At 74.5% G+C, this 55,747-nt stretch carries 52 protein-coding genes (1 of these 52 cut by a window edge); 34 read left to right on the top strand and 18 right to left on the bottom strand.

Annotation, left to right across the window (positions count from 1 at the left end; all coding sequences use genetic code 11):
• Both ACWEMJ_RS14295 and ACWEMJ_RS14290 read left to right on the top strand, forming a co-directional pair.
• Positions 1-197 carry the final stretch of a WXG100-like domain-containing protein gene (locus ACWEMJ_RS14295; protein WP_452137320.1) on the top strand. Its footprint begins 529 nt before the window's first position, so only the last 197 of its 726 coding nucleotides appear in the window; its start codon lies off the left edge, out of view; its stop codon occupies positions 195-197.
• A gap of 150 nt (positions 198-347) precedes the next feature.
• Positions 348-1,373 (top strand): alcohol dehydrogenase catalytic domain-containing protein, encoded by a 1,026-nt coding sequence (locus ACWEMJ_RS14290; protein WP_452137319.1) that lies wholly within the window; start codon positions 348-350, stop codon positions 1,371-1,373.
• 33 nt (positions 1,374-1,406) lie between these two features.
• Here the strand turns inward: ACWEMJ_RS14290 and ACWEMJ_RS14285 are convergent, their stop codons facing one another.
• Together ACWEMJ_RS14285 and ACWEMJ_RS14280 are read right to left on the bottom strand one after the other, a co-directional pair.
• Complete coding sequence (locus ACWEMJ_RS14285; protein ID WP_452137318.1) at positions 1,407-3,464, bottom strand: trehalose-6-phosphate synthase; 2,058 nt, start codon at positions 3,462-3,464, stop codon at positions 1,407-1,409.
• Between the two features lie 308 nt (positions 3,465-3,772).
• Positions 3,773-4,708 (bottom strand): carbohydrate kinase family protein, encoded by a 936-nt coding sequence (locus ACWEMJ_RS14280; protein WP_452137317.1) that lies wholly within the window; start codon positions 4,706-4,708, stop codon positions 3,773-3,775.
• Between the two features lie 129 nt (positions 4,709-4,837).
• Here ACWEMJ_RS14280 and ACWEMJ_RS14275 point away from each other — a divergent pair, with 129 nt between their 5' ends.
• From ACWEMJ_RS14275 to ACWEMJ_RS14260, 4 genes are all read left to right on the top strand, one after another.
• Positions 4,838-5,572: an SDR family NAD(P)-dependent oxidoreductase gene (locus ACWEMJ_RS14275; RefSeq protein WP_452137316.1), complete on the top strand. Its 735-nt coding sequence runs from the start codon at positions 4,838-4,840 to the stop codon at positions 5,570-5,572.
• Between the two features lie 204 nt (positions 5,573-5,776).
• Positions 5,777-6,943 carry a UDP-N-acetylglucosamine 2-epimerase gene (locus tag ACWEMJ_RS14270; protein WP_452137315.1) on the top strand — a complete coding sequence of 389 codons (1,167 nt, stop codon included), beginning with the start codon at positions 5,777-5,779 and terminating at the stop codon, positions 6,941-6,943.
• Positions 6,940-8,058 carry a DegT/DnrJ/EryC1/StrS family aminotransferase gene (locus tag ACWEMJ_RS14265; protein ID WP_452137314.1) on the top strand — a complete coding sequence of 373 codons (1,119 nt, stop codon included), beginning with the start codon at positions 6,940-6,942 and terminating at the stop codon, positions 8,056-8,058. The genes ACWEMJ_RS14270 and ACWEMJ_RS14265 overlap by 4 nt, the downstream gene beginning before the upstream one ends.
• Before the next feature lie 19 nt (positions 8,059-8,077).
• Positions 8,078-9,178, top strand: a complete 1,101-nt coding sequence (locus ACWEMJ_RS14260) for a Gfo/Idh/MocA family oxidoreductase (RefSeq protein WP_452137313.1) — start codon at positions 8,078-8,080, stop codon at positions 9,176-9,178.
• A gap of 31 nt (positions 9,179-9,209) precedes the next feature.
• Here the strand turns inward: ACWEMJ_RS14260 and ACWEMJ_RS14255 are convergent, their stop codons facing one another.
• The gene (locus ACWEMJ_RS14255; protein WP_452137312.1) at positions 9,210-9,836 is read right to left on the bottom strand and encodes a TetR/AcrR family transcriptional regulator; all 627 of its coding nucleotides are present in this window, start codon (positions 9,834-9,836) and stop codon (positions 9,210-9,212) included.
• 84 nt (positions 9,837-9,920) lie between these two features.
• Between ACWEMJ_RS14255 and ACWEMJ_RS14250 the strand changes: the two genes are divergently transcribed.
• The 6 genes from ACWEMJ_RS14250 to ACWEMJ_RS14225 all read left to right on the top strand — a co-directional run bounded on the left by ACWEMJ_RS14250 (position 9,921) and on the right by ACWEMJ_RS14225 (position 15,940).
• Positions 9,921-10,874: an MBL fold metallo-hydrolase gene (locus ACWEMJ_RS14250; protein ID WP_452137311.1), complete on the top strand. Its 954-nt coding sequence runs from the start codon at positions 9,921-9,923 to the stop codon at positions 10,872-10,874.
• A complete protein-coding gene (locus ACWEMJ_RS14245; protein WP_452137310.1) occupies positions 10,871-11,455 on the top strand; it encodes a carboxymuconolactone decarboxylase family protein in 585 nt (194 codons plus the stop codon). Before ACWEMJ_RS14250 ends, ACWEMJ_RS14245 begins: the two co-directional genes overlap by 4 nt.
• A gap of 68 nt (positions 11,456-11,523) precedes the next feature.
• Positions 11,524-12,753 (top strand): FAD-dependent oxidoreductase, encoded by a 1,230-nt coding sequence (locus tag ACWEMJ_RS14240; RefSeq protein ID WP_452137309.1) that lies wholly within the window; start codon positions 11,524-11,526, stop codon positions 12,751-12,753.
• A 50-nt stretch (positions 12,754-12,803) separates the two neighbouring features.
• Complete coding sequence (locus tag ACWEMJ_RS14235; protein ID WP_452137308.1) at positions 12,804-14,222, top strand: MBL fold metallo-hydrolase; 1,419 nt, start codon at positions 12,804-12,806, stop codon at positions 14,220-14,222.
• A complete protein-coding gene (locus ACWEMJ_RS14230; protein WP_452137307.1) occupies positions 14,219-15,031 on the top strand; it encodes a sulfite exporter TauE/SafE family protein in 813 nt (270 codons plus the stop codon). The genes ACWEMJ_RS14235 and ACWEMJ_RS14230 overlap by 4 nt, the downstream gene beginning before the upstream one ends.
• A 129-nt stretch (positions 15,032-15,160) precedes the next feature.
• Entirely contained in the window at positions 15,161-15,940 is a 780-nt protein-coding gene (locus ACWEMJ_RS14225) for a GntR family transcriptional regulator (RefSeq protein WP_452137306.1), read from the top strand.
• Between the two features lie 30 nt (positions 15,941-15,970).
• Here the strand turns inward: ACWEMJ_RS14225 and ACWEMJ_RS14220 are convergent, their stop codons facing one another.
• Together ACWEMJ_RS14220 and ACWEMJ_RS14215 are read right to left on the bottom strand one after the other, a co-directional pair.
• Positions 15,971-16,846 (bottom strand): hypothetical protein, encoded by an 876-nt coding sequence (locus tag ACWEMJ_RS14220; RefSeq protein WP_452137305.1) that lies wholly within the window; start codon positions 16,844-16,846, stop codon positions 15,971-15,973.
• Between the two features lie 94 nt (positions 16,847-16,940).
• Positions 16,941-17,309 (bottom strand): hypothetical protein, encoded by a 369-nt coding sequence (locus ACWEMJ_RS14215; RefSeq protein ID WP_452137304.1) that lies wholly within the window; start codon positions 17,307-17,309, stop codon positions 16,941-16,943.
• A gap of 370 nt (positions 17,310-17,679) precedes the next feature.
• Between ACWEMJ_RS14215 and ACWEMJ_RS14210 the strand changes: the two genes are divergently transcribed.
• Positions 17,680-17,904, top strand: coding sequence for a response regulator transcription factor (locus tag ACWEMJ_RS14210; RefSeq protein ID WP_452137303.1), 225 nt, complete (start codon positions 17,680-17,682; stop codon positions 17,902-17,904).
• 56 nt (positions 17,905-17,960) lie between these two features.
• Here ACWEMJ_RS14210 and ACWEMJ_RS14205 read toward each other — a convergent pair whose 3' ends face one another.
• Positions 17,961-19,757 carry a zinc-ribbon domain-containing protein gene (locus tag ACWEMJ_RS14205; RefSeq protein WP_452137302.1) on the bottom strand — a complete coding sequence of 599 codons (1,797 nt, stop codon included), beginning with the start codon at positions 19,755-19,757 and terminating at the stop codon, positions 17,961-17,963.
• A gap of 107 nt (positions 19,758-19,864) precedes the next feature.
• Between ACWEMJ_RS14205 and ACWEMJ_RS14200 the strand changes: the two genes are divergently transcribed.
• Positions 19,865-21,580 (top strand): sialidase family protein, encoded by a 1,716-nt coding sequence (locus tag ACWEMJ_RS14200; RefSeq protein WP_452137301.1) that lies wholly within the window; start codon positions 19,865-19,867, stop codon positions 21,578-21,580.
• Between the two features lie 126 nt (positions 21,581-21,706).
• Complete coding sequence (locus ACWEMJ_RS14195) at positions 21,707-23,377, top strand: sialidase family protein (RefSeq protein ID WP_452137300.1); 1,671 nt, start codon at positions 21,707-21,709, stop codon at positions 23,375-23,377.
• A 112-nt stretch (positions 23,378-23,489) separates the two neighbouring features.
• Here ACWEMJ_RS14195 and ACWEMJ_RS14190 read toward each other — a convergent pair whose 3' ends face one another.
• Entirely contained in the window at positions 23,490-24,779 is a 1,290-nt protein-coding gene (locus tag ACWEMJ_RS14190; RefSeq protein ID WP_452137299.1) for a helix-turn-helix domain-containing protein, read from the bottom strand.
• 185 nt (positions 24,780-24,964) lie between these two features.
• Here ACWEMJ_RS14190 and ACWEMJ_RS14185 point away from each other — a divergent pair, with 185 nt between their 5' ends.
• The 3 genes from ACWEMJ_RS14185 (at position 24,965) to ACWEMJ_RS14175 (ending at position 26,684) form a co-directional block, all read left to right on the top strand.
• Positions 24,965-25,414 (top strand): hypothetical protein, encoded by a 450-nt coding sequence (locus tag ACWEMJ_RS14185; RefSeq protein ID WP_452137298.1) that lies wholly within the window; start codon positions 24,965-24,967, stop codon positions 25,412-25,414.
• A gap of 98 nt (positions 25,415-25,512) precedes the next feature.
• Positions 25,513-26,295: a class I SAM-dependent methyltransferase gene (locus ACWEMJ_RS14180; RefSeq protein ID WP_452137297.1), complete on the top strand. Its 783-nt coding sequence runs from the start codon at positions 25,513-25,515 to the stop codon at positions 26,293-26,295.
• Complete coding sequence (locus ACWEMJ_RS14175) at positions 26,292-26,684, top strand: SSI family serine proteinase inhibitor (protein WP_452137296.1); 393 nt, start codon at positions 26,292-26,294, stop codon at positions 26,682-26,684. The genes ACWEMJ_RS14180 and ACWEMJ_RS14175 overlap by 4 nt, the downstream gene beginning before the upstream one ends.
• 34 nt (positions 26,685-26,718) lie before the next feature.
• On the opposite strand, the gene ACWEMJ_RS14170 is transcribed toward ACWEMJ_RS14175, so the two are convergent.
• Positions 26,719-27,540 (bottom strand): lipase family protein, encoded by an 822-nt coding sequence (locus ACWEMJ_RS14170; protein ID WP_452137295.1) that lies wholly within the window; start codon positions 27,538-27,540, stop codon positions 26,719-26,721.
• A gap of 226 nt (positions 27,541-27,766) precedes the next feature.
• Between ACWEMJ_RS14170 and ACWEMJ_RS14165 the strand changes: the two genes are divergently transcribed.
• Positions 27,767-28,672: a RimK family alpha-L-glutamate ligase gene (locus ACWEMJ_RS14165; RefSeq protein ID WP_452137294.1), complete on the top strand. Its 906-nt coding sequence runs from the start codon at positions 27,767-27,769 to the stop codon at positions 28,670-28,672.
• A gap of 2 nt (positions 28,673-28,674) precedes the next feature.
• Here the strand turns inward: ACWEMJ_RS14165 and ACWEMJ_RS14160 are convergent, their stop codons facing one another.
• From ACWEMJ_RS14160 to ACWEMJ_RS14150, 3 genes are all read right to left on the bottom strand, one after another.
• A complete protein-coding gene (locus ACWEMJ_RS14160; protein WP_452137293.1) occupies positions 28,675-30,000 on the bottom strand; it encodes a glutamate-cysteine ligase family protein in 1,326 nt (441 codons plus the stop codon).
• The gene (locus ACWEMJ_RS14155; protein ID WP_452137292.1) at positions 30,000-31,535 is read right to left on the bottom strand and encodes a flavin monoamine oxidase family protein; all 1,536 of its coding nucleotides are present in this window, start codon (positions 31,533-31,535) and stop codon (positions 30,000-30,002) included. The genes ACWEMJ_RS14160 and ACWEMJ_RS14155 overlap by 1 nt, the downstream gene beginning before the upstream one ends.
• A 164-nt stretch (positions 31,536-31,699) precedes the next feature.
• A complete protein-coding gene (locus ACWEMJ_RS14150; protein WP_452137336.1) occupies positions 31,700-32,212 on the bottom strand; it encodes an amino acid permease in 513 nt (170 codons plus the stop codon).
• On the opposite strand from ACWEMJ_RS14150, the gene ACWEMJ_RS14145 reads away from it, so the two are divergent.
• From ACWEMJ_RS14145 to ACWEMJ_RS14130, 4 genes are all read left to right on the top strand, one after another.
• Complete coding sequence (locus ACWEMJ_RS14145; RefSeq protein ID WP_452137291.1) at positions 32,177-32,467, top strand: FCD domain-containing protein; 291 nt, start codon at positions 32,177-32,179, stop codon at positions 32,465-32,467. The two genes, ACWEMJ_RS14150 and ACWEMJ_RS14145, sit on opposite strands and share 36 nt — an antisense overlap.
• A 243-nt stretch (positions 32,468-32,710) precedes the next feature.
• Positions 32,711-33,373 (top strand): DUF4232 domain-containing protein, encoded by a 663-nt coding sequence (locus ACWEMJ_RS14140; protein ID WP_452137290.1) that lies wholly within the window; start codon positions 32,711-32,713, stop codon positions 33,371-33,373.
• Positions 33,374-33,598: 225 nt separating this feature from the next.
• Positions 33,599-34,738, top strand: coding sequence for a DUF3103 family protein (locus ACWEMJ_RS14135; RefSeq protein WP_452137289.1), 1,140 nt, complete (start codon positions 33,599-33,601; stop codon positions 34,736-34,738).
• Positions 34,739-34,892: 154 nt separating this feature from the next.
• Positions 34,893-35,855: an AraC-like ligand-binding domain-containing protein gene (locus tag ACWEMJ_RS14130; protein WP_452137288.1), complete on the top strand. Its 963-nt coding sequence runs from the start codon at positions 34,893-34,895 to the stop codon at positions 35,853-35,855.
• A gap of 4 nt (positions 35,856-35,859) precedes the next feature.
• Here the strand turns inward: ACWEMJ_RS14130 and ACWEMJ_RS14125 are convergent, their stop codons facing one another.
• A complete protein-coding gene (locus ACWEMJ_RS14125) occupies positions 35,860-36,309 on the bottom strand; it encodes an SsgA family sporulation/cell division regulator (RefSeq protein WP_452137287.1) in 450 nt (149 codons plus the stop codon).
• A 431-nt stretch (positions 36,310-36,740) separates the two neighbouring features.
• On the opposite strand from ACWEMJ_RS14125, the gene ACWEMJ_RS14120 reads away from it, so the two are divergent.
• From ACWEMJ_RS14120 to ACWEMJ_RS14110, 3 genes are all read left to right on the top strand, one after another.
• Complete coding sequence (locus ACWEMJ_RS14120; RefSeq protein ID WP_452137286.1) at positions 36,741-37,982, top strand: PucR family transcriptional regulator; 1,242 nt, start codon at positions 36,741-36,743, stop codon at positions 37,980-37,982.
• Positions 37,983-38,425: 443 nt separating this feature from the next.
• Positions 38,426-39,265, top strand: coding sequence for a helix-turn-helix domain-containing protein (locus tag ACWEMJ_RS14115; RefSeq protein ID WP_452137285.1), 840 nt, complete (start codon positions 38,426-38,428; stop codon positions 39,263-39,265).
• Positions 39,266-39,324: 59 nt separating this feature from the next.
• Entirely contained in the window at positions 39,325-40,026 is a 702-nt protein-coding gene (locus ACWEMJ_RS14110) for an alpha/beta fold hydrolase (protein ID WP_452137284.1), read from the top strand.
• Positions 40,027-40,099: 73 nt separating this feature from the next.
• On the opposite strand, the gene ACWEMJ_RS14105 is transcribed toward ACWEMJ_RS14110, so the two are convergent.
• Positions 40,100-40,936, bottom strand: a complete 837-nt coding sequence (locus tag ACWEMJ_RS14105) for an alpha/beta fold hydrolase (RefSeq protein ID WP_452137283.1) — start codon at positions 40,934-40,936, stop codon at positions 40,100-40,102.
• Between the two features lie 224 nt (positions 40,937-41,160).
• Here ACWEMJ_RS14105 and ACWEMJ_RS14100 point away from each other — a divergent pair, with 224 nt between their 5' ends.
• On the top strand, positions 41,161-41,709 hold the full coding sequence (locus ACWEMJ_RS14100) for a Dps family protein (RefSeq protein WP_452137282.1): 549 nt from the start codon (positions 41,161-41,163) through the stop codon (positions 41,707-41,709).
• A 58-nt stretch (positions 41,710-41,767) separates the two neighbouring features.
• Here ACWEMJ_RS14100 and ACWEMJ_RS14095 read toward each other — a convergent pair whose 3' ends face one another.
• The 3 genes from ACWEMJ_RS14095 to ACWEMJ_RS14085 all read right to left on the bottom strand — a co-directional run bounded on the left by ACWEMJ_RS14095 (position 41,768) and on the right by ACWEMJ_RS14085 (position 43,716).
• Positions 41,768-42,475 carry a GPR1/FUN34/YaaH family transporter gene (locus ACWEMJ_RS14095; RefSeq protein WP_452137281.1) on the bottom strand — a complete coding sequence of 236 codons (708 nt, stop codon included), beginning with the start codon at positions 42,473-42,475 and terminating at the stop codon, positions 41,768-41,770.
• Positions 42,476-42,565: 90 nt separating this feature from the next.
• Positions 42,566-43,048 (bottom strand): DoxX family protein, encoded by a 483-nt coding sequence (locus tag ACWEMJ_RS14090; RefSeq protein WP_452137280.1) that lies wholly within the window; start codon positions 43,046-43,048, stop codon positions 42,566-42,568.
• A 5-nt stretch (positions 43,049-43,053) separates the two neighbouring features.
• Positions 43,054-43,716: a hydrolase gene (locus tag ACWEMJ_RS14085; protein WP_452137279.1), complete on the bottom strand. Its 663-nt coding sequence runs from the start codon at positions 43,714-43,716 to the stop codon at positions 43,054-43,056.
• Between the two features lie 291 nt (positions 43,717-44,007).
• Between ACWEMJ_RS14085 and ACWEMJ_RS14080 the strand changes: the two genes are divergently transcribed.
• From ACWEMJ_RS14080 to ACWEMJ_RS14050, 7 genes are all read left to right on the top strand, one after another.
• Entirely contained in the window at positions 44,008-45,120 is a 1,113-nt protein-coding gene (locus ACWEMJ_RS14080) for an LLM class flavin-dependent oxidoreductase (RefSeq protein WP_452137278.1), read from the top strand.
• Positions 45,117-45,728 carry a CE1759 family FMN reductase gene (locus ACWEMJ_RS14075; protein WP_452137277.1) on the top strand — a complete coding sequence of 204 codons (612 nt, stop codon included), beginning with the start codon at positions 45,117-45,119 and terminating at the stop codon, positions 45,726-45,728. The genes ACWEMJ_RS14080 and ACWEMJ_RS14075 overlap by 4 nt, the downstream gene beginning before the upstream one ends.
• 22 nt (positions 45,729-45,750) lie before the next feature.
• Complete coding sequence (locus ACWEMJ_RS14070; protein WP_452137276.1) at positions 45,751-47,640, top strand: amidohydrolase; 1,890 nt, start codon at positions 45,751-45,753, stop codon at positions 47,638-47,640.
• 73 nt (positions 47,641-47,713) lie between these two features.
• The gene (locus tag ACWEMJ_RS14065) at positions 47,714-48,382 is read left to right on the top strand and encodes a YoaK family protein (RefSeq protein ID WP_452137275.1); all 669 of its coding nucleotides are present in this window, start codon (positions 47,714-47,716) and stop codon (positions 48,380-48,382) included.
• A 208-nt stretch (positions 48,383-48,590) separates the two neighbouring features.
• Positions 48,591-51,275, top strand: coding sequence for an AAA family ATPase (locus ACWEMJ_RS14060; protein ID WP_452137274.1), 2,685 nt, complete (start codon positions 48,591-48,593; stop codon positions 51,273-51,275).
• 125 nt (positions 51,276-51,400) lie between these two features.
• Complete coding sequence (locus ACWEMJ_RS14055; protein ID WP_452137273.1) at positions 51,401-52,336, top strand: helix-turn-helix domain-containing protein; 936 nt, start codon at positions 51,401-51,403, stop codon at positions 52,334-52,336.
• A gap of 190 nt (positions 52,337-52,526) precedes the next feature.
• A complete protein-coding gene (locus ACWEMJ_RS14050; protein WP_452137272.1) occupies positions 52,527-53,243 on the top strand; it encodes an alpha/beta fold hydrolase in 717 nt (238 codons plus the stop codon).
• A gap of 65 nt (positions 53,244-53,308) precedes the next feature.
• On the opposite strand, the gene ACWEMJ_RS14045 is transcribed toward ACWEMJ_RS14050, so the two are convergent.
• Together ACWEMJ_RS14045 and ACWEMJ_RS14040 are read right to left on the bottom strand one after the other, a co-directional pair.
• On the bottom strand, positions 53,309-54,880 hold the full coding sequence (locus ACWEMJ_RS14045) for an MFS transporter (protein WP_452137271.1): 1,572 nt from the start codon (positions 54,878-54,880) through the stop codon (positions 53,309-53,311).
• Between the two features lie 148 nt (positions 54,881-55,028).
• Positions 55,029-55,628, bottom strand: coding sequence for a hypothetical protein (locus tag ACWEMJ_RS14040; RefSeq protein ID WP_452137270.1), 600 nt, complete (start codon positions 55,626-55,628; stop codon positions 55,029-55,031).
• Positions 55,629-55,747: the final 119 nt, after the last annotated feature.

Below are 55,747 nucleotides of genomic sequence, written 5' to 3'. Positions count from 1 at the left end.
ACGCGGTGCAGGGGCTGGTGTTCCAGGCTGCGGAGGCGGCGCTCGGGGTGTCGGGCGGCGGCGGGGGCGGCTCCGGGTTCCGGATCGACCCGGACGCGCTGGAGGAGCACGCGCGGATGATGCACGAGCAGGCGGACGCCGTCGCCGGCCACGCGCAGGCGTTCCAGTCGAAGATCGCGGGGGTGAGCTTCGAATAGCGAAGCGGTGTCGGCGGGGCCCGGGCCGGGCGAATGGCGGAATCCGGGGGTGGACATGGCGGGAGGTCCGGTGCGAGCGGTGGCGGGGGGCCAATACTGGGGCCGGAGCGGCCGGTGATTGGCCGTCAACTTCCGTGAGGGGCAGGCGTGATGAGTACGTACCGGGTTGCGCAGGCGAGTGCGGCGGACGGACCGCTGGAGGTGGTGGAGCGGGAGGTGGTGCGGCCCGGGCCGGGGCAGGTGCGGGTGGCTGTGGAGGCGTGCGGGGTGTGCCACAGCGATGCGATGTTCCTGGGCGGCGGGCTGCCGGGAGTGTCGTTCCCGGTGGTGGCGGGGCACGAGATCGCCGGGCGGATCGAGGAGTTGGGCGAGGGCGCCGGCGAGAGCGGCCGGCAGGTCGGGGACCGGGTGGCGGTCGGCTGGTTCGGGGGCAGCTGCGGGTACTGCCGGTCGTGCCGGGAGGGTGACTTCATCGTCTGCACCCGGCTGAAGGTGCCGGGTTGGGCGTACGACGGCGGGTTCGCCGAGCAGGTGGTGGTGCCGGTGGACGCGCTGGCGCGGATCCCGGACGGGCTGTCGGCGGCGGAGGCCGGGCCGATGGCGTGCGCGGGTGTGACGGTGTTCAACGGGATGCGGCGCAGCCCCGCCCGGGCGGGCGACCTGGTGGCGGTGCTCGGCCTGGGCGGTCTCGGGCACCTCGGGGTGCAGTTCGCCGCCGCGATGGGCTTCGAGACGGTGGCGATCGCGCGCGGGCAGGAGAAGGCGGAGTTCGCCAAGCAGCTCGGCGCGCACCACTACATCGACAGCACCTCCGGGACGCCGGTCGCCGAGGCCCTGCAGGCCCTCGGCGGGGCCAAGGCGGTGCTGGCGACGGCCTCCAGCGCCGAGGCCATGACCGCCACCGTGGACGGCCTGGCCCCGCGCGGCGAACTGGTGGTGGTCGGCGCGGACTTCGCGCCGCTCGGCGTCAACCCGGCCCAACTGCTGATGGCTGGCCGGGTCCTGCGCGGACATCCCTCCGGCACCGCGCAGGACGTCCAGGACACCATGGAGTTCGCCGCCCTGCACGGCATCCGCCCGATGATCGAGACGGTGCCGCTCGACCGCGCCGACGAGGCCTACCGGAAGATGCTCGCGGGCCGGGCGCGCTTCCGGATGGTGCTCACCACGGGCTGAGCCGGTCGGCGGGGGCCGCGGCCCGGAGACCGGTCAGCGCCCCCGCCGGATGGCCCGCACGACGTCGGTCGCCCAGTCCACCGGGCGGGCGTCGCCGAGGAGGGCGGAGAGGCGCTCCATCCGGGTGCGGCGTTCGGCGGGGGTGACGGCCAGGGCGTCGGCGAGGCGCGCGGCGAGGTCCTCGGGGGAGTGCGGGTCGGTGAGGAGCGCGGCGGCGCCGAACTCGGCCGCCGCGCCCGCGTGCCGGGAGAGCAGCAGGACGCCGGGATCGCCGCCCGGGCGGGCGGACTGGGCGGCGATGAACTCCTTCGCCGTCAGGTTCATCCCGTCCTGCAGCGACGTCACCCAGAACACGTCCGCCGCGAGGTACTCGTCGACCACCTCGGCGAACGAGAGGCTGGTGGGCAGGTAGTCGATCGGCCGCCAAGAGCAGTGCTGCCAGCGGCGGTTGACCTCCGCGATGCGGCGTTCGAGGAGCGCGCGGGTGGAGTCGTAGGCGGTGATGCCCGGCTCGGGCGGCGGGCAGACCAGGCGGAAGGTCAACCGGCGGCGCAGCTCGGGGCGTTCGGTGAGCAGCCGGTCCAGGGCCTCGACCTTCTGGACGGGGGCCTTGGCGTAGTCGAGGCGCTCCACCGACAGCACCAGCCGGCCGGTGGTCGGACGCGGCGGGCCGGTCCGGGAGCGGACCAGCGCCTCGATGGCCGGGCGGTCGACCCCGAGCGGGTGGACCCCGGTGCGGGGCAAGTCGGGCACTCCGGCCAGGGTGCGGCGGAAGTGCTCGGCGAAGGCGGCGGTGTGGAAGCCCGCCCAGTCGAGCCGGGCCAGCGAGGCGCGCAGCTCGGCGGCGACCGGCAGGGTCGCGAAGACCTCCGGCGCGGGGAACGGCGTGTGGTGGAACAGTCCGACGCGCAGATCGGGGCGGGCGGCGCGGAGCAGCCCCGGGACCAGCCACAGGTTGTAGTCGTGCAGCCAGACGGTCGCGCCGGGCGCGGCGTGCGCGGCGAGGTGCCCGGCGAAGCGGGCGTTCGCGGCGCGGTACGCGGCCCAGGCGTCCGGGTCGAACACCGAGCGCTCCGGCTGCGACATCAGCACCGGCCAGAGGGTCTCCTTGCACGCCCGGTGGACGAAGCCGCTCCACTGCTCCGGGGTCAGCGGGACGAGGGAGAGCCGCTGTTCGGGCTGCGGGGGCGTCGGCGGGGCGTCGGTGACGGTGGTGGTGGCGGTGGTGGCGGTGGCGGCGGCGACCCAGTGGCCCGGCAGGCCGTCGGCGAAGGCGCTGCTCAGCGTGGGCAGGATGCCGTTTGGGCTGGCCGGGGGGCGCAGCAGCGGGGGCGGGCGGTGGTACCCGACGAGGAGGTGGTGCAGCGGGCCGTCCGGGGACACCCAGCCCAGCGACCGGAGCGCGCTCAGGATGCCTGCCGCGCCCGGCAGTCGGGGGCGGTGGACGAGCGGGTCCGGGCCGACGGCCGCGTCGAAGGCGGGTTCCGCGTCGCCCACGATCACGCCGTGCGCGCCGAGGCCGAACAGCGTCAGGTCGTTGAGCGAGTCGCCGGCCACCAGGATCGACCCGGGCGGCCAGTCCAGCTTCTCCGCCAGCGCCCGCAGCGCGCCGCCCTTGGACGCCTCCGGCGGCAGGACGTCGAAGTAGCGGGCGCCCGAGTAGACCCAGGTGAGGCCCAACTCGGCGACGGCGGAGGTGAGTTCCTTGGTGAGGCCGGCCGGGTCCAGGTAGTAGGAGCAGCGGCCGTCCTGGGGCACCGCGTCCTGGTACCGGAGCGCGGGGAAGCGCTCCAACGCGGCGCGGACCCGCCGCGGCCCCGGCCAGCCGGCCCGCAGCTGCGCCTGCAGGGGCTCGACGGGGGAGAAGTCGGCGCCGTCGAGGAGGGTCGCGCCGACGTCGGCGATGATCCACCGGGGGCGCGGGACGAGCGGGTCGCGCAGCACGTCGCGGACCGAGTCGGGGCCGCGGCCGGTGGCGAAGACCACCGTCACTTCGGGGTGGCGGGCGAGTGCCTCCCGCAGGCGGAGGCGGTCGTCGGCGTCGCCGCCGAGGAGTGTGCCATCCAGATCCGTGACCAGAATCCTCGACATTCGACGGACGGTAACACGATGACTGGATGTGGTGAAGAGGTCACTCAGTGGGGCGCGGTGGGGAGGGGGCGGCAGGGGATGGGGGAAGGGGGTGCGGGTTGGGCGGGGGTGCGGGTTGGGCGGGGGCGCGGGTTGGGTGGGGGTGGGGGCGCCGAGGTGGTGAAGAGGTCACTCAGTGGGGCGCGGTGGGGAGGGGGCGGCCGGGGAAGGGGGAAGGGGGTGCGGGTTGGGCGGGGGCGCGGGTTGGGCGGGGGGGCGTCGGGGTGGTGGAGAGGTCACTCGGTGGGCGGGTGCCGGGGGTGAAGTGGTCAGTTTCCGGCGGGAGTTGAGCCAGCGAGCCGAGCGGCGAGGTCCGGCGCGCGGAGGGCGGCCGCGGAGCCGGGGGCGGTGACGGCGGCGGAGCCGCAGGTGGTGGCGTGGGTCAGGCAGGCGGGGAGGTCGAGGTCGGACAGCAGGGCGTGGACGAGGCCCGCGTTGAAGCAGTCGCCCGCCGCGGTGGTGTCCACCGCCCGAACCGGTACGGCGGGCGCGTCGTGGCGCGTGCCGTCCCGCACCGCGGTCGCGCCGTGCGGGCCCCGGGTGACCACCAACGTCGGTACCGCGGCGGCCAGTTCGGCGATCGCCCGGTCGAGGTCGGCGGCGCCGGTCAGGCGGGTGGCCTCGGCGGCGTTCGGCGTGAAGACGTCGATCTCGGCGAGGATCCGGCGCACCGCCGGGTCGGCGAGCGCGGCCGGGGTGTCGTGGCAGTCCATGACGACCAGCGCGCCCAGCTGCCGGGCGGTTCGGCAGGCCGCCAAGGTGTCGTCGTCCCAGCGCAGTTGGGGCAGCATCAGGACGCGCGGCCGGTGCTGTCGCAGCAGCGGTCCGAGCGGGCGGGCGGGTGTCTCGTCCTGGTAGCTGACCATGGCGCGGTCGTCGGGGCCGGACAGGGCGACGGTGACGCTGCGGACGGGGAACGGGTGGTGCCGAAAGGCGCGTTCGTCGAGGCCTTCGCTGCGGGCGGCGGACAGGACCGCGGTGCTGAACAGGTCCGTCCCGAAGTCGGCGCTCCACGCGGCCGTGCGTCCGAGGCGGTGGAGGGCCATGGCGAGGGTGTAGGCGCCACCGGGGACGAGGTCGAAGCCGCCGGCGAAGACCTCGCCGCCGGGTTCGACGGGGCGGGGCAGGGAGTGGAACACCAGGTCCGCGAAGTAGGGCCCGGCGACCAGGACTTCGCAGCGGGGCTCGGTGCTGTCGGTCTCCATCGGGGGAGCATACGGCGGGCGGTGGCGGACGCCAATCGGGCCTACTTCGGGGCCCGTTGGGCGAGTTCCGACGGTCGGCGGCGGGCGCGGGGGCAGCATCGGCCCGTACGCAGGCAGAAGGGAGCGGAGATGGCGGAGTCGTCGGGCGCGCTGGTGCTCGGTTCGTCGCGGGGCATCGGCGCGGCGACCGCGCGGGTGCTGAGCGCGCAGGGGCGCCGGGTGGTGCTGCACGGGCGGACGCCGAGCGCGGCGCTGGACGCGCTGGCGGGGGAGCTGGGCGCGCCGGCGGCGGCGTTCGACCTGGCGGACCCGGAGGCGGTGCGGCGCGGGGTGGCGGACGTGGTGTCCGGGCACGGGCTGCCGCGCACGGTGGTGTTCAGCGCGGGCGTGAACCGGGTGGTGCCGTTCGAGGAGGCGTCGCCCGCGCAGGTCGCGGAGGCGTTCGCGGTGAACGTGGGCGGCGCGGTGGCGGTGCTGCAGGAGCTGCTGCCGAAGATGGCCGCGCAGGGCGGCGGGTCGGTGGTGCTGGTGTCCTCGATCCGCGGGGTGGACGGCCTGGCCAGTGACCGTACGGTCTTCTACTCGATGGCGAAGGCGGCGCTCGGCAACCTGACGGTCTCGCTGGCCAAGCGCTTCGCGCCGGCGGTGCGGGTGAACGCCGTCGCCCCCGGGTTCACCGTCACCGACATGGTCGCCGGCTGGGACGAGAACACCTGGCGGCAGGCGCGCGGCAACCTGCTGGGCCGCCCCGCGGAGCCGGCGGAGATCGCGGCGGCGGTGGCGTTCCTCGCCTCGGACGCGGCGCGGTACATCACCGGCCAGACGCTGGTGGTCGACGGGGGCTACGGCCTGGCCGGCAAGTAGAGCGCGGGCCGCTTCACTCGAACGAGTGGCGGCGGGGGTGCCGCGCCCGCACCGCCGCCCCGGAGACACCCCAGGTCACCGGGCCCGGGAGCGCCGTTCGGCCGATCGGCGCAGGCGCCCCACCGGCCCGACCGGGCCCTCCCTACGCTCCTGGTAGCTCGACGAACAGCCGCGTGTCGGCTGCGAGGAAGGCAGGTGGGAGACATGGACACCGGCCCCACGATCACCGCGTACCTGGGCGCACGCCCCAACACCCCCAAGGTCTGGACGCTCCAACGAGCGGTCGGCAAGATGCGCACCCCCGGCGTGAGCTGGTCGTACGTGCACACCGGCCAGCACTACGACCCGCGACTCGGACAGGGACTCTGCGAGGAGCTCGACCTCCGGGTGGACCGCTGGCTGCGCTGCGGCGACGCCGCCAGCGACGCCGAGCAGCTCGGCCGGCTCTGCGCGCTGGTCGAACGCGACCTCGACGAGCACCCGGCGGACGCCGTCGTGGTGGTCGGCGACGTCAACTCCACGGTCGCCGCCGCCCTGGTCGCCGCCCGCCGCGGCACCCCCGTGATCCACCTGGAGGCCGGGCTGCGCTCGCCCGACCGCACCCCCGAGGAGGCCAACCGCCGCATCGTCACCGCCTGCGCCGACCACCACCTCGCCACCACCGCCGAGGCCGTGGACGCGCTGCGGGCGGAGGGCGTGGCCGCCGGCGACGTGCACTTCGTCGGCAACCCGATGGCCGAGTGCCACCTCGCGCACCACGACCCCGACCGGGACACCGAGGTGCTGGCCCGGCTCGGCCTGAGCCCCGGCGGGTACGTGCTGGCCACGCTGCACAAGCCGGCCGCGCTCAGCCACCCCAAGCCGGTCCTGGACGTGCTGCGCGACCTGGCCGCGCACGGCCTGCCGCCCGTCCTGCCGCTGCACCCGAGGGCCGCCGCGCACCTGGCCGACCACGGCCTGCTCGACGGCGCGCTGGCCGAACGGGTGCTGCCGCCGCAGCCGTACCTGGCCTTCGGGGCGCTGCTGCGCAACTGCGCGTTCGTGGTGACCGACTCCGACGGCGTCCAGGAGGAGGCCGCCGCGGCCCGGGTCGCCTGCCTGGCCACCGTGCCCGGCAACGCCCGCGACGTCACCCGGGCCTGCGGCAGCACCCACTTCGCCGACAGCTGGCTGCAGCTGCCCACCGCGCGGATCCGCGAACTGGCGGCCGCCCGGCCCGCCCGCCGGCCGCCGCGCTGGGACACCCGGGTCAGCGACCGCCTCGCCGCCGCCCTCGACGGCATCCTGCCCGCCCTGCCGCACCGCGGCGTCCACCCGCGCGCGGAACGCCTGGACGGGCCCCGTGAGACCTCGAAGGAGAACCACCGATGAGCAGCGTCCTGCATGTGCCGTTCACCGGAGCCGACCGCGAATTCGACGACATCGGCCCGGAGATGATGGCGGCGATCGAGAAGGTCTTCCGCTCCGGCCAGGTGATGAACGGGGAATCCGTCGCCCGCCTGGAGAACGCCGTCGCGGAACTCTCCGGCCGCGCCTACGCCCGCGTGGTGAACTCCGGCACCGACGCCGTGTACTTCGCCCTGGTGGCGGCCGGCGTCGGCCCGGGCGACGAGGTGCTGGTCGGCGACGTCTCCTTCGTCGCGACCCTGCACGCGATCGTCCGGACCGGCGCGACCCCGGTGTTCGTCGACGTGACGGACGACGGCACCATCGACCTCGACCTGGCCGCGCAGGCCGTCGGGCCGCGCACCACCGCGCTGGTGATGGTGCAGCTGTACGGGCGGATGGCGCCGCCCGGTCCGGTGGAGGAGTTCGCCCGCGCACACGGCCTGGCGCTGGTCGAGGACGCGGCGCAGTCGCTGGGCGCCGAGGTGTCCGGACGGCGCAGCGGCACGCTGGGGGTGGCCAGCTGCCACAGCTTCGACGCGATGAAGGTGATCCCCGCGCCCGGCACCGGCGGCGTGGTGCTGACCGACGACCCGGCCGTCGCCGAGAGCGTCGAGCAGCTCCGGCGGTGGGGCTTCTCGCAGGCCGGCACCGTGGTGCGGCTCGGCCACAACTCGCAGATGTCCTCGCTCACCGCCGCCGTCCTCGCGGTCAAACTCGACCAGGAGGAACGCTGGTTGAAGCAGCGCCGGGCCACTGCCTCGACCTACACCGCCGGGCTCGGCGACCTCGACTGCGGGCTGCCGGAGCACGGCTCGTTCCGCGAGAACATCTTCCACAAGTACGTCCTGCGCACCCCGCGCCGCGACGCCCTGGCCGCCGAACTGCGCCGGGCCGGCGTGGAGACGCTCGTGCACTACCCCTACGCGCTGCACGAACTGCCGTTCATGCAGCGCCACCCGCACCGGGTGGTCGGCGACGGCCGGGCCAAGCGGCACGCCGACGAGGTGATCTCGCTGCCGATCCACCCCTACCTCACCGACCAGGAGATCGCCCACGTCGTGACCAGCACCCGCGAAGCCCTCGCGGCGGCCGGCTGACCAGCAGGCGGAGGACACCATGACCACAACGGACGGCAACGGGCGCATCCGCTACCAGTTCGAGTACGAGAACCCCCTCCGCTGCGCCTTCATCGGCGCCGGCGGGCACTCCTACCGCAACGTCTACCCGTCGTTCCAGTACGCCCCGATCGACCTGCGGGCGATCTGCGACCTGGACGGCGACCGGGCCGCGAAGTACGCGCGGATCTTCGGCGCCGCCCGCTCCTACACCGACCACCGGGAGATGCTGGAGCGGGAGCGGCCGACGGCGGTGTTCATCGTGACCGCCTACGACCCGGACGGGCGGCTGCAGGCCGTCGACCTCGCGCTGGACTGCCTGGCGGCCGGGGCGCACGTCTGGATGGAGAAGCCCACCGCGACGTCGAGCGCCGAAGTGGAGCTGCTCCAGGAGGCGGCGCGGAAGTCCGGCCGCGTGGTGGTGACCGGGATGAAGACGATGTTCGCCCCGGCGATGGCGCGGGTGAAGGAGATCGTCTCCGCGGCGGAGTTCGGCGGCCCCTCCTCGATCTCGGTCCGCTACCCGCTGTCCATGCCGGCCTTCGAGCGGCGCGACAGCCTGGTGGAGATGAACTGGTTCCTGGACTGCATCTTCCATCCGGCCGCCGTGCTGCTGCACCTGATGGGCCCGCTCGACCGGATCAGCCACGAGTGGGAGGAGCGCACCGGGGCCAGCGTCACCGTGATGCGGTTCGAGTCCGGCGCGATCGGCACCCTGCACCTGACGGCGGGGGAGTCGCCGAGCAGCCCGTCCAGCCGGGTCGAGGTGATCGGCGACAACGCCAACGTGGTGGTGGAGAACGGCAATTCGGTCACCTACTACCGGCCGACGGCGCCCCGCGAGTACGGCCGGACCGGGTCGTTCCTGGTGCCGACCGACCAGGCGCCGCTGCACTGGGAGCCCGAGTACTCCTACGGGCAGCTGTACAGCAAGAACCTGTTCTTCCTGGGCTACGTGGAGGAGATCCGGTACTTCTGCGAGTGCGTCGAGAACGGGACGTCGCCCGAACTCGGCTCGCTGGACCAGGCGTTCCAGATCCTGCAGCTGTTCGAGGCCTACCGGCGGGCCGAGCCGGGGACGTGGACGACCGTCAAGGGGTGACGGCCGCCCGGACGGCCGCCCGGACGACCGGTCAACGGCCTCCCGCGAAGCCCCGGACCGCCAGCTCGGCCTTGGCGACCAGGACCGGGGCGAGCGGGAAGGCGCAGTCGGCCTCCAGCCAGCGCTGCAAGGTGCCGACGTAGCTGTCGAAGAGCAGCTCGGCGGCCGATCCGAGATCCAGGCCCGCGGCGAGCTCACCGGCGTCGCGGGCCTTGGCGAGCAGCGCGGCGAGGGCGGGCGGGGGCGGGGCGCCGGGGAGGAAGCCCCGGGCGAGGACCTTGGCGGTGTGCAGTTCGCGGGCGACGGCGCGGTCGCGGTCGTCGAAGTCGGCCATCGCCGCGAACAGGGCGGTCAGCCGGTGCAGCGCAGGGCCGTCGGCGGTGTCGGCTCTGGTGTCGCCTTCGGCGGCGAGGGCGTCGAGGCGGTCGCGGCGGGTCTGCACCCAGGCGACGACCAGGTCCTCCTTGCGCGGGAAGTGGTTGAAGACGGTCTGCCGGCCCAGGTCGGCGCGCTCGGCGATCAGGTCGTAGGTGGTCGCCTCGTAGCCGCGCTCGGCGATCAGGGCGGTGGCCGCGGCGAGGATCCGGTCGCGGGTCTCGCGCTTGCGGCGTTCCCGCCGGTCGGGCGGGGCGGTGGTCGTCAGGCCCGGAGTCGTCATGCCGGGAGTGTACTTGACCCCCAATGTGTACCTGCGTATACCTATGGACTGGAGTCCACATTCAGAGTCCAGGAGGGGTCACCCATGTCCGTTCCGTACGCCTTCGGCTGGCAGCAGGTCGCCGCGGGTACCCACGCGTACCTCCAGCCCGACGGGTCGTGGGGGTGGAGCAACGCCGGCCTGGTGGTCGGCCGCGACGGCGCGGCGCTGCTTGTCGACACGCTGTTCACCGTCCCGCAGACCCGGCGGATGCTGAGCGAGGCCCGGCGCGCGCTGCCCGAGCTGCGGATCGACACGCTGGTCAACACCCACGGCGACGGCGACCACTGGTGGGGCAACCAGCTGCTCGCCGGGCGCGAGATCGTCGCCTCCGCGGCCGCCGCCGGGGCGATGCGCCACGACGAGCTGTCCGCGCTGTTCGCCCGGGCCGCCGCCGACCCCGTGCTGCTGGCCCAACTGCCGCCCGTGGCACGGAGGATGATCGGCGCCTTCGACTTCTCCGGGATCGTCCCGACCTTCCCGACCCGGACGTTCGACGGTACGGCGGAGATCGAGGTCGGCGGCCGCCCGGTGCACCTGATCGAGGTGGGGCCGGCGCACACCGCGGGCGACGTGCTGGTGCACGTGCCGGACGCGGACACCGTGTTCGCCGGCGACATCCTGTTCGTCGGCGGCCACCCCGTGATCCACACCGGCCCGGTGGCCGGCTGGATCGCCGCGCTCGACGTGATCCTGGCGCTCGGCGCGACCACCGTCGTCCCCGGCCACGGCCCGGTGGTCGGCCCCGCCGAGGTGCGCCGGCTGCGCGGGTACCTGCTGCGGGTCCGCGACCACGCCGCCGCCGCCCACGCCGCCGGGCTGAGTGCGCTGGAGGCCGCCGCCGCGTTCGACACCGCCGACTTCGCCGACCTCGACGACGCCGAACGGCTGGTGCTCAACATCGGTGCGGTGTACCGGGAGTTGAGCGGCGACGGCACGCCCGGCGAGCTCGACCTGATGGGCTGCATGCACCACTACCGCGCGCGGGTGCGGCCGTGAACGCCCGCCGGCCCCGCCTCGCGCCGCTGGACGCCGCCCGCGCGCGGGAGTTGATGGTGCGGCAACTGCCCGAGGGGGAGCGGCTGTTGGCGGCCGCCGGGCTGGACGGGCGGCCGGTCCTCAACGTGCTGGCCACCGTCGCCCACGACCCCGTGCTGCTGGCCGCGCTGTTCCCGCTGCTGGAGCGCCTCGGCCGCGGCACGCTGCCCGACCGCGACCGGGAGGCCGTCGTGCTGCGGGTGGCCCGGCACACCCGCTCCGGCTACGAGTGGGCCCACCACGCGCACTTCGCCGACCGCCTCGGCCTCACCGCCGAGGACCGCGCCCGCATCGCCGCCGGCCCCGACGCCGACGGCCACGACCCGCGCACCCGCACCCTGCTGCGGGCCGTCGACGAACTCCACCGCGACGCCGCGCTCACCGACGCCACCTGGGCGGCGCTCGCCGGGATCTACCGCGAGCCGCAGATCCTCGAACTGCTCACCCTGGCGGGCCTGTACACGCTGGTCGCCTACGTCCTGAACTCCTGCCGCGTCCCGTTGGACGACTGGCTGCCGGACCCCGAGGCGCTGCCCGGGTAGGGAGCTCTTGCCTCCGAGGCAAATGTACGGACAATTTCTTGCGGCCCGTCCCGGGTCTGCCTAGGTTAATGTCCGTACATTTTGCCGAGGAGGCCCCCTTGACCAGCAAACATCACCGGATCGTGATCATCGGCGGTGGAACGGCCGGCATCACGGTCGCGGCCCGGCTCCGGCGGGCCGGCCAGCGCGACGTGGCGGTGCTCGACCCGAGCGAGCGCCACTACTACCAGCCGCTGTGGACGCTGGTCGGCGGCGGCCGGGCGCCGCTCGCCGAGAGCATCCGGCCGCAGGCGTCCGTCATGCCCAAGGGCGTGCACTGGATCCGCCGCGCCGCGGTCGCCGTCGACCCCGAGGCCCGCGAGGTGACGCTGGACGACGGCAGCACGGTCTCCTACCAGCACCTCGTGGTCTGCCCCGGCATCCAGCTGGACTGGGACCGGGTGCCGGGCCTGCGGGACGGGCTCGGCAAGAACGGCCTGTCCAGCAACTACTCGCCCCAGTACGCCCCGGAGACCTGGCGCTTCATCCGCGAAACCCGCTCCGGCAGCGCGGTGTTCAGCATGCCGACGGGCGCCGTCAAGTGCGGCGGCGCCCCGCAGAAAATCGCCTACCTGGCCGCCGACCACTGGCGCAAGGAAGGCGTGCTCGGCAACATCGACGTCCACCTGGTGATCCCCGGCACCGCCATCTTCGGCGTCCCGGAATTCGCCCGGGTGCTCGACGACGTGGTGCGCCGCTACGGCGTCAAGGTCCACTACGGCAGCGAAGTCACCGAGGTGCGCCCCGGCGCCCGCGAAGTGGTGGTCGGCGACCTCGCCACCGGCGCCACCACCACCCTGCCGTACGACGTCGCCCACGTGGTGCCGCCGCAGAGCGCCCCCGACTGGGTCAAGCGCAGCCCGCTGGCCGGCGCCGACGACCCGGCCGGCTACGTCGAGATCGACAAGCACACCATGCGGCACGTCCGCTACCCGAACGTGTGGGCGCTCGGCGACGCCGGATCCTCGCCGAACTCCAAGACCGGCGCCGCCGTGCGCAAGCAGGCCCCCGTCCTGGTGGAGAACCTGCTCGCCGCCCTGGCCGGCCGCGAGCCCACCGCCGCCTACGACGGCTACTCCTCCTGCCCGCTGACCACCGCCCGCAACAAGATGCTGCTCGCCGAATTCGACTACAGCGGCCGGCCCGCCCCGTCGATCCCGGTGATCAACACGATCCGCGAGCGCACCGACATGTGGCACCTCAAGCGACGCGGCCTGCCGTTCCTCTACTGGAACCTCATGCTCCGCGGCCTCGCCTGACCCTCCGCCACGCCCGCCCACCCGCCCAACTCCCGCCTCAGGAGCCACAGATGACCGACCGCCCGCTGGTCTTCGTGCAGTTCTACCTCGACTGCCTCTCGCACGCCTCCTACCTGGTCGGCGACCGCACCACCGGCCGCGCCGTCGTGGTCGACCCCCAGCGCGACATCCAGGAGTACCTCGCCACCGCCGAGCAGCACGGCCTGACCGTCGAGCGGGTCATCGAGACCCACATCCACGCCGACTTCCTCTCCGGCCACCTGGAGCTCGCCGAGCGCACCGGCGCGCGCATCTCCTACGGCTCCGTCGCCGCGCTCGACTTCGACACCGACCCGCTGGCCGACGGCGAGCGCCTCAGCCTCGGCAAGGTCGACCTGGAGATCCTGCACACCCCCGGCCACACCCCCGAGTCGATCTGCGTCGTGGTGCGCGAGCAGGCGGACGACGCCGTCCCGTACGGCGTGCTCACCGGCGACACCCTGTTCATCGGCGACGTCGGCCGCCCCGACCTGCTCAGCTCGCGCGGCCGTTCCGCCGAGGAGATGGGCCGCCTGCTGTACCGCTCCACCCGCGCCCTGCTCACCCTCCCCGACGACACCCGGGTCTACCCGGCGCACGGCGCCGGCTCGGCCTGCGGCAAGAACCTGTCCGCCGAGCTGAGCTGCACCATCGGCAACCAGCGGCGCGGCAACTACGCGCTGGCCGAGATGACCGAGGACGAGTTCGTCACCGTGGTGACCGCCGGCCAGCCCGCCGTGCCCGCCTACTTCGCGTTCACCTCGGTGCGCAACCGCGAGGCCCGCCCGGTCCTGGACGAGGACTCCGCCGTTCCGCCGCTCACCCCGGAGGCGTTCCTCGCCGCCCGGGCCGGCGGCGCCACCGTGCTGGACACCCGCGACCCGGAGGCGTTCGCCGCCGCCCACCTGCACGGCGCGGTCAACATCCCGCTCGGCGGCCGGTTCGCCGAACTCGCCGGGCAGGTGCTCGACGCCCAGGACACCCTGGTGCTGTGCGGCGACCCGGCCACCGCGACCGAGGCCCGCAACCGCCTGGCCCGGATCGGCTTCGACCACGTCCTCGGCGCCCTGGACGCGCCCGTGGACGCCGTCGCCGCCGAGTACCTGACCGCCGCCGACCGCCGCGAGGCCGACGCCCTCGCCGCCGAACTCGCCGGCACCGGACGGGACTTCGAGCTGCTCGACGTCCGCGGCCCGGGCGAGGTGCAGGGCACCGGCACCCTCCCCGGCGCCCGGCTCGTCCCGCTGCCCGAACTGCTCGCCCGGCTGGGCGAACTGCCCACCGGGCTGTCGCTGACCGTGCTCTGCGCCAGCGGCAACCGCTCCTCGGTCGCCGCGTCCGTGCTGCGCGCCCGCGGCTTCGACGCCACCGACCTGCGCGGCGGGTTCGCCGCCTGGCGGGGCGAGGTCGTCCGGCCCGCCGACACCGCCCCGGACGGCGTCACGGCGTGAGCACCCTGATCGCCGCGCTGCTGTGCGGGGCCGTGGTCGGCGTGGCGCTGGGCGCGCTCGGCGGCGGCGGCGGAGTGCTGGCCGTCCCGGCACTGGTGTACCTGCTGGGCGTCGAGCCCGCCGAAGCCGGCACCACCAGCCTGGTCGTCGTCACCGCCACCACCGTCACCGCGCTGCTGCGCCACGCCGGCACCGGCAACGTCGCCTGGCGGACCGGCGCGCTGTTCGCGGCGGCCGGCGTGCTCCCCGCCGTCGCGACGTCCGCGCTCGCGCACCGCATCCCGCAGCCGGTGCTGACGGCGGCGTTCGCCGTGCTGGCCGCGCTGGCCGCCGCGGCGATGCTGCGCGGCGCCCGCACCGCGACCCGCCGGGCGGACCGGGACGGCGACGCGCCCGCGCAGCCGGCCCGGGGCGGAGACGCTGCTGTGGAGCCGGCCCGGGGCGGACTCGCGGGCACCGTCGCGGCCGGGGCCGGGCTGGGCGCGGTGACCGGGCTGCTCGGCGTCGGCGGCGGCTTCCTCGCGGTGCCCGCGCTGGTCGCGGTGCTGCGGCTGCCGATGCGCAAGGCGGTGGGCACCAGCCTGGTGGTCATCCTGATCAACTCGGTGGTCTCCCTCACCACCCGCCTGACGGTCTCCGGCATCTCGCTCGACCTGGCCGTCTTCGGGCCGTTCGTGGGCGCCGCCGTGCTCGGCGCCTGGGACGGCAGGCGGCTGGCGTCCAAGCTGTCCGGCGCCGCACTCCAGCGGGCCTTCGCCGGCGTGCTGCTCGCGGTGGCGTCGTTCATGCTGATCGGCGCCGTCGCCTGACGGGCCCGCTCCTCTCGGACGCCCGCCGGACCCGGCGGGCGTCCGATTTTGTGCACTCCCCGCCGAGGGACGACCATGCACTTCGTGCCCAGTCCCACCCATCCGATCCCTGACCCCCAGGACGGCGCCGTGACTTCCGACCCCGGCCCCAGGCCGCTCACCCGATCCGCCGGCCGTCCGCTCTGGGCGCAGCTGCGCGCCGACCTGCTGCGGCGGCTCGACGAGGGCGAGTTCCGCGACGTCTTCCCCGGCGAGCACGACCTGGTCGCCGAGTACCGGGTCAGCCGGCACACGGTGCGCGAGGCGCTGCGCGGGCTGCGCGAGGAGGGCCTGGTCAGCGCGCAGCGCGGCCGGGCGTCGAAGTTCACCGCGAGCCGCCCGCTGGAGCAGGACGTGGGCGAGGCGTACAGCCTGTTCCGGTCGGTCGAGGAGGTCGGCGCCGTCCAGCGCAGCGTGGTGCGCGCGCTCGACCGGCGCGCCGACGGCGTCGTCGCGGCGCGGCTCGGGCTGGAGGAGTCCACGCCGCTGGTCTACCTGGAACGCGTCCGGCTGGCCGACGAGGAGCCGCTGGCCGTCGACCGGATCTGGCTGCCCTGGGACGTCGCCCACCCGCTGCTGGACGTGGACTTCACCCGCACCTCGCTCTACGACGAGCTCGAACGGCACTGCGGCAGCCGGATCTGCGGCGGCTGGGAGCGCATCCGCGCCGTCGTCCCCGGCCGGGGCGAACGCATCCTGCTGGACTGCCCCGAGACGACCGCGCTGCTCGCCATCGACCGGCTCGGCCGCGACCAGGACGGGCGGCTGATCGAATGGCGGCAGACCCTGGTCCGCGCGGACCGCTTCGCCGTCTCCGCCGCGTTCTCCGCGCACGACTACCGGATGGGCGCCTCGGTGCAGATGTTCTGAGCGCGCTCAACGGCTGTCCGGAGCTCGTGCTCAGCGGCTGTTCGCCGTGAGGACGGCGGCGGCGTTGCGGACGGTGGCCTCGCGCCGCTGCCGCTCGGTGTCCAGCGCCTGCGCGTGGTCGGCGATCAGCTTCCGTTGGAGCTCGGCCTCCACGTCGGACCAGATCCGCACCAGGTCGACCTGCCGCTTGCAGCCGACATCGGCGAGCCGCTGCTCGTGCGGCCACCCGAACGGGTTGACCTGCCGGCCCATCGGCGCGTCCGCCGTGAAGCCGCGCCCGCGCATGCAGGCCGACCAGGCGGCGAACACCGCCTTGACCCGGGCGTCCTCCATCGAGTCGACGAACGACTGCTGGTCGAGGTCGCCGACGGTGGACGCCGGGTTCAGGTAGTCGCCGCCGTCGGCCGACAGCCGGTCCGCGGCCTGCCGGGCGCAGCCGCCGGACGGGTCGGTCTGCGCGGCGTGCTCCGCCGCGGTCATCGAGACCGCCGGATCGGGGCCGCCGCGCCGCCCGGTCCAGTAGTACCGGTAGTCGCTGTCGCCGAGCGCGGCGGCCGGCTCGGTGTCCTCCCCGTACCGCATGAAGTTGACGGGGGTGGCCGGCCGGGGCTGCGGGCGGAGGTACGGGGCGGGCGGGTAGTCGAAGCCCTTGGCCTGCATGCAGGCGTGGTCGAGGACGTTGAAGGCCGCGGTGAGGGCGGCGCTCTGGTCGTCGGTCGGGCGGTAGGCGTCCAGCGGCAGCGGGACGGCGGTGAACAGGCCGTCGGGCGCGGCCGACGCCACGGCGGACGTCGCCGCGGCGGCGGGGCCGGCGGCGTCCGGCTTCGGGTTCGGCTGCCCGGCTGCGCAGGCGCTTGCGGCGGTGAGCACGGCCACCGCGACGACTCGGACGGCGATCGGCCGCACGGGAGAGGTCCCTTTCGTGGTGGGGGTTTCGTGGTGGGGCGCCGGTCGTGGGGGACAGCCCGCGGCCGGCGCGTTCAGTGGGCCGGGGGCTCGGTCACGCGTAGACGGTGCCGACGCCCTGGAAGCCGAGGTTGCCGGAGGACGGGCCGGCGACGTAGCCGCGGCACGGTCCGCCGCCGTGGGCGTTGTAGCAGACCGTGATCGCCCACGGGTAGTTGTTCTCGGCGCTGCCAGCGGTGTAGTACACCTCGACGCCGTCCGAGTAGCGGATGCCGTGGGTGTCGTCGTAGCTGCCGGTGAGCATGACGCACTTGCCGCCGTAGGAGGCGTACTCCCATATCTCGACGCCCTGGTTGATGGAGCAGCCGACGATCGCGGCGTTCGCGGGCGAGGCCATCACCACGCCGCCCGCGAGGGCGGCGGCGGAGACGACGAGGGCGGCGATCTTGTTGCGCAGTCGCACGGTGGATCCCCAATCCTGACCTGGCGCCGTCGCGGGGCCCACTGCCCGGCGATCGGCGCACGGCCCATCGTGGGAGCGCCCTGACGCCCGGTCAACGGACGACCGCGCAGGGTGGCAGCTTGCTGCCGTCGGCGGCCGGGGCCGGGGCGATCCGGCCGGTGGGGTGCTACGCGCGGGCCTGCGGGCGGGTGCCCGGCGGGTGGGCGGGCGGTCGGACGGTCGGGCCGGCTGTCCGGCTGTCCGGGACTGTCCGGGATCGTCCGGGCGGCGCGGCGGCGGGCCGGTGGCCTGGAAGAGTCGCCGGTGTGCGGACGGCGGCCCCGCCCGGGGGCGCCGCTGCGCCGTGAGACCCTCGAAGGGGCGGCCGGCCATGCGCAGCACGAGCACCGTCGTGGAGTGCGACCCCGAACTCAGCCCGATGGAGCGGCAGTTGCTCGTCCTGCTGGCGCAGGGCCTGACCGACGCGGCCGCCGCCAAGCGCCTCAGCGTGTCGGTGCGGACCGAGCGCCGGATGGTCGCGGAGCTGATGCACCGCCTGGGGGCGAGCAGCCGGTTCGACGCGGGGGTCAGGGCGGCGCGCCGCCGCTGGATCTGACGCCCGCGCCGCCGCAGCCCCTGCCCCCCGCCGGGTCCGGTCTCCACCGGGTCCGGTCAACTCCCGGCGTGGGAGGCCCAGTCGAGCACCTTCGCGATCACCTCGTCGGGCCGGGGCGCGGACGAGTGGACGGTGAACTCGGCGTAGCCCGGGTCCCGCACCGGCAGCGGCGGCAGCGGGTGTTCGCGCAGGCGGGCCACCAGATGTCCGGCCGCGAGCAGGTCGCGGGACTTGTCGGTGTCGAGGGCGGCCTTGTCGGCGTGCCAGTACGCGCCGTCGTACTCGATCGCCAGCGTGCGGCCGTCGGGGAGCGGCACGCTGATGTCGATCGTCCAGGAGGCGCGGCGGGCGAAGGCGGGGTGCCGCACGGACTGGCCGGAGGCGGCGGCGCCGAAGGCGCGTTCGGCGGCCCGGTGGTGGCTCAGTTCGACCTGCGACTTGCCGTGCTCGCGGCACTCCGGGCAGCCGCTGCCGTTGGCGCGGGAGGCGAGCGGCGCCTGCCAGGTGTGCCCGGCGTCGGCGGAGCACAGCCAGGCCGGGACGAACGTGGTCTGCGCGGTCGGGCGGACCTGCCAGGCGGAGAGCGGGTTGGCGGGGGACCACTCGGCGGCGAGCTCCGGGAAGTGGAAGGCCAGCGAGTCGAGGATGGTGCGGCACTCGGGGCAGCGCAGCCGGTGCCCCTTCTCGCGCTGCTCGGGGGTGTCCTCCCACTCGTGGCCGCAGACCGGGTCCTGCCACCAGGCGGTCCGGCGCGACCCGGGCGAGATCGTCGCCAGCCTGAGCCGGCCGTTGCGGGTGGGATGCCACTGGCCGGCGAGCTCCGGGCTCAGCCGGAACGGGACTGCCGCCTCGGCCTCCTTGCGGGCGGCGGCGGTCCGGCGGCTGCGGCAGGACGGGCAGCCCGACTCCAGGTACCGCAGCGGCGTCACCCTCGGGTGGTGGCCCTGCGGGCAGCGGAAGCGGCGCAGCCAGTGGTCGCCGGCCACCGTCACCGTGTGCGGGTCGTCCTCGTCGGCCCAGGCCGCGAGGAGCTCCGGCACCTCGGCGACCGGCGTCACCGCCAGGCGGGCGAGCCGGTCGTCGCGTTCGGCGCGGCGCTTCGGCTCGCAGTCCGGGCACTGCCGGCTGTGCAGCATGTGGCTGACCCGGGCCCGGAACCGCAGGCCGCAGTCCGGGCAGCGCCAGGCCGCCTCGCGCAGCGCGGTGACGGTGACGGTCTCCCACTGCGCGGCGTCGTTGGCCTCGTGGTCCCACCAGTCGAGGACGGGCAGCCCCGAGTCCTTGAGCAGCTCCCGCTTCTTCTCGCCAGGGGCGTTGGAGGTCTGCCGGGCCCGGCTCGGGTTGGTGCCGCACCGGCAGCCGAACGCGATGTCGCCCAGCCGCTCGGCGGCCTGCCGCCCGCAGTGCCGGCAGCGCACGTGGTGCGGGTCGCCCTCCAGCGAGGGCTCGGTCAGCGGGGCGAGGTACTCGTAGCCGTGCTGCTCGGCGTGGGCCCGCGCCCGCTCCACCGGAACGGGCGTCAGGTCGGCGTACGGGCCCTGGTTGCGGCGGGCGTCCAGCGCCCACTGCCGCCAGAAGCAGGCCCGGCAGGTGGGCTCGTCCAGCGCGTTGTTGGCGAGCGTGTACTCGAAGCGGTAGTGCGCCTCGCAGCCGCAGCTCAGGCACCGGGTGAGCCGCCAGGCCGTGGGCTTTTGGAACGGCTCCAGCGGTTCCACACCACCCGTGCGGAGGATTTCCGTGATGTGCCCGTCGCACCAGGCGTCACGCGAACGGGTGCGGTACGCGCTGGGTTGCGAACAGTTCGGGTCCGCGCACGACTGGACGGGCTTGCTGGGCGGCGGTATGGCACTCACCTGCGGATCTTCCCACGTGCGGGTGGCATGGCGGCCAGTCGGTGTTGACGGGTTGTTTATTCGCGCTTGCCATCCTCCTTACCGCAACGACAACCAGGGGGGTCACGTTGTTCAGGAAGTCGTTCCTTTCCGCTGCCGCCGGGCGGACGGCGGCGCTGCTGCTCTCCACGGTCGCCGTCGCCGCGTCCGTGCTGGTCGCGCCCGGCAGCGCGCAGGCGTCGCCGCTCTGCGACCAGCCCGATCCGCCGCCGATCTGTTTCGAGGAGCCGGATCCCGATCCCGACCAGGCCGCGCAGGGCTGGTGGGACGCCATGTACGGCGCCAACGGCCAGGTGGTGGTGACGGGTTGGGCCACCGACCCGGACACCGCGGGCTCGGTGCAGGTCCGGGTGCGCCGCAACGGCGCGGTGGTCCAGCAGTTCGCCGCCGGCGACTACCGCTCCGATGTCGGCTACCACTCCTTCACGAAGGCGCTGGCGTCCGTCCCGGCCGGCCCGCAGACCATCTGCCTGGCCGCCGTCAACGTGTACGGCGGCACGCCGCACCGGTCCGCCGAGACCAGCCTGGGGTGCCGCAGCTTCACCGGCGGCCTCCAGACCGTCGGCGCGGACCCGTACACCACCGCCGACACCCAGCACTCGGCCGCCGTCGAGGCGGACAGCCACGCCTGGGGCGGCACCGTGGTCAGCGCCTACCAGATCGGCCGGGGCTACAGCGGCGGCTCCACCAACACCGGCTTCGCGGTCTCCCGGGATGCCGGACTCACCTGGAGCTCCGGCGAACTGCCCGGCCTCACCGTGGCCGCCGGCGGCACGCACGCCCGCGCCAGCGACCCGGTGGTGGCCTACAGCGCCAAGCACGGCGCCTGGATCGTCGGCAGCCTGGTGATCGACGGCGGCTTCGGCACCGGCATCATGGTCAACCGCTCGACCGACGGCGCCGCGCACTGGTCCGCCCCCAGCTGGGCGATCGGCAACGACGGCGACGAACGGGACAAGGAGTGGATCGCCTGCGACAACTGGACCTCCAGCCCGTACTACGGCACCTGCTACCTGACCGTCACCCGGTTCGGCCACTACGCCCTGGAGATCGCCAAGTCCACCGACGGCGGCCAGAGTTGGACCAGGCTCAGCGGCTCCTGGCCGGCCGACACCGGCAGCTACCCGGTGATCCGCCCGGACGGCAACGTCACCGTCCTGTACGGCGCGCTCGGCACCGTCGGCGCCTTCACGCTCACCGGCGGCGGCACCGGCTGGACCAACCCGGTGACGGTCAACAACGGCAGCCAGTACGACGTGGTGGGCCTGCGCGACGTCTCCGTGGCCTCCGCCGACGTGGACAGCACCGGCCGGATCGTCGCCGTCTGGCACGGCTGCAAGGCCGCGACCGGCTGCGCCTGGAACAACCTCGTCCAGGCCACCTCGACCGACGGGGTGAACTGGACGGTCAACGAGATCGACACCTGCCAGGACACCGGGCTGTGTGCCGCAAGCAACCAGTTCGCGCCGTCCGTCGCGGCCGACCCGCTCAACCCCGGGCGCTTCGCGATCGTCTTCAACGACCTGTGGAACGGCGCCGTCTCGGTCCGCTGGACCACCTCCACCGACGGCGGCCGCACCTGGAAGAAGCCCCCGGCCACCCTCGCCGACGCCATGCCGCTCAGCCGGATGCCCGACACCAGCCAGGGCCGCATGCTCGGCGAATACCTGGGCATCGCGGTCGCCAACGGCAGCGTGGTGACCACCTTCCCGGTCGCGGCCGCGCCCACCGACGGGAAGCAGTTCGCACAGACCATGTCCAGCTACACGCCGCTGGGCTTCTAGCGGCGACGAGCACGGCCGGGCCCCGGCGGGGGGCCGGGGCCCGGCCGACCAAGGGGGGTCACGTTGTCCATCGGACGTTCTACTTCTTCTTCTTCTTCTTCTTCGGCCGCCGGGCGGGGGGTGGCGATGCTGCTGGCGGGCGTCGTCGCCGTCGCGTCCCTGCTGATCGCGCCGGGCGGCGCGCAGGCCGCGCCGGTGTGCGACCAGCCCAAGCCGCCGCCGATCTGCTTCGAGCCGCCGGACCCGGATCCCGACCAGGCGGCGGAGGGCTCGTTCGAGGCGATGACCGGCGGCAACGGCGGTGTGGTGGTCTCGGGCTGGGCCAGGGACCCGGACACCCCCGCTTCCTCGAAGGTCAGGGTGCGCCGCAACAACGTGGTGGTCCAGGAGTTCACCGCGAACCTCCAGCGCGACGACGTGGGCACGCACGGCTTCGTCCAGACCCTGCCGCCCGCTCCGGCGGGCCAGCAGACGATCTGCCTTGCCGCCGTCAACATCTACGCCGGCGAGCCGCGCCAGGCGGCCGAGACGCCGCTGGGGTGCCGCAGCTACACGGGCGGCCTCCGCACGGTCGGCGTGGACCCGTACACCACCGCCGACACCCAGCACTCGGCCGCCGTCGAACCGGACAGCTTCGCCTGGGGCAGCACGGTCGTCAGCGCCTACCAGGTGGGCCGGGACGTCGAGAGCGGCGCGACCAACATCGGCTTCGCGGTCACCCGGGACGCCGGGCTCACCTGGAACTCCGACGTCCTGCCCGGGCTCACCGTCGCGGGCGGCGGCGCCCACCGGCGCGCGACCGACCCGGCGGTGGCCTACAGCGCCTGGAACCACACCTGGTTGGTGGCCTCCCTGGTCTTCGACGGGGACACCGGCGGCGGCGTCATGGTCAGCCGCTCGTCCGACGACGCCGCGTACTGGTCCGCGCCGAGCTGGGCGATCGGCAACGACGGCGCCAACTGGGACAAGGAGTGGATCGCCTGCGACAACTGGACCTCCAGCCCGTACTACGGCACCTGCTGGCTGACCGCCACCAGGACGTCCTCCCCGCAGGCCATCGAGATCGCCAAGTCGACGGACGGCGGCCGGAGTTGGTCAACCGTCGACGGCCCCCGACCGGCCTCCAACGGCAGCTACCCGGTGATCCGGCCGGACGGCACCCTGGTCGTCCTGTACGGGCTGAACGGCAACGTCAGCTCCTTCACCGTCACCGGCGGCGGCACCGGCTGGACCGGCCGGGCGGCGGTCAACGGCGGCAGCCGGAAGGACGACCCGGGCCTGCGGGACGTCGCCGCGGTCTCCGCCGACGTGGACAGCACCGGCCGGATCGTCGCCGTCTGGCACGGCTGTCGGGCCGCGACCGGCTGCCAGTGGAACGGCCTCGTCCAGGCCACCTCGACCGACGGGCTGACCTGGACCGTCACCGAGATCGACACCTGCGCGGACACCGCCCTGTGCGCGGCCACCGACCGGGTCACCCCGTCGATCACGGCCGACCCGCTCAACCCCGGGCGCTTCGCGATCATCTACAACGACCTCTCCAACGCCGCCGTCTCGGTGCGCTACCTCTCCTCCACCGACGGCGGCCGCACCTGGAAGAAACGCACCTCCCCGCTCACGACCGCCATGCCACTGACCTGGATGCCCGACACCGCCCAGGGCCGAATGCTCGGCGACTACCTGGGCATCGCCTCCGCCAACGGCAACGCCATCCCGGTCTTCCCGCTCGCCTCCGCCCCACCCGCCGGACAGGCCTTCCTCCAGCAGATGACCACGTACACGCCGCTCGGTTTCTGACCCACGGCGGGCGGCGGCGCGGCCACTGCCGAACGCGATACCGGGTGCCGGCGTCCGGGTAGGTCGCGTCGGTGGGCGCGGTCCGCGCGCCGATGCTCCGGGGCCCAGGAGTTCAGCGCAGCGGTACGGCGGCGGTGAGTTCGCGGACGCCGGCGACGCGCGGGTGACGAATCGCGAGGTCGCTGACGACAGCTCGGATGGAAGGCCGGTCGCGGACCTCGGCCGGGCTGACCCTGAGCGCGGCCAGCAGTTCGGTCACGGTCTGCTCCGGACGTCCCCACTGCCACCAGGCGCGCGCCAGGTCGGTGTGCAGCCGAGCGCGCCGTTCGGCGGTGGGGAACAGCTCCGGCCGCAGCCTGTGGCCGGCTTCGAGCGCGGCCCCGGCGTCGCCGAGGGCCCAGTGGACGCTGACGGCATAGAGGTCGGCCGCTGCCGGGGTGATGTCGAACAGGCGCCCAGTACCGGGCGTGGCGGACAGGCGGCGGGCGGCGTCCCGGGCTGCGGCTGTCATGGCGAGGGCTTCCGTGCGCCGGCCGGCGACCGCCGCGGTGTAGGCGAGGGTGCACAGCAGCTGAGCGTAGGCCGCCGCCTGCGCCTGGGTGGCGAGGCCGGTGTTCTCCAGTCGGCCGACCGCGGCGAACATCAGCCGCTGAGCGGCCGGGGCCTGGTCCTGGTGCCGCAGCACGACGGCCATCTCCCGGGCAGCGGCGGCCTGGGCGAGTGGCGAGCCGGACACGTCGGCCCAGGTGCGAGCACGATCCGCGGTCAACCGCGCCCGGTCGTAATGACCGGTCTTGGCCAGGACCGCGCTGGCGAGGCTGTAGACGGTGGACAGCCGAGCCTGGTCGAGGGCACGCCGGGATTCGGCGGCGGCATGGGCGTCGGCGATCAAGCCGGGCAGCACGGCGAGGAGTCGGGTGTGCGAGCCGGTGCCGAACAGGTCGCGCGCGTGGGCCAGGCTCTGGTCGAGTTGCGCGGCGTTGCGGGTCGGTCCGGGGGTGTCGGCGAGTGCGTCGTCCAGGCCGAGGAGCAGGGCTGCCGGCCCGGCCACGGTGGCGGCGGCGACAAGTGTTCGGCGGCGCATAGGACTCTCCTCGGCCTCGCGGGAACTGCCGGCCACTCTAGCGGCGTGGTGGCCGGCGGACGGGCGCAGTGCGAGCGAGGTCACCAGTACGTGGTGCGGCATCCCGACTTCGACTGCGGCCTGCCGCAGTAGCGTCAGGTCCACGATCCGGCTTGCGCGTTCGAGGCGGCTGACCGTGGAAGGTGAGACTCCCAGGCGACGGGCGAGAGCCTCCAGCGTCCAGTCGTGGTGCTGGCGACCGAGGCGCACCAGTTCACCGGGGCGGTGCTGTTCCGCCAGCGACCGTGCTTTCGGAGTGCTCCACAGCGAGTCCGGCACAGGACCTCCCAGGCGACACAACCGGGGGTCACCAACGGTACGCGCGGCCCGACAGTCCGTCGATGCGGTTTGCATGACGTGCAAAACGCTTCCACGGTCAGCACGTTCACTGCTCGACCCGTCCGGCCGGTGGTGTGCTGTTCATACCGTCCGGGGCCGTCCCGGACCACGAAGTCGGAGGAACCATGGCAACCGCGACCGCCGACCCGATCGCCGGCCCGTTCCGGAACGTGCGCGACCGCGTCCCCGCCGACCTGTGGCACAAGCAGATCGGACTCCTGATGCGCGACCACCCCTACGACTCCGTCATGGCCCGCCGCGTTCTCGGGCAGGGCTACGCCTACCTGTTGACCGCGATGGCCCACCGCGGTGAGCACCTGGGCCTGGGCCCCAGCTCGCTGGTGGACATCGGCGTTCACACGATCATCCTGGACACCGTCGCCTACGCCGAGTTGTGCCGTGTCCACAATGACGGCCACTTCCTGCACCACGTGCCGGCCATCGAGTTCAAGCACGACGGCACCGTGCTGCGCACCGCGCAACTGGTTGCCGCGGACGGTTGGGAGGTGGACTGGCCGCTGTGGGCGGACGCTGCCAAGTGCAGCCCCTGCCACCCCGGCAACGACTCGCACTGACCAGCCACCGGGGGCGGCCTCGGATTCTCCGCGGCCGCCCCCGCCCGTGAGGGCGAATTTCGTCCGGAACACTCCAACGGCGCGCACCGGGCGCGAGGATGAGGTGGGTGACGACCCCCTCGCCGGACCTCTGGCACCACTACGGCCGCACTCGTGCCCGCAGTGACCGCGCTGTTCCTCCTTTCTTCTCCTGGGTTTGGGACCAGGGCGGGGGCCCCGGGGCCGAGGTGATGGGAGACCTCACCGGCCTGGTCGTCGCCGACCTCGGCGCCGGTGCCGCCCGTCACGCCGCCCATCTCGTCACCCACCACGCCCCGGCCCGGGTCGACGCGATCGACTCCTCGATCGGCCAGCACGCGATGGCCCGCGAGCTGTACGGTCACCTCGCACCGCGCCTGCGTGTGGTGCACGCCGACGCGGTCGAACACCTGGACGGGCATCCCGGCTGTTACGACGTGCTCTACTCGGTGTTCGGGAGCACGGACTTCACGGACCCCCGCTGCCTGCTCCCCGCCGCGGCCCGGGCCCTCCGGCCGGGCGGGCTGTTGGCGGTCTCCACCCTGGGGCACTACCTCGGCGGAGCGCCCGCCGAGACGGACGTCCGGTACGCAGAGGTACCGGCCCGAACCCCGGACGGCGAGGCCACGACGATGCGCCGCTGGGTACTCCAGGAAACCGTCTGGACGAAGCTGCTGGACGAGGCGGGCTTCGCCCGGATCAGCATGGACCGCCTCGCCCCCGCCACGTCGGGCGTGCGATCGGCCGACACGCTTCTGCTCCGCGCCCACCGGCACCGGGGTAGTCGGCACCGCGCCGGGCTCGGCGTCGTGCGGTGGGGGGACGTAACCTCCGGTGGGGGTGGGGAGTTGGGCACGGTATGAGGAACTCATTGCGCGTGGTGGCGGCTGCGGTGGTGGCGTGCGCGGGTCTGGTGGCGCATGGCGGGTGGGCGGGGGCCGTCGGGGTGGGGCGGTCGGGGGTGGAGTTGTCGGTGGTCTTCGCCTCGGGCGAGACGCGTGCTGTCACGCTGACGTGCGATCCGGACGGGGGGACGCACCCGACTCCCGGGGCGGCGTGCGGGCTGCTGCGGTCGGTCGGGGGCGACCCGGGGAAGCTGGACGTCGATCCGGGCGCGATCTGCACCCTGGAGTCCGCGCCGGTCACCGCGCGGCTCTCGGGGACGTGGCAGGGCAGGCCCGCCGCCTTCAGCCGGACGTACGGCAATCCGTGCGAGCTGCACGCCCGGACCGGCGCGGTGTTCCGGTTCTGACGGCCCGGAGAGGCCCGGATCGGCCCAGGCCGGCTCAGTTCAGGTTCTTCTCGATCGCCGCCAGGTAGTTGCGCATGAAGTGGTCGCGGATCCCGTCGCTCCCGGGCGCGAACGCGTCGGCCGTCAGGCCCTTGGCGCGGTCGGCGAGGCCGCCGACCAGGCCGATGTTCTCGCGGATGCGGCCGGAGGAGTCGATGTAGCGGGCGACGTCGACGTGGGTGAAGGCCGGCTCGGGCGGGAGCTGCGGGACGATGTCGTTGTTGTTGACGAAGCGGTACGTGCGGTCCTTGAAGCCCTCGTTGTAGGCCGCGGCGAGCAGCCGGTCGCAGGTGCGCGGCTGGCCGAAGGTGACGACGCCGTCGGCCCGGAGCCTGGGGTCCTCCAGGTAGAGGCGGGCCGCGGCGAGCATGGCGAGGGCGCCGCCGAGGCTGTGGCCGGTGAACCACAGGGTCTGGTTCTCGGTGCGCAGTTCGGCGATGGCGTCGCGGACGGCGGGGAAGATCGATTCGAGGGCCTCGGCGAAGCCGTAGTGGACGTAGCCGGTCTTCGCGGGGCCGGGCCAGGGCGGAGTGGTGCCGTCGGAGAGCCAGTCGCGGATCTCCTTGGGCTCGGTGCCGCGGAACGCCGTGATGATCATCCGATCGCCGGCCGCCGTGTAGGCCTGGGTGTCCTGGAGCGGGAACGGCGGGGTGAACGTGGTGGAGTGGTGGCGGACGGTCGGGAACCCCCAGTCGTGGGCCTGCCGGTCGATGGTGGCGTCGTCCTGGTAGGCGAGGTCGGCGGCCTTCGCCAGCCAGTAGGCGTGCGGGAGGCTGTAGCGGGTGACGCTGTGGTCGAGCGTGGTGGGGACGGCCACGGGGGTGGCTCCTTCCTGGGGGCGGGTGGTCGCCATCGTGCGTCGCGGCGGCGGCCCGGGCGGCGCAGGCAGGACCCGGACACGGCGGCGCTGCGGGGCGCGCCCCGCGCACTCGGAGGCCGGAAGCGCCCCTGGGGGCGTGCGCCGCGGCGCGGGTTGTCGCGCGAGCTCCCCGGCCCGGATGATGGGGGCGTCCTCGCAACTGCCGATCCCAGGAGCGTGTTTCGTGGCAGCGGACCCCCGTCCCGAGGCCGATCTGTGGCTGCTGTACAGCCCGCTGCTGCGCGACACCCCGGCGACGGTGCGCCTGACCGCCGCGCTGACCGAGGCCTTCGGGCGGCGCTTCGCGGCCGTGCCGACCACCGGCCTGCTGCTGGGCGTGAGCGACGGCGAGCTGACCCTGCACGACCTGACGGGCCGCCGGATCGAGCCGCCCCGGGTGGCGCTGGTGCGGCTGGCGATGACCTCGCTGAGCATCGACCACGAAGGCACCCTGCTGCGCCAACTCGCCCTGATGAAGACAGAGTTGGTCAACCCGGCGGAGGCGACGCTGACCTGCGTCAACAAGTTCTGGCAGCTCCAGCGGCTGGCCGGGGCGGGCATCCCCGTCCCCGACACCCGCACCCACACCGACGCCCACCCCGGCCCGGCGGTGGCGGCGGGGGTCGCCGAGCCGTGCGTGGTGAAGTCGGTGCGCGGCAGCGGCGGCCGCCGGGTGTTCCTGGCCCCGGACGCGGCGACGGTGGCCGCCCTTCAGGGCAGCCTGCGCACCGACGTGCCGTTCCTGTTCCAGCGCTACGTGGCGCATTCGCACGGGCGCGACCTGCGGGTGATCGTGGTGGACGGGCGGGCGGTCGCCGCCGGGGTGCGCAGCTCGCCGGACGGCGCGCTGCAGTCGAACATGGCGCTCGGCGGCAGCATCGAGCCCTGCCCGGGCCGCCACCCGGAGGCGGAGCGGCTCGCCGTGCGGGCCGCCGAGCGGATCGGCCTGGTGCTGTGCGGCGTCGATCTGCTCTTCGAGCCGGACGGCGGCTTCACGGTCTGCGAGGTGAACGCCAACGTCTCCTGGGGCGACCGGATGCCGGAGGTGACCCCCGCCGTGGTCGAGGCATTGCGCAAGAGGCTGACGTAGCGTCAGATTCGGTACGCGGCAACGTACTTGGCCGCGTCGGCGCGCAGCGGTCCGTCCCACTGGGCGAGGGTCTGCTCGGCGAAGGTCTGCCCGGTGGCGAGGATCTCGTCGAGCGGGTCGAGGAGGTCGGGGACGTGCGGCGGTTCGAGTCCGGCGGCGACCCGGGCGTCGAGGCCGGCCCGGGCGAGGCGGAGCAGTTCGGCGGCCAGCGGGCGGACGGGGGTGTCGCCGAGGCGGGTGTCGAGGCCGCGGACGGGGAGTTCGGCGCGGGCGGCGCGGTGTTCGGCGGCGGTGTGCCGTCGGGTCAACTCCCAGGCGGCGTCGCAGGATCGGCGGTGGTAGCTGAGGCCGGTCCAGAGCGCGGGGAGGGCGCCGAGGTGGGGGTGGGGCGGCCCGTCCGCGCCGCGCAGTTCGAGGGTGCGGCGGACCCGGGTGTCGGTCCACAGCTGGGAGAGGTGGGACGTCCAGTGCCGGGGGGCGTGGCCGTCGAAGCCGTTGCGCAGCAGTTCGGCGAAGCTGCCGTCGGGGGCGCGGTGGTAGCGGCCGTCCTCGGTGCGGTAGTGGATGAGCGGGATGCCCAGGGCCCAGTCGGCGATGTCCTCGGCGCGGACGTCGGGCCGCAGGCCGGGCGGCAGCAGTCCGGCGCGGCGCGGGTCCATCCGGAGCCAGGCCCAGGAGCGGTGCGAGAGGAGTCCGCAGGGGCGGCCTTCGTGCAGCGGGGAGTTGACGAGCAGGGCGGAGACGACGGGGGCGACGGCGGTCTGCATGCGCAGCTTGCGGGTGAGGTCGGCGGGGTCGAGGTGGTCGAGGGTGGCCTGGGTGGACAGCGACAGGCCCATGATGTGGGGGGCGCGGGCGCCGTCGGGGCCGAGGTCGGCGAAGTACTGGCGCATCAGGGCGCCCCGGGACATCGGCACCCATTCGACGTCGGCGAGCCGGCCGAAGGGCAGGTTGCCGCCGGGGACGAGGGCGAGGCCGAAGCCGGCGGCCAGGTCGGCGAGCCGGGCGAGGGCGGCGCGGACTTCGTCCATGGTCTTGCCGACGCCGGGCCCGGGGGTGGAGGAGTACTCGATCTGGCCGCCGTGTTCGAGGGTGACGGTGCTGCCGTCGGACAGCCGGACGCCGCTCAGGCAGTCGCCGTCCCACTCGGGTTCGCCGCCCCAGTGTTCGAGTACCGCCTCCAGGACGGCGCGGACGCCGCGCGGGCCCGAGTAGCGGGCGCCGATGCCGGTGGCGGGGTCGAGCAGGCCGCACTCGACCTCGACGCCGACCTGTTCGCGGCCGCCGGGGGCGGGGGTGAGCGGGGCGAGCAGGTCGGCCCGGTCCATCACGGCGCGCTCACCGGGGCGGCGGAGGCCCGGTGCTCCCGGGCGTGTTCGAGCAGGGCGCCGACCACGCCGAGCGCGGACTGCGCGGCGCCCTGGCACCAGGCGTGCGCGCCGGAGAGGTGCTCGCCGGCGAAGAAGATCCGCGGCCGGTCGGCGGGGTGGGGCGCGCCGAGCACCGACAGGTAGCGGGTGTGCTCGCCGGGGGTGAGGTGGGCGAACGCGCCGCCGCCCATGCCGGTCTGGACGTCCCAGTTGCAGTGCACGATGTCGTCGACGTCGCCGGTGATGCCGGGGTGCAGCTGCTCCAGGCACTCCAGGACGAGGGCTTCCCGGTCGGCCTGGTCGAGGGCGGCGAAGCGGCGGGCGTTGGCGCCCCACAGGTAGGCGCCGAGCAGCGCGGCGGGTTCGGCGGAGCGCAGCGGGTCGCGGGCGCCCCAGCGCGGGGTGCCGGAGCCGTTGACGCCGCCGTCGGTGCGCACCGCGTTGTCGGACGGGTACCAGCACTGCTGGATCGGCAGGTCGGTGAAGCTGCCGCCGCCGTGGATGCCGTCCTCGATCTCCCAGCGGCGGCGGGTGACGTGCAGCACGGTCTTGGCGCTGGAGGCGTAGCTGATGCCGCGCACGGCGTGGCGCTGGGCGTGCGGCAGGCCGGGGGTGACGGTGATCTGGTCGAGCGCGGGGGCGGGGATGCAGCAGACCACGAAGTCGGCGCGCTCGTCGAGCCGTCCGCCGATGCGGCGGCCGCGGACCCGGACGCCGTCGGGGCGCAGCGCGAGTTCGTCGATCCGGGTGGACAGCCGGACGGTGCCGGGGCGCAGGGCGCGGACGAAGGCGTGCACCAGGGCGTCCATGCCGTCGGCGAGTTCGACCTGGCCGCGGTGGAACAGGCCGAAGTAGTCGACCAGGACTTCCAGCAGCGAGGACTGCTCGTAGTGGGCGAGGCCGCTGGCGTGGCCGAACAGGTCCCAGGCGTCCTGCGAGAGGTGCTCGTGGACGAACTGCCACAGCGACAGCGAGGCGGCGCGTTCGAGGGCCGGGTCGTCCCAGTGGCCGTCCAGGGCCTGGCGCTGCTGTTCGACGGTGAGGGCCTGCCAGACGGGGGCGAGGATCCGGTCGAGGAGCGCGGACGGGGCGAAGCGCTCCTCGGGGCGCAGCGCGAAGGCGGGGAACAGCGAGGCGACCTCGTGCACCCGGACCCGGTTGCCGCGCAGGTGGTAGTAGGCCTGCGGGTTGGCGTTGACGAAGGGGCGGGTGGCCAGTCCGAAGCGCTGGACGTAGTGCAGGACGCAGTGGTGGTTGGCGGGGATGCGCATCGCGCCGAGGTCGGTGTGGGTGCCGTCCCAGAACCGGTGGGTGCGGATCCGGCCGCCGGGGCGGTTGCCGCGTTCGTACACCGTCACGTCGAAGCCGCGCCGCTGGAGCTCGTAGGCGCACACCAGGCCGGCGATGCCGGAGCCGATCACGGCCACCCGGCCGCCGGGCCCGGCGGAGGGCGTCAGCAGGGCGCGGGGGAACGCAAAGCTGGTGTCGAACATCGGGACCCCTTCGGTGCGCGAACCGCGCGGCGACCCCTCCCGCAACCGTCCGTGACCGGACCGCACCGCGCCTCTGGGACACCGTCCCACCGGCCCGGCGCCTTCGCATCCCGATGGCTCCGAAACGGCCGGCCCCCCGCCGGCCGTCCTCCTTCGCCCGGGTGTCAGGCGGAGGGCGCTGCTTGCTGCCTGCGCTGGAGCCACAGCCCGGCGAGGCAGACGGCCGCGGTGAGGGCCAGGGCCAGCAGGGCGTCGACGCGCGATTCGGCGAGGACGATCATCACGGCGTACAGGCCGAGCAGGACGATCAGGGTCGCCCAGGTGAGCCAGGGGAACAGCCAGACGGCGGTGCCCTCGGCGGGTCGGCGGCCGTCGGCGCGGTCCTGGCGGCCGAGCACCAGGTGGGAGGCGGCGATGCCGATCCAGGTGACGTAGACGGTGTCGCCGGTGATGCTGACCAGCCGCAGGAAGGCGTCCGTCGGGTGGAGCACCTGGAGCACCAGGCACAGGGCGGCCAGCGCGGAGGTGAACAGGATCGCCGTGTGCGGGGCGCCGCGCCGGGAGACGCGGGCGAACAGCGCGGGCGCGTCCTTGTCGCGGGCCAGCGCGAACAGCATCCGGGAGCTGGCGTAGACCTGCGAGTGGAGGCGTACCGCACCGCCGACGCCGGACTGCACCTGCACATCGCCGAACTCTCCGGCTCCCGGCGGCTGTTGGAGGCCGAGCAGGGCATCCAGCACGAACTGACCCGGCTGCTGGCCGGGCATCCCGGCGGCTCCGAGGCCCGCAGCACCCCCGACCAGCGCCACCGCGCCCTGGCCGCCGCGATCGAGGCCCGCGACCCGGCCCTGGCCCGCGCGCAGTTCACCGTCCACGCGGAGGCCACCGCCGACCTGTGCCTGCCGTTCGTCCAGGAGCCGACCGCCCCCTGACACCGCCCGGTCAAGGCCGTCCGGGTCACGGGTCCGTACCGGTGGCCGGTGGCGGCGCCGGCGGGGTGCGGGCGGGCGGTGCGGCGGGGTTCGGGCAGGTCGGGGGCCCTGGGCGGGGGGTGCCCGCGGGGCCGGGTGTGTCACAGCACTGTGCCGGGGACGGTCGGGGCGGAACGGTCGGGGCGGGCGGGCGGTCCCGGTGGGTGGAGATACGCTCCCGCCCCCGTCCGGAGGAGAAACACCGTGCGCGTCCGCAAGTCCGCCTTCGCCGTCCTGGCCGTCGCCGCCGCCCTCTCGCTCACCGCCTGCCAGGAGGGGGAGACCAGCACCGCGCAGGGCGCCCCGGCCGCGACCACCGGCGCCTCGGCCCCGGCCGCGTCCACCGGCGCCTCGGCCCCGGCCGCGTCCACCGGCGCCTCGGCCGCTCCGGTCAAGGGCGGCACGCCGTCCGCCACCGCCTCGACCGGGGCCGGCGCCGCCTCCGGGAAGACCGCCAAGTGCCGGACGGCGGACCTGACCATCACGGCCGCGGACCGGACGATCGGCGGCGACGGCGCGAACACCGTCGTGGTCGAGCTGAAGAACCACAGCGGCAAGGACTGCACGCTGGCCGGCTACGCGGGCGTCGACCTGAAGACCTCGGCGGGCACGCTGTCCGCGCAGCGCTCCGGCGAGCCGGTGGTGACGGGCACGGTGGCGGCCGGCAGGTCGACCTGGTTCGGCATCAGCTACCCGGCCAACGACTCGGGCGGCTCCGGCGTCCGCATCACCGGCCTGGTGGTGACCCCGCCGGACGAGACCCAGCCGGTCACCCTCCCGTGGCCGGGCGCCGCCTCGCTGCCCGTCACGGAGGGCGGCGGCTCCCCGGTGAAGATCGGCCCGGTGGGCAGCGCGGGCCAGGGCTGAGCGGCCCGGGGCCGGGGTGCGGTGTTTTTTGACGTGGTTCGGCCAGACATTCGGGACGATTCGTGACCGACCGTACTGGACGGTTGCCCAGGGTCTATTCGCGTAGACGTCTTATGCCCCACCATAGGTCCGCTCCAGGAACCATCACGCCGCGCCCGGCCCCGGGCCCGGCGTCCATGGCCTGCCCGGAAGGGCCGGGCGGCCACGACAGGTGGAGGCTCCCCCTTGTTCTCCCTGCACTCCGCACGGCGGCTGCGCACGGTGGTGACCGGTCTGACGCTGACCGGTCTGGCCGTGACCACCGCTCAGGGCTTCGCGTCCGCGGCGCCCGTCCCCGCTGCCCAGCACGGCAGCGCGCACGTCTCGGCCGTGGACTCCATCGAGGACGGCGCCGCGCGCTCCCTCGCTCTCTCGTTCGGTGACAAGGCCTGGCAGCGCCAGGTCTCCGGGGCGCTGGCCCAGGGCAAGGCGGTCGGGCTGCGCGGGCTGACCGCCGGGTCGACGACCTCGGGCGCGCACGGGCTCGGCGCGAGCGTCGCCACGGCGGACCGGAAGGTCGCGGACGCCAAGGGCCTCGGCACGGACGTCGGTCCGCTGCTGCAGGTCCGGCTGGTGGGCGCGGCCGTCGACGGCGTCGAGCCGCTGGTGGCGTCCTCGCCGTCGGACGACGACGCCACCGTGGTGGTCGCCTACGACAGCGCCGGCAAGGCGTACCGGCTGGCCGCCGACCACGCCCCCGACCGCCCGGTGATCCTGGTGGACGTGGACACCGACAAGGCCACCGAGGCCGGCATGAAGGTGGTGCAGCAGGAGCTCGCCGCCGCCGGCCTGCAGGCCCCGACCACCGCCCCGGTGAACAGCGCGGCGGCGGCCACCGGCTTCTGGACCAGCCGGGTCACCGCCGTCTCGGTCGGCGACGTCAAGGAGCCGTGGTTCAAGGGCGACGCCGAGATCTTCGACCTGGTCACCGGCTTCGGCCTGGACGGCAAGGTGCGGGTCGACACCGTGACCATGCCGTACCTGGACGACGAGAACAAGACGTACTACCCGAACCAGATCCTGGTGAACTGGTCGCTGTACAAGTACAACCTGGCCGACGTCGTGATGATGGAGGACGACGGCAACACCAACTACTCCTCGCTGGCCAAGGCGCTGGCGGCGGTGCTGCTGACCATCACCGACCAGGGCGCGTACATCCCGCTGGTGAACGCGATCATCGACGCGATGCCGGCCTCCTGGTGGACCGACGACCCGGACTACGTCGACTCCTGGTACACCCTGGCCACCACCACGACCGGCACCCGCACGGGTGCTTCGGGCAACGGCAAGATGACGTTCGACCGGTACTGGGTGTCCGCACTCTGACGGGCCGGCGGGAATGAGCCGGGCGCCGGCGGGAGTTACCCCTCCCGCCGGCGCTCCGGCGCGATCGGGCACCCCGGTCGGGGGCGGAGCGGGCGGAGATAGTGTGATCCGACGCCGGCTCCCGACGGGCCGGCCCGATCCGAGGGGAAAGAACGTGCCCGCCGAGCGCTCCGCCGAGCCGCTGTCCGCCGCCGACCGTGCGGAGAGCTGGCGCGAGTCGGTGTCCACCGCCTTCGTGCCGATGGCGGTGGAGTTCCTGGAGGACGAGCCGTCGGCGGGGACGATCCTGGACCACCGGCTCGGGCCGGTGCGGATCCTGCGGGTGCAGGCCGGGCCGCAGATGGTGACCCGCAGCAGGCGGCTGATCGCCCGGCAGGAAGCCGACTCGCTGATCCTGACGCTGCAGCAGCGCGGCACCGCGATCAAGGAGCAGGACGGCCGGGAGTCGCTGATCCGCCCCGGGGAGTTCTCCATCACCGACGCCTCGCGGACGTTCCGCAAGCGCATCGGCGAGGAGTTCACCTTCACCTCCTTCTCCTTCCCGCGCGCCGAACTGGACGTCGAGGAACGGGACTTGCGGGAGCTGACCGCCACCGCGTTCGGGCCCGGCGAGGGCAGCGCGGCGCTGGTGGCGACGTACCTGGCGGGGATGGCCCGGGAGGCGCCGGGGCTGGACGAGGCGGTCGGGCGGCGGGCCGCGGCGACCGCGCTCGACCTGCTGGCGCTGCTGATCGACGACCGCTGCGGGCGGGCGCGGCCGCAGCCCGCGCACAGCGCCGCCTCGCTGGAGCGGATCAAGGACCACATCCTGCGCAACCTGCGCGACCCGGGCCTGACGCCGTCCGCCATCGCGGCGGCGAACCACGTCTCGGTGCGGTTCCTGCACAAGCTGTTCCAGCAGGAGGGGACCACCGTCGGGGCGTGGATCCGCTCCCGACGCCTGGAGCGGTGCGGCCGGGACCTGCGGCGCCCGACCACCGAGCAGCTCGGGGTGGCCGGGGTCGCCCGGCGCTGGGGCTTCGTCAACTCCAGCCACTTCAGCCGGGCGTTCCGGGAGGCGTACGGGATGACGCCGCGCGAGTGGCAGCTGCTCGGCCGGGCCGCGGAGCGGTCGTAGCGGGTCAGCCGGTGAGGCTGTGCAGTTCGGCGTCCCAGTCGATCAGGGTGCTCTCGGTGCCCGGCGGGACGAGGGCGAAGGCGTCGCGGCGCAGCCAGCGGCGGATCTGCCGGGCCGGCAGGTCGAGCAGCACGCTGCCGTCCTCGCCCTGCAGCATGATCCGCAGCGAGGTGCGGCCGTGGCAGGAGCAGGGCGGCCAGATGCGGACGTCGCCGAGGCCGGCCGGCTGCTGGAGGCCGTCCCAGAGCAGGTCGCGGGAGAACTGCCAGACGCCCGCCTCGGCGGCCTGGCCGAGGAACTCCAGGGCGACGGCGTACGGATCGTCCTCGCAGTAGCGCAGGCGGACGGGGATGTCGACGAACTGCTGCTCGCCGAGCACGATGCGGGCGTCGAGTGCGAGGTCGGTGCTGGTGGCCTCCGGCTGCGGGTCGGACAGCGGCTGGGGGGCGGGCATGCGGTTCTCCTGGATCGGTGTGGAACGGGCCCGGCGCGCGGGGCGGGGCCGGTCGGCGGTGGAGTGCCGGGCTGCGGCGTGGGGCGCCGACGGTGGTGCGGTGCTCTCGCCCCGGCCCTGGGAGCTGCCGGCGGTCAGGGGGGAGGCGGAACCTCCCAGCAGGCTATGCGACGGTGCACGGGGAGGATGTTCCCGCGCTGCACGGCGACGTGACGATCCGTGCACCGTTCGCGGGGGCCCTCGCGCGTGCGAGCGGCCGGAGGACCTCCGGAAGGGGGGTGTCGAACCGGGGCAACTCACCTGCGGAGCAAGGGAGTTGGAGCGTCGGGAGAAGCCTCGCGAGAGCCCGGCGCGGGGCCGGTTTTCGCGGTCTGTCGAACGTTTGGCCATGGCGTTTCGCCTCTTGTATGAATGCGGCGGGAGGCTTGAACATGACGAGGTTGATCCAGCGTGCTCGTCCTGGCGGCGAGGCGCTCCAGGCCCTGGTGGACGGACTGGCCGAGGAACTGGGCCGGTCCGTCGTCCTGGACGACCCGCTGGTGCGGATGATCTGCACCAGCCGGCACTTCGGCGACGAGGACACCGTGCGCGTGCGCACACTGCTGCAGGGCATCGCGGACGACGAGCCCATCCGGTACGCGCTCGCGCAGGGCGTCGCCCGGTGGACCCGGCCGGGCATCCTGCCCGCCCGGGACGACCTGGGGATGCGCCCGCGCTACTGCGTGCCCGTCCGGGAGCGCGGCCACCTGCTGGGCATCCTGATGGTCCTGGTCACCGACCGGGAGCTGACGCCCGAGCAGCTCGCGGCCATCGACCGGGCCGCCCGCGCGCTGGCCGTCGAGATGTACGCGCAGCGCCTCGCCGCGGACCTCGACGAGGAGGACGGCCGCCGGCTGGTGGCCCAACTGGTCGGCTCCGACTCGACGCTGCGCTGCTCGGCGCACCGGCGGCTGGTCGACGACGGCCTGCTCCCGGAGGGCCCGCACGCGGTGGTGACCAGGGTCGCCGTCGCCGGGCACCGGGACGAGCCCGGCCGGGCGGAGGTGGCGCTGCGCGCCGCCCTCGACCCGTTCCGGCAGACCAGGGCCGCCCTGGGGCTGCTCCGCGTCGAGCAGGAACGGGCGGTGCTGGTGCAGGTCTTCGAACGCGAGCCGGCCGAGGAGGAGCTGGAGCTCCAGTGCCGCAGCGTGGCCCGCTCGCTGCGGACCTTCCTCGACCCGGACACCGTCACGCTGATCGGCGTGGGCGGCCGCCGCCCCCGGCTGTCCGAGGCGTGGATCTCCCACGACCAGGCCGGGGTGGCGCTGCGCGCGGCCCGCCGGCTGCCCCGGCTGGAGGGCATCGCGGACTGGGAGGGGCTCGGCGAGTACGCCGTCCTGCTGCAACTGCCCGACAGCGCGCTGAACAGCTCGCTGCTGCCGAAGCCGCTGCGCCGGCTGCTGGACGGCGGGGCGAACGGCAAGCTGGAGGAGACGCTGCGCTGCTTCCTGGAGAACGCCGGCTCGGTGCCCCGGACGGCGGAGATCCTGGAGGTCCACCGCACCTCGCTGTACTACCGGCTGCGGCAGATCCAGGAGATCACCGGCCTCGACCTCGACGACGGCGCGCACCGCCTGGTGCTGCACACCGGCCTGCGGGTGCTGGACCTGCTCCAGGAGGCGGACCGGGGCTGAGCCCGCCGCCTTTCCTACAGAGCGAGGACGCGGCGCTGCTACAGACGGAGAAAGCTCCGCCGGGCAATCCCTACGCCGGTCGGTGGCCAACGGCTTGCGGGCCCGGCGAGAATCGACCTCGCGAGCTGCCGCTCGTCCCCCCGGCCCCAGCACGCCGGACCCGGACATCCCCGTAACCGCAGTCGACCCCGAACGGACCGGACACAGCACCATGCACGAAGTGATCACGCAGGACGGAGCGGCCCCTGGGGGGCGGGCCGCCGCACCGGCCCTCCGCCGCCCGGAGAGACCCGACGGGCCCGGCGCCGTCGTGGCCGCGCCCCTCTCCTGAGCCCCCGCCGGCCGCCGCACCCCGCACCGGCCGTCGGCCCGGCGCTCCTGCCCAGCATTCGCACAACCTCAACCGGTCGGAGACTCCCGTGATCCAGTCGGGTCCCTCACCCATGCCCGAAAAGGACTGCTCGCCGCTCGACCAGTCCCTGTTCGACGGCGTCATCGACGTCCTCGCCCCGCCGCCCGGCAGCGTTCCCGACGACTGCCTGTACGTGGCCCTGCACGTGCGTGGCACGGCCTCGGTGCGCCGCGGCGCGACCAGCACCGTGCTCGCCCCCGGCGACCTGCTGATCGGCGCCACCCCGTACCCGGCGGGCCTGCTGAGCGACGCCGAGTGCCGGATGCTGCGCTTCCGCGTCCCCTGCTTCTACCTGGGCGTGCGGCGCGCCGACGTGCGGCGCACCGGCGCGCTGGCGGCCCGCGGCGACCAGGGCGTCGGCGCGCTCGCCTCGCAGTTCCTGCGCACCCTGGCGGGCCAGTCCCGGGCGCACCGGGCGCGGCCCGGCAACCACCTGGCGCGCAGCGTCTGCGACATCGTCGCCATCCTGGTCACCGAACTGCTGGAGCAGGAGGCCCCCGAACACCCCACCGGCGCGGGCGAGATGCTCGCCCGGCTGCGCGAGCACATCGAGGAGAACCTGACCGACCCGGACCTGTCGCCGGAGTCGATCGCCCGCTCGCAGCACATATCGGTGCGCTACCTGCACAAGCTGTTCCAGCAGGACGGCACCACCGTCGGCCAGTGGGTGCGGCAGCGGCGCCTGGACGCCTGCCGGCGCGAACTGGAACGCCCCGCGCGCCGGCAGAGCAGCGTCTCCGCGATCGCGCACCGCTGGGGCTTCGTCAGCCACTCGCACTTCAGCCGCGCCTTCCGCGAGACCTACGGCGTCTCCCCCCGGCAGTGGCAGGCCTACGCCGCCGCCCGGGCCGACGGCCGCCACCCCGCCTGATCCCCTCCCGCCGCCGGCCGGGGACGCACCCGGCCGGCGGCCGCTTTCGAAAGGCCGCCATGTCCGCCACCCGGCCCACCGTCGTGCTCGTCCACGACGGCTGTTCCGACGCCACCACCTGGGCCGGCGTCGTCGCCGAACTCCACCGCCGCGGCCTGAGCGTGCTCGCCGCCGCCAACCCGCTGCGCGGACTCGCCCACGACGCCGCCTACCTGACCGCGCTGCTGGCCGCCATCGACGGCCCCGTGGTGCTGGTCGGCCACGCCTACGGCGGGGCGGTGATCACCGAGGCCGGCGGCGCCGACAACGTGGCCGCGCTGGTCTACGTCGCCGCGTACCTGCCCGACGTGGGGGAGAGCTACGACGGCCTGGTCGCCCGCCTCGCCCCGGGCGAGGGGCGGGCCCGGCAGCTGCGCACCGCCGTCGGCACGGGGGAGGAGTTCATGGTGCCCGCCGAGTGCTTCCGCCCGCTGGTCGCCGCCGACCTCGACGCGGAGCTCGCGCAGGTCCTCGCGGTGCTCCAACGGCCGGTCGCCGAGCGGGTGTTCAGCGATGTGCCGACCGCCGCCGCCTGGCACGACAAGCCCAGTTGGGCGCTGGTGACGGGCGCGGACCGGGCGCTGCCGCCGGAGGTCCAGCGGTTCACCGCGCGGCGGGCCGGTGCGCGGGTGACGGAGCTGGCGGAGGCCTCGCACGCCGTGATCGTCTCCCGTCCGAGCGCCGTCGCCGATCTCATCCACGATGCGGCGCACGGGAGTTGACGATGCGTCGGCAACGGTTCGCGCCCGGCGCCCCGCGAGGAGCGGGACGCCGGGCGCGGGTGTCACGGTGGGGCTACTTGGCGAGGAAGGCCAGCAGCGCGGAGTTGACCTCCGCCGCGTGGGTCCACAGCAGGCCGTGCGGCGCGCCCTCGATCTCCACGTAGTCGGCGGTCGGCACCGCGCGGTGGAACGGGCGGGCGGTGCCCTCGATCGGCAGGATGCGGTCGCCGGTGCCGTGCAGGATCAGCGCCGGGACGTCGATCTTCGGCAGGTCGGCGCGGAAGTCGGTGTACCAGGTGGACGGCGCGGCCGAGGCCGCGTACGAGCCGCCGCCGGCCGCGACGTTCCAGCTGTTGCGGACGGCCTCCTCGCTGATCCGGGAGCCGAGGTTCTCGTCGAGGTTGTAGAAGTTCTCGAAGAACTCGGTGTAGTAGGCGTAGCGGTCGGCCTTCACGGCGGCCACGACACCGTCGAAGAACTCCTTCGGGGCGACGCCCTCCGGGTTGTCCTCGGTCTTCAGCAGGTACGGCTCCAGCGAGGCCAGGAAGGCGACCTTGGCGACCCGGGCCGAACCGTAGGTCGACACGTAGCGGGCGACCTCGCCGGTGCCCATGGAGAAGCCGACCAGCACGGCGTCGCGCAGGTCGAGGGTCTCCATGACGGTGTTCAGGTCGGCCGCGAAGGTGTCGTAGTCGTAGCCGGTGGTCGGCTGCGAGGACTGGCCGAAGCCGCGGCGGTCGTAGGTGATGACGCGGTAGCCGGCGTCGAGCAGCGCGGCGGCCTGGAGCTCCCAGGAGTGGCCGTTCAGCGGGAACCCGTGGATCAGGACGACCGGCTGACCGGTGCCGTGGTCCTCGTAGTAGACGTCGATGGAGGTGGTGTTCTCCTGGCCAACGGTGATGTACGGCATGGCACTTGCTTTCGTTCGGGGTGGGTGCTGCGGACGGGTTCCACGCTACGAGCGGCGGGGCCGGGCGGATCGTCCCGGAGAGAACACCTGCTCGTCCCAGAGCGCCGTGATGCGGCGTCAACTGCTGTGCGCGCAGCGGCCGCGGGCGGTGCGCGGACGGAACAGCCGGCGGGCGGCGGCGCTCCTACGCTGGTCCGGCCTTGATCCATACCGCTAGGAGCACCATGTCCAGCCAGCCTCGCCTGCACCAGCGCGGGCCCGCCGTCCAGGAGTTCGGCACCGTCACGCAGCTGCCGATCGCGCTGTCGCACGACGCCCGCCTGTACTCGACGCAGCGCCTCAACCGGGTGCTCGCCGACACCCAGTTCCTGTACGGCCTGTACAAGAAGTACCACTGGGGCATGCGCGGCCCGACGGCGTACCAGCTGCACCTGCTGTTCGACAAGCACGCCCAGGAGCAGCTGGAGCTGGTCGACGCGCTCGCCGAGCGGGTGCAGATGCTCGGCGGCGTCGCGGTCGGCGACCTGCGGCACGCGGCCGAGATCACCGGCGTGCCGCGCCCGCCGGACGGCATCGACGACGTGCGCTCCATGCTGTCGCGGCTGCTGGACGCGCACGAGCGCATCCTCACCGACGCCCGGGACGCCGCCGCCCGCACCGCGGAGCTCGGCGACGACGGCACCCAGGACCTGCTGGTGTCGCAGGTGATCCGCGGCGGCGAGACGCAGGTGTGGTTCCTCGCCGAGCACCTGGTGGACACCCCGGAGCTGTAGGCCGCGGGCACGAAGAAGAGGGCCGTCGGGGGACGGCCCTCTTTGCGTTGTCGTCCGCTCAGAGCGTCCGGCGGATGCCCGCCTGGTGCTCCAACGCGCCGAACTGCTCGGCGAGTTGGGCGTGCATGGCGTGCTCGGCGGGGCCGCTGCGGCCGATCGGCAGCACGTCGCGGCCGCGCAGCTCCTCCACCATCAGGGCGTACGCCGCGTACGCCGCGACCAGGGCGAGCAGCAGGCCGAGCGCGCCGCCGGCGCGGCCCAGCCACTCGACGCCGGTGACGCCGGCCAGGCCCGCCACCAGGTAGCGCGGGGTGGCGACCAGCAGGACCAGCCACAGGGCCTTCTTCGGCCGGGCCACCGAGGCCATCAGGGCGGCGAAGACGGTGAACGTCAGGTTCAGCACGCCCAGCACCCGGGCGCCGCCGGGCGCGTCCGTGGCGGTGACCAGGCCGAACGACAGCCAGGCCCCGGCGAAGCCCGCCATCAGGGTCGCCGCGACCACGTCCCGGGCGCCGAACGCCAGGATGCCGACCAGCAGTTGGAGCACGAAGGCGGAGAACACGGTGAGCGACACCGCCTGCCGGAACGCGTGGTCGATCAGGCCCAGCTGGAGGCTGGCGGTGACCGCCGAGGAGATCGCCACGGCGAAGAAGCCGAGCGGCATCGGGGAGGCGATCGGCCGCAGGCTGATCCGGGTCATGGTGTGCAGACCGGGAGTGGTCGGGGTGTTCTGCACCTTGGGTTCTTCGAGAGTCGCTGCCGTCATGCTTCCGATTCCTTCGGGGGTGTGGGGAAAAGGGCTCGGGCCCCTGGGCGATCGCTCGCTCCAGGGGCCCGAGCCCTGCTGTTGCCGCCCTTACTTGCGGTGAAGGGCGAACCGGGTGGCCAGACCGCCACCGACACCGGCGACCAGCGCCGGCGCGAGGCACCACAGGGGCCAGTCGGCCAGTCCCAGCGCGCCGTCCACGGACCACTGGCCGGGGCCGGTGGCGGTGAGCGCGGCGGCGGTGACGATCAGAACGAGCGGGAACTCGTACCCGTCGTGCTGGACCCACAGGCCGTGCGGCCATTTGACCGTCAGGGCGACGGTCATGACGCCCATGACGCCCGCGCCCGCCAGCGGGGTGAGCAGGCCGGCGGCGAGCATCAGCCCGGCGCCGATCTGAGTACCGCCGGCCGCCAGGGCGGTGAGCATCCCGCCCCGGAAGCCATCACCCCGGAATTCGGCGGTGCCGCCTGCCAGCCCGCTGCCGCCCAGGTGGTAGCTGACCTTCTGAACGCCGTGCCCGGCGATCAGCAGGCCGACGACCAGGCGGAGCAGGAGAAGACCGGTGTTCATCGCGGTCAGCCCGCGGCGTGCGGGTCGATCATCGACTGGGCGTAGAAGACGCCCAGGCCGTAGGTGCCGCCGTGCTCCTTGACCAGGTCGGTGACGGCGACGTAGGTCTCCGAGCGGGCCCAGTCGCGCTGGAGCTCCAGCAGGACCTGCACCCAGGTGACGGGCACGGCGCCGGCGGCGGTCATCCGCTGCAGGGCGTGCTCGTGCGCCAGCGGGCTGACGCCGCCGGAGGCGTCCGCCACGACGTACACCTCGTAGCCCTGGTCCAGCGCGGACAGCGCCGGCAGGACCAGGCAGACCTCGGTCCACAGGCCCGACAGGATGATCTTCTTGCGGCCGGTGGCCTTGACGGCCTCGACCAGCGCCGCGTCCTCCCACGCGTTCATCGTGGTGCGGTCGATGATCTCGTGGTCGGGGAAGACCGCCTGGAGCTGCGGCAGGATCGGGCCCGAGAAGGACGCGGCGGCGACGGTCGACAGGACCACCGGCACGTCGAAGATCTTCGCGGCCTTCGCCAGGCCCACCGTCGAGTTGATGATCGAGGTGCGGTCGCCGGAACCGGTGCCGAAGAACATCTGCGGCTGGTGGTCGACGAACAGCATCATCGAGTTCTCGGGGGTGAGCAGGTCCGGGCTGGGGGCAGCCTTGACATTCGCGAAGTCGACCATGACGGTCCCTTCTCTCTGGGAGGGCAAAAGGAAATTGAGGGGGTGTCAGGCGATTCGGCGGCGAGTGCCGCGGTGCCGACGACCACCACGCTAAGCCCGGATTCCGGCCCGCTTCTGCCCGCTGCGCGCCCGGTGCTGTTCCCACAACGCACACCGGACCACCTCGGCAATTGCTGTGCACTCCAAGGCAATTGGCCATGCGCTGCGAAGGCCTTCGCGGGCCCGCCGCACGCCTACGGTCGACGGGCGGCCCGATCGGGTCGTGCACAGTCAGTGGAAAGGCGGCACCCCGTGCAGTTCGGGATATTCAGCGTCGGCGACGTGACGGTCGATCCGACCACCGGGCGCGCGCCCACCGAGGGGGAGCGGATCAAGGCGATCCTGCGGATCGCGCTCAAGGCCGAGGAGGTCGGCCTCGACGTGTTCGCCACCGGCGAGCACCACAACCCGCCGTTCGTGCCGTCCTCGCCGACCACCATGCTCGGCTGGATCGCGGCCCGCACCGAGCGGATCGTGCTGTCCACCGCGACCACGCTGATCACCACCAGCGACCCGGTGAAGATCGCCGAGGACTACGCGATGCTCCAGCACGTCGCGGACGGCCGGGTGGACGTGATGATGGGCCGCGGCAACACCGGCCCGGTCTACCCGTGGTTCGGCAAGGACATCCGCCAGGGCATCGCGCTCGCCATCGAGAACTACGCGCTGCTGCGCCGACTCTGGCGCGAGGACGTGGTCGACTGGGAGGGCCGCTTCCGCACCCCGCTGCAGGGCTTCACCGCCACCCCGCGCCCGCTCGACGACACCCCGCCGTTCGTCTGGCACGGCTCGATCCGCAGCCCCGAGATCGCCGAGCAGGCCGCGTACTGGGGCGACGGCTTCTTCCACAACAACATCTTCTGGCCGCAGGAGCACACCCGCCGGATGGTCGAGCTGTACCGCACCCGGTACGCGCACTACGGCCACGGCGCCCCCGAGCAGGCCATCGTCGGCCTCGGCGGCCAGGTGTTCATGCGCAAGAACTCCCAGGACGCGGTGCGCGAGTTCCGCCCCTACTTCGACAACGCGCCGGTCTACGGCCACGGCCCCTCGCTGGAGGACTTCACCGAGGCCACCCCGCTGACCGTCGGCAGCCCGCAGGAGGTCATCGAGCGCACCCTCGGCTTCCGCGACGTGGTCGGCGACTACCAGCGCCAGCTGTTCCTGATGGACCACGCGGGCCTGCCGCTGAAGACCGTGCTGGAACAGCTCGACATCCTCGGCGAGGAGGTCGTCCCCGTGCTGCGCGAGGAGTTCGCCAAGCGGCGCCCCGCCGGGGTGCCGGACGCGCCGCCCACCCACGCCGCGCTGAAGGCCGCCCAGGACGCCTCGCCGAAGGCCGCCGGCCAGGAGGCCGCCAAGTGAGGGCGCTGACCCTCGCCGTGGTCTCCGGCGGACTCTCCGTCCCGTCCTCCACCCGGCTGCTCGCCGACCGCCTGACCGAGGCCACCACCGCCGCACTCGCCGAGGCCGGACGCGAAGTCACCGTCCAGCTCCACGAGTTGCGCCCGCTGGCCGGGCCGATCGCCAACCACCTGGTGACCGGCTGGCCGTCCGCCGGGCTCGGCGCCGCCCTGGAGCAGGTCAGCACCGCCGACGCGCTGATCGCCGTCTCGCCGATCTTCTCCGCCTCGTTCAGCGGCCTGTTCAAGTCGTTCTTCGACCTGCTCGACCCCGGCGCGCTCGCCGGAAAGCCCGTGCTGATCGGCGCCACCGGCGGCACCGCCCGGCACTCGCTGGCCCTCGACCACGCGCTGCGCCCGCTGTTCGCCTACCAGCGCGCCCTGGTCGCCCCGACCGCCGTGTTCGCCGCCTCCGAGGACTGGGGCGGCACCGGCGACTCGCACACCGACACCCTGCCCACCCGGATCGAACGGGCCGGCCGGGAGCTCGCCGCGCTGCTGACCGCCGGCGGGGTGCGCCCGGCCGGCGACACCCGGCAGCCCACCGCACCCGTCCTCGGCTTCCACTGACCCACGCCCGAAGGGGACTCCCATGTCCACCATGCCCGTCGCCGGGGTCCGCCCCGGCACCCCCGAACAGCCCGCCGACCTGGTCGTCCGCAACGCCAAGGTGTTCACCAACGACCCGCGCCGCCCGCAGGCCACCGCACTCGCGATCAGCGACGGCGTGATCCGCGCCGTCGGCGAGGACGCCGACATCGTCCCGCTGGTCGGCCCGCACACCCGGGTCGTCGACGCGCTCGGCCGCCGCGTCGTCCCCGGCCTCAACGACGCCCACCTGCACGTCATCCGCGGCGGCCTGAACTACGTCATGGAACTGCGCTGGGACGGCGTCCGCTCGCTGCGCCAGGCCCTCGCCATGCTGCGCGAACAGGCCGAGCGCACCCCCGCCGGCCAGTGGGTGCGGGTGGTCGGCGGCTGGTCCGCCGACCAGTTCGCCGAGCGCCGCCTGCCCACCCTGGCCGAACTGAACGCCGCCGCGCCCGACACCCCCGTCTTCGTGCTGCACCTCTACCAGTCGGCGCTGCTCAACAAGGCCGCGCTGCGCGCCGCCGGCTTCACCCGCGACACCCCCGACCCGGCCGGCGGCCAGATCGTCCGCGGCCACGACGGCGAGCCCACCGGCCTGCTGATCGCCGCGCCCGGCGCGCTGCTGCTCTACTCCACCCTCGCCAAGGCCCCGATGCTGGACGAGGCCGACAAGGTCGACTCCACCCGGCACTTCCTGCGCGAACTCAACCGCTTCGGCCTGACCTCCGCCATCGACGCCGCCGGCGGCTTCCAGAGCTTCCCCGAGAACTACGGCACCGTCATGGAACTCGCCCGCCGCGGCGAGCTCACCCTGCGCATCGCCTACCACCTGTTCCCGCAGACCGCCGGGCAGGAACTCGACGACCTCAAGCGCTGGATCGACACCGTCCGCCCCGGCGACGGCGACGCGTGGCTGCGCCTCAACGGCGCCGGCGAGAACCTCACCTGGGCCGCCGCCGACTTCGAGAACTTCACCGAACCGCGACCCCAACTCGGCGCGTACGAGAGCGAGTTCGAGAAGGCCGTCCGGATGCTGATGGAGAACGGCTGGGGCTTCCGACTGCACGCCACCTACGACGAGACGATCCGCCGCGACCTCGCCGTCTTCGAGAAGCTCGCCGCCGAAGGACTCTTCCCGGCCGGCAACCGCTGGCTGTTCGACCACGCCGAGACGGTCAGCGGCGACAGCCTCGACCGGATCGCCGCGCTCGGCGGCGCGGTCTCCGTGCAGAACCGCCTCTCCTTCCAGGGCGAGGCCTTCGTCAACCGCTACGGCGCCGCCGCCGCGGCCGAGGCCCCGCCGCTGCGCGCCATGCTCGACCGCGGCCTGACCGTGGCCGGCGGCACCGACGCCACCCGGGTGTCCTCCTACAACCCGTGGGTCGCACTGCACTGGCTGGTCTCCGGCCGCGCCGTCTCCGGCCGCCGGCTGGCCGCCGAGCACAACCGGCTCGACCGCGCCCGGGCGCTGGAGCTGTTCACCCTCGGCGGCGCCCGCCTCACCGGCGAGCAGGACGTCAAGGGCCGCCTCACCGTGGGCAGTTACGCCGACCTGGCGGTGCTCAGCGCCGACTACTTCACGGTGGAGGAGGCCGACATCGCGCACATCGAGTCCGTCCTCACCGTGGTCGGCGGCAAGATCGTGCACGCCGTCGCGGAACACGAGGGCCTGGTCGCCGACCTGCCCGCGATCAGCCCCGACTGGAGCCCCGTCGCCCACTTCGGCGGCTACCAGGCCAGCCCCGCGCCCGGCCTGGCCGGCGCCCGGCAGGCCGACCTGGTGCGGGAGGCCGCCGCCGCCTCCGAGGAGCAGTACGCCTGGCGCCTCACCCGGGGCAGCGCCGCCGCCGTCCCCGGCCAGGGGCTGCCGCAGGACCCCTGCTTCTTCTGACGCCATTCGCCGAGGGGCACCGCCGCCGTACGCCGGCGGTGCCCCGCTCTTTCGAGTTCGAGGAGACGCCGCCATGTCCACCCCCGCCCCGGCCGGGCCGCAGATCACCGACCGTCACCCGCTGGCGCTGGCCCTGTTCGGGCTCACCATGGCCAGCGGACTCATCGACGCCGTCAGCTACCTCGGCCTCGGCCACGTCTTCACCGCCAACATGACCGGCAACGTGGTCGTCATCGCGTTCGCGCTGGCCGGGGCGCCCGGGTTCTCCGTCGCCGCCTCGGTGACCTCGCTGCTGGCGTTCCTGCTCGGCGCGGTGCTGGCCGGCCGGTTCACCGTCGGCCGGGCGACCGGCCGGCTGCGCGCGGCGCTCGCGCTGGAGGTCGCGCTGCACGGCGCCGCCGCCGCGGTGGCGTTCGCCTGGAGCGTCGAAGGCTCCGCCGCCCGGTACGCGGTCATCACGCTCGGCGCGGTCGCCATGGGCATCCGCAACGGCACCGTGCGCGCCCTCGCCGTGCCCGACCTCACCACCACCGTCCTCACCCTCACCCTGACCGGCCTCGCCGCCGACTCCCGGCTGGCCGGCGGCACCGCACCCCGCCAGCGCCGCCGCATCCTCTCCGTCACCACCATGCTCGCCGGCGCGATCCCGGGCGCCGTCCTCGTCCTGCACGGCCAACTCGCCTGGGCCCTGCTCGCGGGCGCGGCCCTGGCGGGCGCCACCGCACTGCTCTACCGCGACTGACCCGGCGGGCGCCACCGAGCGTGCTGTCGTCCCTGCCGGGCGCCACCGAGCGTGCTGCCGTCGCGTCCCTGAGTGCCGGGATCGCCGCAGGTCAGGGGGAGGGCGTTCGGTTCGGGCGGGTGGGAGTTAACCTGGGGCCCCGGGACTGCCGGACGGGCCGGGGTCCGAGGGACATCCCGGGGAACGAGGAACGGTGGACGGCGGGCGGGTGACTGGCCTGGTCGGGCGGCAGCGGGAGACCGAGCTGCTGACGGCGGCACTGGTCCAGGCCGAGGACGACGGCAGCGGCTCCACCGTGCTGCTGCGCGGCGAGGCCGGCGTCGGCAAGAGCACCCTGCTGGGGTGGGTCGAGCGCACGGCGCGCGACCGCGGCTTCACCGTGCTGCGGGCCGTCGGGGCGGAGGCCGAGACCGACTACGCGTTCGGGGCGCTGCACCAGGTGTTCTGGTCGCTGCTCCAGCAGTCCGCCGCGCTGAGCGACCACCAGCGCGAGGCGCTGGAGGCCGCGTTCGGCGTGCGCTCCGGCACCCCCAGCGGGTTCGCCGTCGGGGCGGCCGCGCTGGCCCTGCTGGACGAGGCCGCCCGCAGCGCGCCCGTGCTGCTGATCCTCGACGACCTGCACTGGCTGGACTCCTCCAGCGCCACCGTCTTCGCGTTCCTGCACCGCCGCTCCACCCGGCTGCCCGTGGTGTTCGTGGTCGCCGCCCGGCCCGGCGGCCGCTCCGCGCAGATCTGGTCCGCCGAGGCGGTGGACGTCGGCGCGCTGCCCGCCGCCGACGCCGCCGCGCTGCTGGACAGCTGCTGCCCGGAGCTCGCCGCCACCACCCGCGACCGGGTGCTCGCCGAGGCCGCCGGCAACCCGCTCGCCCTGGTCGAACTGCCCCGCCAACTGGCCGCCGCCCAGCAGCGCGGCGTCGCCCCGCTGCCCGAACTGCTGCCGCTCGGACGCAAGTTGGAGCGGATCTTCGCCGAGCGGATCGGCCACCTGCCGCCCGGCGCGGCCCGGTTGCTGCTGCGCGCGGCCCTCGCCACCGGCCCGGCCGACCGGCTGCCCGCCGGGGAGGCGTTCGCCGAGGCGCTGTCCCGGCTGGACGCGGACGGCATCGCCCGGCTCGACGGCACCGGCCGGCTGGTGTTCCGCCACCCGCTGGCCCGCACCGCCGTGGTCGCCGCCGCCTCCGCCGCCGACCTCCGCCAGGCCCACCGCGACCTCGCCGAGGTCCTCGCCCCCGACAACCCGCGCCGGCTCGTCCACGAGGCCGCCGCCGCGCTGCTCCCCGACGACGCCCTCGCGCACCGCCTGGAGGACGCCGGCCGCGACCTCGCCGCGCGCGGCGGCGACGCCGAGGGCGCGCTGCTGCTGGAACGCGCCGCCGTGCTCAGCACCGTCCCCGACGACCGGGCCCGCCGCCTCAGCTGGGCCGCCGTGATGGCCGCGCGCGGCGGACAGCTGCGTCACACCGCCGCGCTGGTACGGGAGTTGACGGCCTGCGCGGTGCCCGAGGACATCGCCCCGCTGCTCGCCTACGCCGTGGTGTACGCCGACCAGAGCCACCACGTCGACTTCGGGTCCTCCGCCGCGCTGCTGCCCGCCGCCCTCGACACCCTGACCGCGCCCGGCGCCGACACCTTCGGCGGGGTGCTCGAACAGGCCTGGTTCAAGCTGCTGCTGGCCGCCGCCTACACCGACGACCCGTGGGCCTGGCAGGCGCTGGAACGCCACCGCGAGCAGGTCTCCGAGGCCGGACGGCTCTGCCTCAAGGCGTGGCGCGACCCGGGCCCCGGCACCGCCGACGCGCTGCTCGCCCTCGCCCGCGACCTGCCCGTCGAGCAGGAGGCCGGCGTCGCCTGGCTGCTGCTGTGGACCGCCGCCGCGCTCGACTCCGCCGAGGACGAGGTGTGGCAGCGCTTCGCCGGGCAGCACGGCTACGCCACCCACGGCTCGATCGCCAAGGCCAAGGCCCACCAGGACTTCCTGCTCGGCCGCTGGGACCAGGCGCCGCTGTGCCTGCGCGAGGCCGAGCTCGCCGACGAACTCGGCTACCACACCAACGCGTTGATCTTCCGCCAGGCGCACGCGCACTTCCTGGCCGGCCGCGGCGACGAGGCCGGCCTGAGCGCGATCGACGACGCGATCCGCCCGACCGCCGTCCGCGCCCGGATGCGGTACGTCCTGGACCGCCTCACCCACCTGCGGGCGCTGGTCGCGTTCGCCCACCGCCGCCACGACGAGGCCCACGCCCACCTGCGCGAACTCGCCCCGCCCGGGCAGGGCGTCGGCGGACCGCCCTGGCGGCACGCGCTGGTCTTCGACCTGGCCGCCGCCGCCGTGCTCACCGGCCGCCGCGCCGAGGCCCGGGCGCACGTCGAAGCGGCCCGCGCGGCCGGCTCCGCGAGCATCTCCGACCGGCACGCCTTCCTGGTCGCCGCCGCCGGCGCGCTGGCCGCCGACGACGAGCACGCCGAGGACGCCTACCGGGCGGCGTTCGCCGTCCCCGGCGCCGACCAGTGGACGTTCGACCTGGCCCGGCTGCGGCTCGCCCACGGCTGCTGGCTGCGCCGCCGCCACCGGCCCGGCGCCCGCACGGCACTGCGCGCCGCCCACCGCGACTTCGAGCGGCTCCGGGCGACGCCCTGGGCGAACTGGTGCGCGGAGGAACTGCGGGCCGCCGGCGACGCGGCGCCCACCGGCGGGCCGTCCGGCGACCCGACCGAACTGACCGGACAGGAACTGCGGATCGCCCGCCTCGCCGCGACCGGCCTCACCAACAAGGAGATCGGCCGCCGGCTCACCCTGTCGCCGCGCACCGTCGGGGCGCACCTGTACAAGGTGTTCCCGAAGCTCGGCATCACCTCGCGGGCCGCCCTGGCCCACGCGCTCGACCAGCGGTGACCGGCCCGACCTCGCCCCGTGGCGAGTCTCACAGCCCACCGGAGCGATCGGTCAGTCAAATGACCTAACCCGCCGCCCGGCTCGCGGCGCAGGCTCGCAGCAGGAACTCGGTGGAAGGCAGTCGGATGAGTGTGTGGATGGCGCACGGGTGCGTGCCGGGCGCGACCTGGCCGTGGCCGCCCGCCGCGACGGACCCGGCGCTGGCCGGCGCCTCGCCCGGCGAGAAGGCGACGCTGTCCCGCCTCGGCTGCATGCGGGTCGCCACCCTGGAGACCGCCGTGGCCCTGCCGCCGCGCCTGGCCGGCCGCTACGCCTGGGCCCGGCAGGAGCCGATGGTCGGCATCGGCCTGCAACTCGCCGGCGAGTGCATGATCACCCAGGACGGCCGGCAGACGCTGCTCGGCGAGGGCGAGTTCGTCCTGTACGACACCGCGCGGGCCTACGTCATCGAGTACCCGAAGCCGTCCCGCGCGCACCTGTTCCACCTGCCGCGCCGCCTGCTCGCCGTCCCCGAGAACGAACTCGCGCAGGTCACCGGCACCCCCGTGACGGCCGCCGACGGGTTCGGCTCGGTGCTGCTGCCGTTCCTGCGCACCCTCGCCGACTCCGCGCCCAGCTACGCCACCCCGATCGCCGACCGCCTGGCCGGCAGCGTCGCCGACCTGGTCGGCACCATGGTCGCCCAACTGTCCGCGACCCGCGCCTCCGACGACGACCGCGGCGCCAACGGCCGGCTGGTGCGCCGGATCCGCGACCACATCGAACGCAACCTCGGCGACCCCGGCCTCTCCCCGGAGAGCATCGCCCGCGCCCACCACATCTCGCTGCGCTACCTGCACCGCCTGTTCGAGGGCGAGGAGACCACCGTCGCCCGGCTGATCCTGCGCAGCCGCCTCGACGCCGCCGCCCACGAGCTCGCCCGCCCCGGCCCCGGCGGCGCCCCGGTGGCCGCCGTCGCCCAACGCTGGGGCTTCCTCAGCCCGGCCCACTTCAGCCGGGCCTTCCGGACGGCCTACGGCGTCCCGCCGAGCGCCTGGCGGGCGCAGCGCGCGGCGGGCTGACCCGGCATCAACTCCGGGCGGTCGGGCGGTCGGGCGGTCGCTCGGTCGGGCGGGCGGTCGGGCGGTCGGGCGGTCGGGCGGGCGGGAGGTGCGCGGAGCGGACGGAAGGTGTGCGCTGCACGCACAGGAGGGGCGGGTCGGAGTTCCTAACCTGAGGGCTGAACACCCGTACCCTTCAAGGGAGTTGAACATGACCGACACGCCCACCGTCGTGCTGGTGCACGGCGCCTTCGCGGACGCCTCCAGCTTCGGCCGCCTGATCCCCGAACTGCTCGACGCCGGCCTGAAGGTCGTCGCCCCCGCCGTGCCCAACCGCAGCCTGACCGGCGACGCCGCCTACCTCGCCTCCGTGGTCCGGCAGATCCCCGGGCCGGTGGTGCTGGTCGGCCACTCCTACGGCGGCGCGGTGATCACCGTCGCCGGGGCGGAGGAGAACGTCGCGGCGCTGGTGTACCTGGCGGGCTACGCGCTGGAGGAGGGCGAGAGCCTCGGCGAGCTGCAGGGCCGCTTCCCCGCCTCCGAGCTGGCCGACGCGCTGGTGTACACCCCGTTCCCGCTGGACGGCGGCGGCGAGGGCACCGACGTCTCGGTGCGGGCCGACCGCCTGCCGGAGGTCTTCGCCGCCGACGTGGACCCGGCGCTCGCCCGGGTCCTCGCCGTCACCCAGCGGCCGCTGGCCGCCGCCGCGTTCGGCGAGGCCGCGCCGAACGCCGCGTGGCGGACCAAGCCGTCCTGGGGCGTCGTCGCCGCCGACGACCGCACCCTCAACCCCGACGTCCAGCGCTTCGGCTACCGGCGCGCCGGGGCGACCACCGTCGAGCTCGGCAGCTCGCACCTGGTGATGCTGGCGCGGCCCGCCGAGGTCGCCGCGGTGATCCGCGAGGCCGTCCGCTCCGTCACGGGCTGAACCGGACTCCGGGCCGCGGGGACCGTCACCCCGCGGCCCGGGCCGTCACCGCGCGGCCCGGAGCGTCATCCCGTGACTCGGGCCGTCACCGCGTGCGTCACCACCGGCTCGCCGTCGATCAGCGCCCGCGCGGTGCGCTCGAAGGCGTGGTCGACGCCGGTCCAGCGCTCGTGGTGCTGCGCCAGGTGCTCCGCCCAGGACGACACCGTGAACACCTCGACGAACCGCTCGGGCCGGCCCGCGTCCCGGTACAGGCCCCAACTGACCGCGCCGGTGCGCCGCCGGGACGCCTCCACCTCGTCCATCGCCCGCACGAACGCCGCCGCGTCGCCGTCCGCCACCCGGTACTCGACGGTCACCAGCACCGGCCCGTCGCCCGCCGCCGGCTCCACCGTCAGCCGCGGCTCCGGCCAGCTGTCCGACAGCGACGGATCCACCTCGCCGTCCAGCAGCGGCAGCCGGCGCAGCGACAGCACACCGAGCAGCAGCAGCCCGGCGGGGACCGCCAGCGCCGCCACCAGCCCCGCGTACTGGGCCAGTTGGCCCCACACCAGGGCGCCGAGCGCGTTGCCGCCCTGGAACACCAGCAGGTAGAAGGCGACCGCGCGGGCCCGCACCCAGTTCGGCAGCTCCAACTGGAGCGCGGCGTTCAGCGTCGACAGGCCCCAGATCCAGGCCGCGCCCGCGAACACCAGGGCCACCCCCGCCACCCACGCGCTGCCGGCCAGCGCCACGGCCAGCAGCGCACCCGCCGTCAACGCCCCCGCCAGCGCGAGCACACCGTTGCCGCGCAGCCGGGCACTCAGCCGGGGCAGCGCCCCCGCCCCCGCGACCGCGCCCGCCCCGACCGCCGCCAGCAGCAGCCCGTACCCCGACGAACCCAGGCCCAGCCGCTGCACCGCCACCACCGGCAGCAGCGCCCACAGCGCCGCCGCACCCGGCACGAACAGCGCGCAGCGCAGCAGGATCCGCCGCACCCCCGGCGCGCTGCGCACGTACCGGCCACCGGCCCGCAGCGCCGCCAGCACCTGCTCGCGCTCCCGCTCCGGCCGGGCCGGCTCCACCGGGAAACGGCGCAGCAGCACCAGCAGGATCGCCACGAACGACAGCGCGTTCAGGGCGAACGTCCAGCCCACGCCCGCCGCCGCGACCAGCAGGCCGCCCAGCGCGGGGCCGACCGCGCGGGCCACGTTCATGTTCACCGCGCCCAGCGCGGACGCCTGCCGCAACTGCTCGCGCGGTACCAGGCTGGGCTGCAACGCCTGCCAGGCCGGGCCGTTCAGCGCCGTCAGACAGCCCAGCGCGAACGTCAGCAGCAGCAACAGCCACGGCCCGAGCACCCCCAGCAGGGCCAGCGCCGCGAGGACGGCGGCGACCGCCGCCATCGCCGCCTGCATCACCACCAGCAGCCGCCGGCGGTCCACCAGGTCGGCGAGCGCGCCCGCCGGCAGCGCCAGCAGCAGCACCGGCAGCCCCGATGCGACCTGCACCAGCGACACCAGGCCCGCCCCGTGCCCGACCAGCACCCACTGCGCGCCGACGGTCTGCATCCAGCCGCCCACGTTCGACACGAACTGCGCCACCCACAGCGCCCGGAACACCCGCTCCCCGAGCGGCGCCCACGCGGACCCCGTCATGCTGCGCCTCATCGCCGCCTCCACTCTCTCCGCCGCCGGCCGGCCGAGCCGCCGACGCTAGCCCGCCCCCGCACCCCCGCCTGTGCGCTCCGCGCCCGACCGGTGGCCCGAGACGGCACGGGTGCGTACCGCCGGCGCCGGCGGGAGGTCAGCGGGGGAGCGGCAGGGGCTCGTGGTGGTGCCAGATCAGGGCACGGTCCTCGGTGCGGAGTTCGGCGGAGCCCCATTCGAGGCGGACCACGCCCGCGGCGAGCGAACAGGCGTAGGCGACCAGGACCAGCGCGGTGTCCGGGGCGAGGCGCAGCAGGTCGAGGTGCGGCTCGTCCGGTTCGGGGAGGTCGATGCCCAGGTCCAGCGCGACCTGGCGGGGTTCGGGGCCGTGGCGGCGGATCAGCTCGGCGCGGAGGCCGGTGGCGCGGCGCAGGCGGGCCGCGGTGACGGGGACGTCGCGCTTCGCGTACCGGATCGGGTAGACGACGTGGCCGGCGACCACCACCACGGTGCGGGCCTGGAGCCGGACGGTCTCGGCGCCGGGCAGGTCGGCCAGGCCGGCCGCGAGCTCCTCGTACTGCGCGGCGTACAGGCCGTGCCCGTAGGCCTCGTGGGTCTGCGTGTGGACGCCCTCGTGGCCGCCGCGGGCCCGCTCGTGGGCGCGCAGGATGCAGGCGGGCACGGTCGCGGTCATCCGGCCGGCCAGCGTGCCGAAGACGCTCTCGGCCCACGTGCTCGCCGCGTTCGGTGCCCCCATCGGTCCCCCCGTCGAACTGCCGTTGAAGTCTTCGACGGTCCGGCAGCCGGCCGCCGGGATCAAGGGCGCAACGGGGGCGCACCAGGTGCGCCCGGTCCGCCGCCCGCTCCGGGGCGGGC

The organism is Kitasatospora sp. NPDC004531 (assembly GCF_053602195.1).
The sequence above is the reverse complement of the archived record's forward strand: the minus strand, read 5'-3'. Positions and strand labels throughout refer to the sequence as shown.

Excerpts from the sequence above, each read along its gene's own strand:
- ACWEMJ_RS14285 (WP_452137318.1), bottom strand. The coding sequence starts at position 3,464 with ATGTCGAGGATTCTGGTCACGGATCTGGATGGCACACTCCTCGGCGGC.
- ACWEMJ_RS14255 (WP_452137312.1), bottom strand. The coding sequence starts at position 9,836 with ATGACGACTCCGGGCCTGACGACCACCGCCCCGCCCGACCGGCGGGAA.
- ACWEMJ_RS14115 (WP_452137285.1), top strand. The coding sequence starts at position 38,426 with ATGCCCGAAAAGGACTGCTCGCCGCTCGACCAGTCCCTGTTCGACGGC.
- ACWEMJ_RS14240 (WP_452137309.1), top strand. The coding sequence starts at position 11,524 with ATGTCCGTACATTTTGCCGAGGAGGCCCCCTTGACCAGCAAACATCAC.
- ACWEMJ_RS14120 (WP_452137286.1), top strand. The coding sequence starts at position 36,741 with ATGACGAGGTTGATCCAGCGTGCTCGTCCTGGCGGCGAGGCGCTCCAG.
- ACWEMJ_RS14155 (WP_452137292.1), bottom strand. The coding sequence starts at position 31,535 with ATGTTCGACACCAGCTTTGCGTTCCCCCGCGCCCTGCTGACGCCCTCC.
- ACWEMJ_RS14250 (WP_452137311.1), top strand. The coding sequence starts at position 9,921 with ATGTCCGTTCCGTACGCCTTCGGCTGGCAGCAGGTCGCCGCGGGTACC.
- ACWEMJ_RS14040 (WP_452137270.1), bottom strand. The coding sequence starts at position 55,628 with ATGGGGGCACCGAACGCGGCGAGCACGTGGGCCGAGAGCGTCTTCGGC.
- ACWEMJ_RS14100 (WP_452137282.1), top strand. The coding sequence starts at position 41,161 with ATGTCCAGCCAGCCTCGCCTGCACCAGCGCGGGCCCGCCGTCCAGGAG.
- ACWEMJ_RS14270 (WP_452137315.1), top strand. The coding sequence starts at position 5,777 with ATGGACACCGGCCCCACGATCACCGCGTACCTGGGCGCACGCCCCAAC.
- ACWEMJ_RS14045 (WP_452137271.1), bottom strand. The coding sequence starts at position 54,880 with ATGACGGGGTCCGCGTGGGCGCCGCTCGGGGAGCGGGTGTTCCGGGCG.
- ACWEMJ_RS14125 (WP_452137287.1), bottom strand. The coding sequence starts at position 36,309 with ATGCCCGCCCCCCAGCCGCTGTCCGACCCGCAGCCGGAGGCCACCAGC.
- ACWEMJ_RS14090 (WP_452137280.1), bottom strand. The coding sequence starts at position 43,048 with ATGAACACCGGTCTTCTCCTGCTCCGCCTGGTCGTCGGCCTGCTGATC.
- ACWEMJ_RS14085 (WP_452137279.1), bottom strand. The coding sequence starts at position 43,716 with ATGGTCGACTTCGCGAATGTCAAGGCTGCCCCCAGCCCGGACCTGCTC.
- ACWEMJ_RS14180 (WP_452137297.1), top strand. The coding sequence starts at position 25,513 with ATGAGGTGGGTGACGACCCCCTCGCCGGACCTCTGGCACCACTACGGC.
- ACWEMJ_RS14105 (WP_452137283.1), bottom strand. The coding sequence starts at position 40,936 with ATGCCGTACATCACCGTTGGCCAGGAGAACACCACCTCCATCGACGTC.
- ACWEMJ_RS14210 (WP_452137303.1), top strand. The coding sequence starts at position 17,680 with ATGCGCAGCACGAGCACCGTCGTGGAGTGCGACCCCGAACTCAGCCCG.
- ACWEMJ_RS14175 (WP_452137296.1), top strand. The coding sequence starts at position 26,292 with ATGAGGAACTCATTGCGCGTGGTGGCGGCTGCGGTGGTGGCGTGCGCG.
- ACWEMJ_RS14265 (WP_452137314.1), top strand. The coding sequence starts at position 6,940 with ATGAGCAGCGTCCTGCATGTGCCGTTCACCGGAGCCGACCGCGAATTC.
- ACWEMJ_RS14195 (WP_452137300.1), top strand. The coding sequence starts at position 21,707 with ATGCTGCTGGCGGGCGTCGTCGCCGTCGCGTCCCTGCTGATCGCGCCG.
- ACWEMJ_RS14280 (WP_452137317.1), bottom strand. The coding sequence starts at position 4,708 with ATGGAGACCGACAGCACCGAGCCCCGCTGCGAAGTCCTGGTCGCCGGG.
- ACWEMJ_RS14055 (WP_452137273.1), top strand. The coding sequence starts at position 51,401 with ATGAGTGTGTGGATGGCGCACGGGTGCGTGCCGGGCGCGACCTGGCCG.
- ACWEMJ_RS14185 (WP_452137298.1), top strand. The coding sequence starts at position 24,965 with ATGGCAACCGCGACCGCCGACCCGATCGCCGGCCCGTTCCGGAACGTG.
- ACWEMJ_RS14050 (WP_452137272.1), top strand. The coding sequence starts at position 52,527 with ATGACCGACACGCCCACCGTCGTGCTGGTGCACGGCGCCTTCGCGGAC.
- ACWEMJ_RS14065 (WP_452137275.1), top strand. The coding sequence starts at position 47,714 with ATGTCCACCCCCGCCCCGGCCGGGCCGCAGATCACCGACCGTCACCCG.
- ACWEMJ_RS14160 (WP_452137293.1), bottom strand. The coding sequence starts at position 30,000 with ATGGACCGGGCCGACCTGCTCGCCCCGCTCACCCCCGCCCCCGGCGGC.
- ACWEMJ_RS14110 (WP_452137284.1), top strand. The coding sequence starts at position 39,325 with ATGTCCGCCACCCGGCCCACCGTCGTGCTCGTCCACGACGGCTGTTCC.
- ACWEMJ_RS14095 (WP_452137281.1), bottom strand. The coding sequence starts at position 42,475 with ATGACGGCAGCGACTCTCGAAGAACCCAAGGTGCAGAACACCCCGACC.
- ACWEMJ_RS14275 (WP_452137316.1), top strand. The coding sequence starts at position 4,838 with ATGGCGGAGTCGTCGGGCGCGCTGGTGCTCGGTTCGTCGCGGGGCATC.
- ACWEMJ_RS14290 (WP_452137319.1), top strand. The coding sequence starts at position 348 with ATGAGTACGTACCGGGTTGCGCAGGCGAGTGCGGCGGACGGACCGCTG.
- ACWEMJ_RS14070 (WP_452137276.1), top strand. The coding sequence starts at position 45,751 with ATGTCCACCATGCCCGTCGCCGGGGTCCGCCCCGGCACCCCCGAACAG.
- ACWEMJ_RS14235 (WP_452137308.1), top strand. The coding sequence starts at position 12,804 with ATGACCGACCGCCCGCTGGTCTTCGTGCAGTTCTACCTCGACTGCCTC.
- ACWEMJ_RS14260 (WP_452137313.1), top strand. The coding sequence starts at position 8,078 with ATGACCACAACGGACGGCAACGGGCGCATCCGCTACCAGTTCGAGTAC.